The organism is Achromobacter pulmonis, assembly GCF_002885955.2.
Taxonomy (GTDB): Bacteria; Pseudomonadota; Gammaproteobacteria; order Burkholderiales; family Burkholderiaceae_B; genus Achromobacter; species Achromobacter pulmonis_A.
This window is the reverse complement of record NZ_POQS01000006.1, coordinates 218,494-268,036: the sequence shown is the minus strand read 5'-3', so window position 1 is coordinate 268,036 and position 49,543 is coordinate 218,494. Positions and strand designations below refer to the sequence as shown.

Below are 49,543 nucleotides of genomic sequence, written 5' to 3'. Positions count from 1 at the left end.
GGCTCGTCCACCGGCGGCATGCTCGCGCGCCGCGGCTTCAGCACGAAATAGCCGGAACGCGGCCGGGCCTCGATCAGGCCGTCGTCCTCCAGCTGGCGGCAGGCCTGCAGCGCGGTGGAAAGGCTGACGTGATGGGTGCGCACCAGCGTGCGCACCGAGGGCATGCGCTGCGCCGGGGCCAGTACGCCGGTCTGGATGGCGCGCCGGTAGTGGTCGGCCAGGCGTAGATAGAGCGGTTGCGGGTCCATGCGCCGATCATGCTCCCCGAGGTCGGATGGTAGGTAGGCACAGATTCGCCAAAAGTACACCATAACAGCGGCAAAATCGAGGATCTGCTTCGATACAGAAACCCGGGATGTGTGGCTGTTGCGCATAGCAGCGGGCGCGTAGCCTGTCATGGTGTCACAGGAGATGCCCATGACCCCGAATTCCGTTGCGGATATCCAGGCCAGCCGCTGGTCGCTGGCCGCCGGCGCGAGCCGCCAGGTGGTGCTGCGCGCCTGCGCCACCGTGGTTTGCGTAAGCGGCAGCGTGCGCGTGGACGAGCCGGTCACCGGCCCGCAGGCCCCGGACGGCCTGCCTCTGGCCATGTCGGCCAGGCTCCACGCCGGCGAGGGCCACGGCCTGGCCTATGGCGGCGTGGCGCGCATCACCGCCATCGATGCGGCCGAAGTGATCTGCCTGGATCGCCCCGGCCTGGCGGCCCGGCTATGGCGACTGGCGAGCGCGTTTTTGGGGTCGCGGATGGCGCAAAAGCAAAAAAATTCGCTGGGTGCGCTGCACAAGATTTCAAAATGATGTATGATTCACACATCAGACGCGGGGTGGAGCAGTCTGGCAGCTCGTCGGGCTCATAACCCGAAGGTCGTAGGTTCAAATCCTGCCCCCGCAACCAGTTTCAACAAAAAAGCCGCACTCGAAAGAGTCGCGGCTTTTTTGTTTTTGCGCCCGCTTCAGCGCCGCCCCAGCGCGCGCGAGCGCAGATTGTCCAGGAACACCGCCAGCAGCAATATCACGCCGCGCACGATGTACTGGTAGAAGGCCGGGATGTTCAGCAGGTTCATCGCGTTTTCGGCGATGCCCATGATCATCACCCCCACGATCACCCCGGTCATCGTCGCCCGGCCGCCGGCCAGCGAGACGCCGCCCAGCACGCAGGCCGAAATCACCGCCAGCTCCAGCCCCACCGCGGCGTTGGGCTGCCCCGAGGTGATGCGCGACGCCAGCAGGATGCCGGCGATGGCGCAGACCAGCCCCTGCAGCGCGAAGATGCAGATGCGGCTGCGATCGACCCTGACGCCGGCCAGCCGCGACGCTTCCGGGTTGCCGCCGATGGCGAGCACGTTCTTGCCGAACACGCTGCGATTCAGTACGAAGCCGAAGATCGCGAACAGCGCCGCCATCGCCCAGATCGGGGTCGGGATGGTCAGGAACTTGGACAGCGCGATGTTGAAGAAGGCCGGGTCGTTGATGCCCACCGCCCGGCCTTCCGAAGCGATCAGCGCCAGGCCGCGCACGATCTGCATGGTCGCCAGCGTCGTGATGAGCGCATTGATGTGGAACTTCGCGATCACCAGGCCGTTGAGCCAGCCGACAATGGCGCCGCAGGCGAGCGCGGCCGCCGCGCCCAGCAGGATGGAGCCGCTGCCGTTCGAGACCATTACCGCGACCATGCCGGTGAACGCCACGATGGAGCCCACCGACAGGTCGAAGTCCCGAGCCGCCAGGCACAGCATCATGGTGCAGGCGACGATGCCCACCGTCACCACCGATTGCAACAACCCGAGCATGTTGCGCCCGGTCAGGAAGTTCGGCACGAAAATCGCCACCAGGACGAAAGCCAATACGAAGATGACCAGCAAGCCCTGTTCGCCCAACAGCAGTTTTTTCATCGGGGGAGTTCGCCACGAGTAGGAAGCGGCGGCCCGGCCCGGTCGGGCAGGGCCGCGGCAAGAATCCGGCGCTCGAGGAAATCGCCGCGCGTCAGCTCGGCGTCGATGCGGCCTTCGCACATCACCATCAGCCGGTCGCAGATGCCCATCACCTCGGGCAGTTCCGACGAGACGACGACGATCGCCATGCCATCCTCGGCCAGTTGGTAGAGCAGTTCGTAGATTTCGGATTTGGCGCCCACGTCTATGCCGCGCGTGGGTTCGTCGATGATGAGCACGCGGATGCCCTGTTCCGACAGCCAGCGCCCCAGGATGACCTTCTGCTGGTTGCCGCCCGACAGGTTGACGATGTCCTGGTGGCGCGAAGGCGTGCGCACGCGCAGCTTGCGGATATGGGTTTCGGCGGCCGCGATCTCCCTGGCGCGGTCGAGCACGCCGAAGCGCGCGCTGTGCCGCCGCGACGAGATGTTGATGTTCTCGGCGATCGAACGGCCCTGGATGATGCCGTCATGCTTGCGGTCCTCGGTGCACAGCGCCAGGCCGGCGCGGATCATGCCGTGCGGCTTATCGGCCTCGACCGGCGTCCCGTCCAGCGCGATGCTGCCGCCGTGGCGCGCATCGGCGCCGTAGATCAGGCGCATGAGTTCGGAGCGGCCGGCGCCGATCAGGCCGAAGAAGCCGAGGATTTCGCCGGCGCGCACCTCGAAGCTGGCCGGCGCCTTGAGCCGCTCGCCCGACAGGCCCTGCACCCGCAGCCGGACGGCGCCCTGGGCGCGCGGCCGGTAGCCCCAGATGTCGCTGATCTCGCGTCCCACCATTTCGGCCACGATCCGCTCGCGCGTCAGCCCTTCCATGTCGGGATGGTGGGCGGCGAGCCGGCCGTCGCGCAGCACGGTCATGCTGCTGCACAGCCGGAAGATCTCGTCCATCCGGTGCGAGACATAGAGAATCACCTTGCCCTGCGCGCGCAGGCTCTCGATCATCGCGAACAGCACCTCGCTTTCGCGCGAGGACAGCGAGGAAGTGGGTTCGTCCAGCGCGATCACGCGGGCGTCCAGCATGACCGCCTTGGCGATCTCGACCATCTGGCGCTCGCCGATGGACAGCTGCTTGATCCGGCGGCGCGGATCGATGTCGATGCCGGCGGAGTCGAGCCGGGCCGCGACCGTGTCGATCATGCGCCGCCGCGAGATCACGCCAGCCCTTGCCGGAAACCGTCCCAGCATGAGGTTCTCGGCCACGGTCAGTTCGGGAACCAGCTGCAGTTCCTGGTGGATGACGATCACGCCGTTGTCGAAGGCGTCGCCGGTCGAGGCGTATTGCTGCGCTTTCCCGTCGATGGCGATGCCGCCCGCGTCAGCCTGCAGATCGCCCGACAGGATCTTGATGAGCGTGGACTTGCCGGCCCCGTTCTCGCCCATCAGGCCGTGCACCGCGCCTTTTTCGACGCCGAAGCTCACGTCCGACAGCGCCTTGACGCCCGGATAGCTTTTGCTGACGCCGGTGAATTCGAGATAGGCCATGGCTGCTCCCGGATGCGGGCGATGCCGGCTCACCGCCCCGGCCGGCAGGATCATTCGATCCCCAGGTTCTTGCGGACCTGCTGGTAATCGTTGCGGGCCGCCAGCGTGCCCGAGGTCAGGATCAGCGGCTCGGGGGCGGCGCCGCTGGCGATCCATTCGTACATGTTCAGCGCCGTTTCGTAGCCGTGGCGCCGCGGCGAGATGATGACCGTGCCGGCGAAGCCGGTGGGCTTGGGCTTTTTGAATTCGTTGATCGCCGATTCCGCGCCGCCGATGCCCACGGCGATGACGTTTTCCGGCGGGATGCCCACGCTTTCGGTGGCGCGCACGGCGCCCAGCGCGGCCTCGTCGTTCAGGCCGAAGGCGACCCAGCGCTTGATGCCAGGATGGGCGTTGAGCACCGTGGTGGCGGCGTTGAGCGCCGCTTCGGTGTCGGTCTTGGCCTGCGGCGCATCGAAGATGGACGCCTGGGGGAAGCCGCCGGCCTTCAGGATCGAGATGGCGCCCTCGACGCGGTCGGTGGCGGTGGGCAGCTGGTCGTAGGACACGCGGATGGCGCCGGCCTGGGCGATGTTCCAGCCGCGCCGCTTGATCTCGGCCATGATCGCGTGGCCGACCGTCTCGCCGATCCGGGTGGCCGAGATACCCATGTGCGGCACCGATGCGAGCGGCGCGCCCGCGGCGTCGACCAGTCGGTCATCGACCGTCATCATCTTCATCTCGTTGGCCCGCGCCTTGGCGACCAGGCCCGGGCCCAGCTTCACGTCCGGGGTGCAGACGATGAAGCCCTGCACGCCCTGCGCGCCGAGGTTGTCGATCGCGGCCATGAGCTTCTCGCCGTCGGCGGCGCCGATCTTGACCAGTTCGAAGCCTTTTTCGGCGGCCGCCTGGTCGGCGAATTTCCATTCGTCCTGGAACCACGGTTCCTCGGGCTGCTTGACGATGAATCCGATCTTCACATTGCCGGCCTGGGCCGCGCCGACTCCCGCCAGGGGAACGAGCGCCAGCGCGGCGACCAGCAGCGCCTGCTTCAGGAAACGCATGATTTTTCTCCTTCCGTGCTGGACTGCTCGCGGGCCGTCCTGTATGAAAACCGGGTGGATTCATCATATAAATCAAGGCAATAGACATGATGAACAGACTGCGATTCATTAGAGGCAGCAGGGCTTGCAGTGTCAAAGCAATCGGTCCGAAATAGGAGCAGGCAGGAGGCGCAATGACCGTACTGGACGACTACCGCCTGGAACTGGGCGAAGGGCCGGGCTACGACCCGGCCAGCGGGCTGGCCTGGTGGTTCGACATCGTGGGCCGCAGGCTGTATACGCGCGCTGAGGCCGGCCGGGGCTGCGGCGGCGCCACGCAGGTGGCCGGACTGCCGCTGGCGGCCAGCGCCATGGCCATCACCGAGGACGGCGCCCGCCAGCTGCTGCTGGCCGAGAACGGGCTGTACCTGCGCGATCCGGTTTCCGGCGCGCTGGACCTGCATCGGCCGCTTGAGGCCGACAACCCCGCCACCCGCTCGAACGACGCGCGCGTGCACCCCTGCGGGGCCTTCTGGATCAGCACCATGGGCTGGCAGGCGGAACCCGGCGCCGGCAGCATCTACCACTACTACCGGGGGCGGCTGCAACGGCTGCGCGACGGGGTAACGATCCCCAACGCCATCTGCTTTGCGCCGGACGGGCGCATCGCCTATTTCGCCGACACCGCGCGCGGCGTCGTCTTCCGGGTCGCGACCGATCCCGCCACCGGCCTGCCGCAGGGCGCGGCGGAACCGTTTCTGAGCGGGCTGGACGGCGGCCCAGACGGCGCCGTGACCGACGCCGCCGGCGCCATCTGGATCGCCCTGTGGGGCGCCGGCCGGGTCGCCGGCTTCGCGCCCGACGGCCGGCCGGTGGGCAGCATCGAGCTGGGCGCGGCCCAGGTCAGCTGCCCCGCCTTCATCGGCGCCGACGCGCGCAGGATGCTGGTCACCAGCGCCCGCGCCGGGCTGGACGATGCGCAGCTGCGGGCCTCGCCCGAGGCGGGCGCGACCTTCTGCGTGGACCTCGGCTTCGCCGGCAGATTCGATCCCAGGGTGGCGCTGTAGGTCCGGCCCGCGGACTTGTCCGGCGTCAAGGTTTGCGCCGGCCCGGGCTTTCCCGGATGCGCCGGGGCCGCACACCGGGGCGGCCCTGCGCTACGATGGGTCACGCGTGCTAGGTTGCCGCATTCGAGGAGGGTCCATGGGAACCGCGAAATACGATCATCCCGGCTACGTCGCCGACACCGGCGCCGAAGGCAAGTACCACGTGGGAATCTGGTGCCCCCACGGCTATCCCGCCCATATCCATATCGGCCGTCCGGCGGAAAGCGGCGATCCCCAGGCGCTGCTGCGGCTGCGCATCCCGGACGGCGTGTTCCAGTCGCTGCCGGACGATCCCGAAACCCTGTGCCGGCGTGCGCTGGGCCAGGCGCTGGACGCCGGGCTGCTGCCGTCGGTCTCGGTGGACGGCGAGTACCAGGAGCTGCGCTTCCAGCTCGACGCCGAACCCTGGCCGGGGCCGATGCTGGCGGCCGTCCGCAACTAGCTCTTGGCAGGGCAGGGCGGCGAAGTTGCCCACAATGATTGTGGACAAGCCTTGGGATAGCCCTTGTGCATGTCGGCTTTTCCCTGCCATTACAACGACTTGGCGCTTGCGCTCAATAAACGCCCTGAGGGGCGTTTATTGCGTCGGGCAGGGCTGTGCGACAATCCTGGCCCGCGGCGCGCGCCGCATTCTCTTCCGGTTTCTCTCCCATGCACCGTGCCATGCCCGTCCGTTTCGCCGGCCTGAAGGCGCTTGCGCCATGAGCGCGCCGCACACGGACGATCCGGCGGCGCCGGCCGCCCGGCGCGTCGCCGTCATCGGCGGCGGTCCGGCGGGCCTGATGGCCGCCGAACGCTTGAGCGCGCACGCGGTGCAGGTGGACGTGTTCGACGCGATGCCCTCGGTCGGGCGCAAGTTCCTGATGGCCGGGCGCGGCGGCCTGAACCTGACCCATAGCGAGGCGGCCGGCCCGTTCCTGGCCCGCTACGGCGCGCGCGCGCAACAGGTGGCGCCGTGGCTGGCGGCGCTGGACGCCGACGGCCTGCGCGACTGGGCCCTCGGGCTCGGCATCCAGACTTTCGTGGGTTCGTCGGGCCGTGTTTTTCCAGAGGAAATGAAAGCGGCGCCGCTGCTGCGGGCCTGGCTCGCGCGGCTGCGCGCCAGCGGGGTGCGGCTGCACATGCGGCACCGCTGGCTGGGCTGGCCGCCGGGCGCGTCGCCGTCGGCCGGCGCGCTGCGCTTCGATACGCCCGCCGGCGAGCAGGCCTATGCCGCCGACGCCGTAGTGCTGGCGCTGGGCGGCGGCAGCTGGGCCAGGCTGGGATCGGACGGCGCGTGGATGGCGGGGCTGCAGGCCCACGGCGTGCAGACCGCGCCGCTGCGGCCGGCCAACTGCGGCTTCGACGTGGCGTGGTCGGATCACTTCCGCGAGCGCAACGCCGGGCAGCCCGTCAAATCCGTGGCCATGGCCTGCGAGACGGCGACCGGCCGCGGCCCGTTCCGGCAGGGCGAATTCGTCATTTCCGAGACCGGCGTCGAAGGCAGCCTGGTCTACGCCTTGTCGGCGCCCCTGCGGGACCGTATCGAGGCCGGGGGCGAGGCCCGCGCCATCCTCGACCTGCTGCCCGACTGGCCGCAGGAAAAAGTGACGGCCGCGGTGACGCATCCGCGCGGCGCGCGGTCCATGTCCAGCCACCTGCAAAGCCGGCTCGGGCTCAAGGGCGTCAAGGCGGGCCTGCTGCGCGAATGCGCGGCGGCCGAGGACTTCCGCGATCCGGCCCGGCTCGCCCTGCGCATCAAGGCCTTGCCGCTGCGGCTGGCGCGCGCCCGTCCCATCGACGAGGCCATCAGCACCGCCGGCGGCGTGGCGTTCGAGGCGCTGACGCCCGCGCTGATGCTGCGGGCGGCGCCCGGGGTGTTCTGCGCGGGCGAGATGCTGGATTGGGAAGCGCCCACCGGCGGCTATCTGCTGACGGCGTGCATGGCCAGCGGCGCCGTCGCGGCGGACGGCGTCGTGGCGTATCTGGAGGAAACCCGGCCCGCGGCCGGCTGAGGATCAGGACCGGGAGGGCGAGGACGCCATGCCGGCCGGCGCGCGCGGCGCGAGGTCGCCGACCACGTGGCCCACCACGGGCGGGCCGCCCTCGGGCTGCGTGATGATGCCGATCACCCGGGTGACGGACTGGGTCTGAATGCGGCTGCCCTGGGCAGGGTCCTGCACCAGTTGCCAGATGGCGGCGTCGTCGCTCTCGGATTCGGCATCGTCGTGTTGCGGAACGCCCAGGCAGTTGCGAGCAAAACAGGACCAGTCTTCCGCGCTGCACGGCAGGCCATGCGCAGTGGCCAGGCGGGCCAGCGCCTGGGGGGCGTCGGCCTGGCTGGCGGCGTGCTGGGCGGCGGCGCCCAGCGTCACATCCAGCGACAGCAGCCGGAGAAACTCTACGACATTGTCCGTGTTCATTCTGCGTCTCCTGCCTGCTACGGCTGTTTTGATTCTGAGCCTGCCTGGACCGGCGTGCGGGCGTTCATCCCGCCTGTCCCAGCATGGATACCAATGATTGTTTCAGGCGTGCCGAAAAAATAGGTACCGTATGGGATACCCCGTTGCGGTCCACGCCTTCCTTGAGTTCGACAGTCTGTCCGAGAAAAATATCCGGCGCCGCGCCGATTTCGTTGTACCGGACCAGCAGTTCGTCCACGTCGCGCTGGGCGTCGTCCAGCGTGCCGCTGGAAGCGAGCTTGCCGGCGGCGTGAGCCTGCAGGATCCGGTGCAGATCGTCGATGAACAGCGCCAAAGCCGCCTGTCCACGGCATTCGGGCTGTTCCCAGCCCCAGCCTTGCGGGGAGGAACCGGGACGCTGCGATACATGTTTCTTGATCATTTGCGAATGCTAATCCATTGCCGGCAATTTCGCGACAGGCGCGGCGTTGCGCCCGCGCAAAGCGGCCCGTCCACAAGGTGATGCGCAAATTGGGGACTTTGCGGTATGCTGATTTCGCCTTCCAAGCCCGACAGGAGATGTTCATGAAAAACAAAGTCTTTCTCGTCATGCTGCTTTCGATCGCCGCGCTATCGGCGGGCTGCAACACGGTCGCGGGCGCTGGCAAGGACATCCAGCGCGGCGGCGAAAAGATCGAAGGCGCCGCTACCAAGTAGCGCCGCCAGCGTCAGCCGCGCTTTGGCCAGAGGCCGTGCGTGAAATGCCCAGCATTTCACGCGCGGTTTTTTTTCGCCGCCGGGCGGGCCCTGGAAGCGGGAATGGCTGGGGCATAATCTTGCAATCCGAATCTATCTCTGAGCGGGAAGTGTCATGCGCAAGTCTGTGTGGGTGGGAGTGGCGGTCGCGGCCTTGTTGGCCGGCTGCGCAAGCAGGGGGGTCTACGAGTCCGATGCCGTATTGAAGGAGACCTTCGTCGTCAATACCAACTACGAGGCGGCGTTTCGCCGCGCCGGCGAATACGTGCGCGTCTGCCACGTCCAGGTGCAGCACGCCTACAACGTCGCCTATGCCTGGCGCAGCGTGAAGGGCGAAAAGGGCGCGCCGGACGAGGTGCAGCTCTATAAGGTGACGGAGCCTGCCAAGGTGCTGGAGCTGATCACCGCCGAGACCGACACGCCTTCCACCTCCAAGGTGACCGTCACCGTGCTGGGCGAGGACCGCTGGGACCAGGCGGAGCTTGCCGCCGCCAAGGCCTCGATCCAGAGCGCGACGCCCGTCTGCCGCCAACGCTGAGCGACCATGGACGCCCGTTCCCAGCAGATCCGCGCAAGCGCCATGTCGTTCTCCCTGCTGGCGGGGGCGTTCCGCTTCCTGGGCTGGCTCAACGGCGGGGCGGCGCTGGTGGTGACGGCCTTTCTGCTGGGCATCGTGGGCGGCGAGGTCGCCGCGCCCGACCTGCAGCTGCCGCTGGAACTGCTGCTCGGCGGCCTGCTGGCCAGTTGCCTGGGCCTGTTGTTCGCCTACCTCGCGCAGGTCAGCCTGTTGCGCCAAGGCTACACCGGACATCTGACGCGGGCTCATCTGCCCGCGCAGCTTCTGGCCATGTTCTGCTACCTGCTCAGCGCGCTGGCCTTCTGCGCCGCGTGCTGGGTGGCGGCCGCGCAGGCGGTGGTGGACCCTCCGCAGATGACGGCGGCGCTGAGCCCGCGCTGAGCCGACTGCCTCGGGGTTTACCCGTGTGCGCAAAAGTGTTGGACTTGAGTTTGTGTTGAGAATAATATGCGCGTTGCGTATATAAATCCTCTGTCTCGGGGCCCGTCATGACCATTTCCCAGCAAGCCTTCCTGCGTGACGCCATGCGGCGCCTGAACCTCACGCGCGACGTTTTCGCCACCCGCATCGGCGTCAAGCGCCGCGCCCTGGATACCTGGCTGCTGCCCGAGGGCTCGCAGGAATTCCGCGCCATGCCGGAAGTGGTGCAGCGCTTCGTCACGGAAATCGTGCAGAACGGCGTTTTGCTGGAAAAATATACGCAAAGCGTACAAGAAGGGCCTCTGCGTGACCGTATCGCGGTGGAAGGCAAGCACCAGCTGCTGTCGGTGGACCAGTTCACCCGCGAATCGGTCGAGGACCTGTTCCGCGTGGCCGACATGATGCAGCCCATCGCGCGTCGCCAGAAAGTCTCGCGCGTGCTCGAGGGCGCCGTGCTGGGCAACCTGTTCTTCGAGGCCAGCACGCGCACCCGCGTCAGCTTCGGTTCGGCGTTCTGCCGCCTGGGCGGCTCGGTGTGCGACACCACCGGCTTCACCTTCTCGTCCATGGCCAAGGGCGAATCCATTTACGACACCAGCCGCGTCATGAGCGGCTACGTCGACGCGATGGTCATCCGCCATCCGGAGCAGGGCTCGGTCGCCGAGTTCGCGCGCGCCACCAATATTCCGGTGGTCAACGGCGGCGACGGCCCGGGCGAACACCCCAGCCAGGCCCTGCTCGACCTGTACACGATCCTCACCGAGTTCTCGCGCCTGGGCAAGCTGCTCGACGGCGCCCACATCGCGATGGTCGGCGACCTGAAGTACGGCCGCACCGTGCATTCGCTGATCAAGCTGATGGCGCTGTACAAGAACGTGAAGTTCTCGCTGATCTCGCCCAAGGGCCTGGAAATGCCGGCCTACATCATCGAGCAGGCCAGCCGCAACGGCAACATGATCGAGCAGAAGAGCTCGCTGGCCGAAGGCCTGGCCGGCGCCGACGTGATCTACGCGACGCGCGTGCAGAAAGAGCGCTTCGCCAACGAAGAGAACGAAGGCTACACGCCCGACTTCCAGATCAACCGCGCCATCATCGACGCCTATTGCAGCCCCGAGACCATCGTCATGCACCCGCTGCCGCGCGACAGCCGCCCGGGCGCCAACGACCTGAGCGTGGACCTCAACCACGATCCGCGCCTGGCGATCTTCCGCCAGACCGACAACGGCATTCCCATCCGCATGGCGATCTTCGCGGTGCTGCTGGGCGTGGAAGGCCTGGTGCAGCACTCGATGCGCGACGTGACGTGGCGCCATCCCTCGCATGTCGGGCCGGACGATTCGGCTTTCCACGGCCTGGATTGATCCCCGACCGGTGAAATAGTCCTGCGGCACGGTCGGGCAGTCGGCCGGGCCGCCGCGATTTGAAGCATAATCCGCGCTGGTTTTTGTCTGCCGCGTGTCGCATTCTGCTCCCGGGGCACGCCTTAGCCCTCGGGGGGATTATTCATGTCTATCAGCAGCTTCGGCATTCCGTCTTCTCCGGATCGATCCGAGGCCATGCCTGCCCAGGCCTGCTACCTCAGCGCGTCGCACGAAGCGGCCTGGGTGGCGGTCTACCAGTCGGTCGACGCCTATACCCGTGGCCAGGTCGCCGCGGTGGTGGGCGACAGCCTGCCGCAACTGGTCGATACCTTCTATTCCGTGCTGCTGGCCGACGCCGAAGCCGGCCCGCGCCTGTCCCATGACATCGTGGCCACGCGCCTGCACAGCGGCATGACGCACTGGCTCAAGGGCCTGCTGTGCGTGCGCGGGCAGGGCGACATCGGCGCCCTGATGGCCACCCAGAAGAAGGTGGGCGAGGTGCACGCCCGCGTCCACATTCCCATGCACCTGGTGATGGTGGGCGCGCGCATCCTCAAGAACGAGATCGCGCAGCGCCTGCGCGCCAGCGACCTGGACGGCCTGGCGGCCTCCGTGGCCACGCAATACGTATGCAATCTGTTCGACCTGGCGGTCGAGCAGATGAGCCGCGCGTTCATGCGCGACGTCAGCCGCGGCGCGCGCAACGACGAAGCCTACCGGCTGTTCGCGCTGGGGCAGAACATTTCCACCGAACGCGAACGCCAGCGCGCCGCGCTGCTGGAATGGAGCCAGGCCGTGCTGATCGGCCTGCACTATCGCGCGCCGGGCCAGGCGCTGCCGCGCCTGGCCGCCTCCGAATTCGGGCTGTGGCTGCAGCACAAGGGCGCGGCGATGTTCGAAAGCGCGCCGGCCCTGCAGCAGATCACCGAGGCCGTCGCGCAACTGGATCGCGACGTGCTGCCGCGGCTGATGGACGGCGCGGCCGCGTCGATGACGGACCACGTGCGTGAACTGCAGGAACTGGTGGCGCGCATCAAGCACCTGCTCAACGGCCTGTTCGACATGGTGGCCGAGATCGAGAGCGGCAGCGACCCGCTGACCAACGTGCTGAACCGGCGTTTCCTGCCTTCGGTGGTCAGCCGCGAAATCTCGATCGCGCAGCGCCAGCGCACCGAGTTCTCGGTGCTGCTTTTGGACATCGACCATTTCAAGGCCATCAACGACCAGCACGGCCACGCCGGGGGCGACCAGGTGCTGCGCCAGTTCGCCCAGGTGCTGCACCAGTCGTGCCGCTCCAGCGATTTCGTGTTCCGCTATGGCGGCGAGGAATTCCTCATCGTGCTGGTGGACGCGGGGCGCGAAGCCGCGCTGGCCACGGCGCAGAAACTGGGCGCGGAGGTCCGCCGCCAGGAATTCAGCGTGGCCGAGGCCGGCCCGCTGCGGATCACGGCCAGCATCGGCGTGGCCACGTTCGATGGCCACCCCGATTACGCGTATCTGATCGATCGCGCCGACAAGGCGCTGTACCGGGCCAAGCAGGCCGGGCGGGACCGCAGCGAGGCTGCGTAGGATGGGCGCCGGCCCGGGCCGGCGCGCGTTTCAGACCTTCTTTTCGCCGCCCAGCGCGTCGACCAGCTCGGCCATCATCTTGGCCAGTTCGCCCGTCATCAGCATCATGTCGGAATCGAACTTCTCGTCGTCGTTGGCGGCCATGCCTTCGTTGCCTTCCTTCAGCACGTCCAGCGGCGCGACGCGCTTGATGTCCAGGCCTTCGGTCAGCACGAAGGAAATGCGGTCGGCCCAGGTCATGGCCAGACGGGTGCACTGCTTGCCGGACTGGATGTGGCGGCGCACGTCGTCGGCGTCGATGGAGTGCTTGACGTAGCGGATGGCCGCGCCGCTTTCGCCCGAGGAGCGCAGTTCGGTGTCCTGGTCGATGGAGAAATTGACGGGGGCTTCGTCTTCGGCCAGCCAGCCGGTCATGGCAGAGGCGGGCGACTGGGCCACGTACAGGTTCTCCAGCGGGAACGGATCGACGGTCTTGGCGAGCAGGCCGATGACTTCGTCGGCCTTGGCCGAGGCCGCGGCGTCGATCACCAGCCAATGGTTCTGCGTGTCGATCCACACGCGGGTGTCGCGGTACACGCTGAAGGCGCGCGGCAGAAGCTCGTCGGTGACGCGCTCCTTGATTTCCTTCATCTGCTTGCGGCCCGGCTTGTAGCCTTGCTGCTCTTCGATTTCCTGGGCGCGGGCCTTGGCGACCTGGTTGACCACAGTGCCGGGCAGCAGCTTCTTTTCGGCGCGCAGGCTGAGCAGGATCTGGCCGTTGACCACGTGGGCCAGGCCGCCGTTTTCACGCGGTGGCACCCAGCCCAGGCTTTGCATTTCCAGGTTGTTGCCGCTCTGGTAGGCGTGCCGCGCCAGCGTTTCTTCAAGCGGCTCGCCGATCAGCGTCCACGGCGAGGAGAGGCGATAAATCTTGAGATTCTTGAACCACATGAGCGTCGGCCAAAAGGGGTGATTCTATACGACGCGCAGGCTTTGCCGAAGCGCTGCAATACGGAAGCGCGATGCGACACCTTCTGTCACTGACAGCCGCCGGCCTATGCGCTAATGTCCGCGGCAGCAACGTCGCACTGGAGATAACAAATGAAGATCGTTGGCGTCATTCTGATCGCTCTGGGCATCGCCGCCCTGGCTTACAAGGGCTTCAATTACAAATCCGAAGAGACCGTGCTGCAGATCGGATCGGTCAAGGCCACGGCCGAGACCGAGAAGTCGGTGCCGATTCCCGCCTGGGCCGGCATCGCCGCCATCGTGGCGGGCGTGGTGGCGCTCGGCGTGGGCATGCGCCGCTGATTCCGGCAGGCGCGGGCGGCCGGCATGCCGGCCTCGAAATGGCGGCCCCTTGCGGGCCGCCATTGTCGCTTGCGTACGCCCGGAACAAAAAAAAGCGGCCCGGCTCAATAAAGGCCGGGCCGGTACGGGAGCACACGATGCCGCGTCATAAAAGGCTCGCGGGGAACGCGGCATCGGTGTCAGAACACTGGCCCTGCAATCGCCCGACAGGGGGATCAATCGTCGGTCGATCTTGCGCAAGACCGTAATCTGAGCGCCCAGTCTAATGGCGCGGGTCTGACATGGTCCTGAATCTGCGGCCAAAAAAAAAGCTCCCTGTTAAGGAGGAGCTTCTAAAGGCCGGGCGGGCGCAGCAGTCCCGTCCGGCGGGGGATGGAAGGTTCAGGCGTTGATGTCGTTATCCTTGGTTTCGCGGATGAACAGGGTGCCGATGACCAGTGTCATGACGGCGATGATGATCGGGTACCACAGGCCGTCATAGATGTTGCCGGTCGCCGCGACCACCGCGAAGGCCACCGGGGGCAGGAAGCCGCCGAACCAGCCGTTGCCGATGTGGTAGGGCAGGCTCATCGAGGTGTAGCGGATGCGGGTCGGGAACATCTCCACCAGCATCGCGGCGATCGGGCCGTACACCATGGTCACGTAGATCACCAGGATGGTCAGCAGCACCACGACCATGACCTTGTTGGTCTGGGCGGGATCGGCCTTGGCCGGATAGCCGTGGTCGCGGATCGCGGTGGTCAGCGCCTTGTCGAGTTCGGCGACCTTGGCCTTGAATTCGGCCGGCGGCAGGGACTTGCCGTCGAACGAGGCAAACTCGTCATTGCCGATCTTGACCTTGGCGACCGAGCCGGCCGGCGCGGACTGGTTCTCGTAGTTCACGGAGTTGCGGGCCATGAACGACTTGACCACGTCGCACGAGCTGGTGAAGGACGAAGTGCCCACCGGGTTGAACTGGAACGAGCACGTGGCCGGATCGGCGATCACGGTGACCGGGGCCGAGGCCTGGGCCTTTTCCAGCGCGGGGTTGGCGAAGTGGGTCAGGCCCTGGAAGATCGGGAAGTAGGTGACGGCGGCGATCAGGCAGCCGGCCATGATGATGGGCTTGCGGCCGATCCTGTCCGACAGCGCGCCGAAGATCACGAAGAACGGCGTGGCGATCAGCAGCGCGATCGCGATCATGATGTTGGCCGTGTTGGCGTCGATCTTCAGGGTCTGCGTCAGGAAGAACAGGGCGTAGAACTGGCCGGTGTACCAGACCACGGCCTGGCCGGCGGTCAGGCCGAGCAGCGCCAGGATCACGACCTTCAGGTTCTTCCATTGGCCGAACGATTCGGCGATCGGCGCCTTGGAGCCCTTGCCTTCTTCCTTCATGCGCTTGAAGGTCGGCGATTCGTTGAGCTGCAGGCGGATCCACACCGAGATGCCCAGCAGGATCACCGAGATCAGGAACGGAATGCGCCAGCCCCAGGCCTTGAAATCGTCTTCGCCCATGAACGTGCGGATGCCCAGGATGACCAGCAGCGACAGGAACAGGCCCAGCGTCGCGGTGGTCTGGATCCACGAGGTGTAGAAACCGCGGCGGCCGTGCGGCGCGTGTTCGGCGACATAGGTCGCCGCGCCGCCGTACTCGCCGCCCAGCGCCAGGCCTTGCAGCAGGCGCAGGCCGATCAGGATGGCCGGGGCGGCGATGCCGATGCTGGCGTAGCTGGGCAACACGCCGACCAGGAAGGTCGACAGGCCCATGATCACGATGGTGACCAGAAAGGTGTATTTACGTCCGACCAGGTCGCCCAGGCGGCCGAACACCAGCGCGCCGAAAGGCCGCACGGCGAAACCCGCCGCGAAGGCCAGCAGCGCGAAGATGAAGCCCGCGGTGGGGTTCACGCCGGAGAAGAAGTGCTGCGCGATGATGGCCGCCAGCGAGCCGTACAGGTAGAAGTCGTACCACTCGAAAACCGTGCCCAGCGACGACGCAAAGATGACGCGGCGCTCATCCTTGGTCATTGGGCGCGGACCCGCGGAAGGGCCGCGGCCTGCCATGGTTGTTGTGCTCATGATGTCTCCTCGTTTTTGTTGCCGGCGGTGGTCCGCCGTGCATTGCCCTCCGCCGGCGGCACCGACATCGAGAGCTATGTGCAACATTGGGGGGCGAGGCTGACGGGGTTCTGACGGAACCCTTACTTGGATCTTAAAATTGAAACAAAATGATTCTGCCGCGGGGGGCGCTAGGGATATTCCTAGCTGTCCAGCGGCTCCGGCGAGTCGTCATAGGACGGGAAAATCACGCGCACGCGCATGCCGGGCAGGGAGGAATGCGCCGTCGGATGGTCATGGATCTCGACGCTGGCCTGGTGCTTCTGCGCGATCTCGCGCACGATGGCCAGGCCCAGGCCGCTGCCGTCGGACAGGGTGCCCAGCACGCGGTAGAAGCGGTCGAACACGCGCTCGCGTTCCTCGGGCGGGATGCCGGGGCCGGAGTCCTCCACCTCCAGCACGGCATGGCCGCGCAGCGACTGCACCCGCACCGTGATGTGGCCCCCGCGCGGCGTGTAGCGCAGCGCGTTGTCCACCAGGTTGTTGAGCAGCTCGGCCAGCAGCAGGGGATTGCCGTTGATTTCGACCGGCGCGTCGGCGCCTTCGAAACCCAGGTCGGTGCTGAGCGACAGCGCCTGCGGCACCCAGTGCATGGCCTGCTCGTAGGCGATGGCGTTGAGGTCGGTGCGCGCCATGCCGATGGCGCTGGGATTCTCGGCGCGGGCCAGCAGCAGCAACTGGTTCACCAGGCGGGTGGCGCGTTCCGAACCGGTCACCAGCTGGCGCAGGCTGGACTGCATTTCTTCCGGGCTGGCGTCGCGCAGGGCCAGTTCCGCCTGCGTGCGCAGGCCGGCCAGCGGCGTCTTCAACTGGTGCGCGGCGTCGGCGACGAAGCGGCGCTGCGCCTGCACGTTGGACGAGAGCCGGTCCAGCAGGTCGTTCATGGCCGCCACCAGGGGCGCGATCTCGGACGGCGCGGCGCGCTCGTCGATGGGGGAAAGATCGTCCGGCCGGCGCGCGCGCAGCCGCTGCTGCAGCGCGTTCAGCGGGGCCACGCCGCGCGACAGCCCGAACCACACCAGCAGCACCGCCACCGGCAGCACCACGAACTGCGGAATGATCACGCCCTTGATGATGTCGTTGGCCAGCTGGGTGCGCTTTTCGACGGTCTCGGCGGCGATCAGCAGCGCCGGCTGCGTATTCGGCAGATGCAGGTCCACCCAGGTGAACGCCAGCCGGATGCCGAAGCCGCGCAGGGTGGCGTCCTCGTACTGCACCTGGCCGGGCTGGGGCTGGCCCACGCTGGACGGCAGGGGCAGGGCGCGGTCGCCGCCCAGGTATTCGCCGCGGCTGCCCAGGGCCAGCCAGAACACGCTTTCGGTCTCGTCGGCGTGCAGCACTTCGCGCGCGGCGTCCGACATGCGCAGCACGGCGCGCCCGTCCTGCGCATGGACCTGCCGGGTCAGCACGTAGAGATTGTTGGCCAGCGCGCGGTCGTAGGGCACGTTGGCGATGTTCTGCGCCACCACGTAGGTGATCGCCACGCTCATCGGCCACAGCAGGAAGAGCGGCGCCAGCATCCAGTCCAGGATCTCGCCCAGCAGCGAGCGCTGGGGCGGCGCGAAGCTCGGGCCCTTGGACCCGGCCTGCATGACATCCAGTGCTTCCTGATTGAGCGCTTCCGGATGCGCGGGATCAGCTTGCGAGGTAGGCCGCACCCTGGTCCCGCTCAAGACAATAGCCCAGCCCGCGCACGGTCACGATCTTCACGCCGCTGGGCTCGAGCTTCTTGCGCAGGCGGTGCACATAGACCTCGATGGCGTTGGTGCTGACTTCTTCGCCCCATTCGCAGAGATGGTCGACGAGCTGGGTCTTGCTGACCATGCGGCCGCTGCGGGTCAGCAGGATTTCGAGCAGGCTGACTTCGCGCGCCGACAGGTCCAGCGTCTGGTCGTCCACCATGGCCACGCGGCCGGTCTGGTCGAACACCAGCCGGCCGTGCTTGAGCAGCGTGGCGCCGCCGCCGGCGCCGCGGCGGGTCAGCGCGCGCACGCGGGCCTCGAGCTCGGACAGCGCGAAGGGCTTGGCCATGTAGTCGTCGGCGCCCAGGTCCAGGCCCTTGACGCGCTGCTCGATGCTGTCGGCGGCGGTCAGGATGAGCACGGGCAGGGCGGAGTTGCGGGCGCGCAGCCGGCGCAGCACTTCCAGCCCGGCCAGCTGCGGCAGGCCGAGATCCAGGATGAGCAGGTCGAAAGCCTGGGCCGCCAGCGCCGAATCGGCCGCCAGCCCGTCGCGCACGGCATCCACGGCGTAGCCGTTGTGGCGCAGCGAGCGGGACAGGCCGTCGGCCAGGATGCTGTCGTCTTCGGCGATCAGGATACGCATGGGCTACAGTAGAAGAAACACGGTCCGGCGCTGCGGGGACGAAACGCCGGGCTCGCCTGGGATTCTGGCATATGGCTTGCGGCTTGCCACTCAGGGTATACGTGCAAAACAGTGGCACACTGTTTTTTTGTACAGTACAATCCGATGCCATAATCTAGCTCCGCGGCAAAACCCGCAATCCCGCCGAACCAGCATCACCCCGCTACAACATACGTTACAGACCACGTCACAGACGGGACTACAGACAGGACTTTACATGGACGACAAAACCACCAAGGCCGCCGCTTCGGAAAAGGCCAAGGCGCTTGCCGCCGCGCTTTCGCAGATCGAAAAGCAGTTCGGCAAGGGCTCGATCATGCGCTACGGCGACAACGAGGTATCGCACGACATCCAGGTGGTTTCCACGGGGTCGCTCGGGCTGGACATCGCGCTGGGCGTCGGCGGCCTGCCGCGCGGGCGCGTGGTCGAGATCTACGGTCCGGAATCCTCCGGCAAGACCACGCTGACGTTGCAGGTCGTGGCTGAAATGCAGAAGCTCGGCGGCACCTGCGCCTTCGTCGACGCCGAACACGCGCTCGACGTGCAGTACGCCGCCAAGCTGGGCGTGAACCTGTCCGACCTGCTGATCTCGCAGCCGGACACCGGCGAACAGGCGCTGGAAATCACCGACGCGCTGGTGCGCTCGGGTTCGGTCGACCTCATCGTCGTCGACTCGGTGGCGGCCCTGGTGCCCAAGGCCGAAATCGAAGGCGAAATGGGCGATTCGCTGCCCGGCCTGCAGGCGCGCCTGATGAGCCAGGCGCTGCGCAAGCTGACCGCCACCATCAAGAAGACCAACTGCATGGTCATCTTCATCAACCAGATCCGCATGAAGATCGGCGTGATGTTCGGCAACCCCGAAACCACCACCGGCGGCAACGCGCTCAAGTTCTACTCCTCGGTGCGCCTGGACATCCGCCGCATCGGCTCGATCAAGAAGGGCGACGAAGTCGTCGGCAACGAAACCCGCGTCAAGGTCGTCAAGAACAAGGTCGCGCCGCCGTTCAAGCAGGCCGAGTTCGACATCATGTACGGCGCGGGCATCTCGCGCGAGGGCGAAATCATCGACCTGGGCGTGGCCGCCAACGTGGTGGACAAGTCCGGCGCCTGGTACAGCTACAACGGCAACCGCATCGGCCAGGGCAAGGACAACGTCCGCGAATACCTGAAAGAGCACAAGGAACTGGCCATCGAGATCGAGAACCGCGTGCGCGAGAACCAGGGCATCGTGAGCCGCGCGGCCGAATTCGTGCCCACGGCCGAAGACACGGCCGAGTAAGCCGTCGGCCGGCGGGTCCTGCCCGCCGCCGATCCGGCCCACAGATTCGCGGCAGGCGCCAGCACGGGCCTGCCGTCATTCATGGCAAGCAGGAAACGCATGAGCTGGAAACCGCCGCCCGCCTTAGCCGACCGCCTACGCGCCAGGCTCGATGACGAATTCGAAACCGTCGCCAGGCCCGAGGGCCTGCGCCGGACTTCGGACGCCCGGCGGGAGCAGGCGCAGGATGCCGAAGACGACGCCAAGCCCGCCGCCCGCAAGGGGCCGTCGCTGAAGATGCGCGCCGTGGGCTATCTGTCGCGGCGCGAGCACGCGCGCGGCGAACTGGCCCGCAAGCTGGCCGCCCATGCCGAGGACCCGGCCGAGGTCGAGGCCGTGCTCGACTCCCTCGAAAAAGAAGGCTGGCTGTCCAACGAACGCTTTGCGCAGGGCCTGGTCCACCGGCGCGCGGCGCGCCAGGGCACGGCGCGCATCGTCCAGGAACTGCGCCAGCATGGGGTGGACGACAACCAGGTCGCCGAACTGCGCGACCAGCTGCGCGCCACCGAATACGAGCGCGCGCTGGAAGTCTGGAAAAAGCGTTTCCAGGCCCGGCCGCAAGACCGCGCGGCCTACGCCAAGCAGGCGCGTTTCCTGGCCAGCCGCGGCTTCGCGCACGACGTGATCCGCCGCATCCTCGGCGAAGGCGACGAGGACTGAGCCGGCCGGCTATTTCGCCGACTTGATCCCGGACAGCGTCCTGAAGCACACGTCGCGCGTGATGGTCAGGAATTCATCGATGTACGACGCGTCCGTGTCCTCGCTGCGCACCGTGGCGTAGAGCGTGCGCCATACGCCTTGCGGCCCCAGCCGGCACAGGCGCAGCCACCCCTGGTTCATGTATTCCGTCAGCGCCCAGTTGGGCAGGGCGGCCACGCCGCGGTTGCTGGCCACCAGTTGCGCGATGATGGGCGTCAGCTCCGCCTTGCGCACGGCCGCGGGTTCCACGTCGGCCGGGTCGAGAAAGGCCGTGAAGACGTCCAGGCGTTGCCGGTCCACCGGATAGGTGATGAGGGTCTGGTCGGCCAGCTGCTCGGGCAGCACGAACTTGCTGCCCGACAACGGATTGGAGTCCGAGACCGCCAGCACCAGCTCGTACTTGAACAGCGGCAGGTATTGCACGGCTTCCAGCGGCTGCGGGTCCGAGGTGATGACCAGGTCGAGGTCGCCGCGCACCAGCGCGGGCAGCGGCGCGAACGAAAACGCGGCCGACAGGTCCAGCGCCACGTCCGGCCACTGCACGCGGAACGCGTCCAGCGCCGGCATCAGCCACTGAAAGCAGGAATGGCAGTCGATGGCCAGGTGCAGCCGCCCGCTGCGGCCGGCCGCCAGCCGCTGCAGCTCGCGCTCGGTGGCGCGGATGCGGGGCAGCACCTCGTCGGCCAGCGCCAGCACCTGCAGCCCGGCCGTGGTCAGCCGGGCCGGCCGGGTGCGGCGGTTCAACAGCGGCGTGCCCAGTCGGGTTTCGAGGTCGCGCAACTGGTGCGACAGGGCCGATTGGGTCAGGTGCAGGCGTTCGGCGGCCTCTTGCAGGCTGCCGCCTTCGCGGATGGCCGTCAGCGTTTCCAGGTGGCGGATTTCGAGCATGGGAATACAGGCAAATGGAACAAGCGCGTATTCTATGAGATTTCCTCATGTTATGAATGTAGAGATTGATTTTGACTCATATTGGTTTGGCCTCAGAATAACCGTCACTTGAACAAAATTTGTTATCCGACGGTATTGCCATGACTATCATTCATAATCTGGGGTTCCCCCGCATCGGCGCCCAGCGCGAACTCAAACGCGCCGTCGAGGCCTATTGGGCGGGCAAGCAAAGCGCCGCCGAACTCGAACAGACCGGCCGCGAGCTGCGCGCCCGCCACTGGCAGCTGCAGGCCGACAGCGGCCTGGCCTTCCTGCCCGTGGGCGATTTCGCCTGGTACGACCAGATCCTGGAATGGACCGCGCTGCTGGGCGCCGTGCCCGCGCGCTTCGGCCAGAAGGACGGTGAACCGGTTTCGCTGGACACGCTGTTCCGCATGGGCCGCGGACGCGCGCCGTCGGGCAAGCCCGCCGCCGCCTGCGAAATGACCAAGTGGTTCGACACCAACTATCACTACATCGTGCCGGAACTGGTCCCCGGCCAGACCTTCCGCATCGCCCGCGAATCGCTGTTCGAGCAGATCCAGGAAGCCCAGGCGCTGGGCCATGCCGTCAAGCCGGTGATCCCGGGCCCGCTGACCTGGCTGTACCTGGGCAAGGGCGACGCCTACGCCGAAGGCGCGGCCGACGAGCGCAAGCTGCAGCTGCTGGCCGCGCTGCTGCCCGTCTACCAGGAGGTGCTGGCGCGCTTCGCCCGGCTGGGCGTGCAATGGGTGCAGATCGACGAGCCCATCCTGGCGCTGGACCTGCCGCAAGCCTGGCGCGACGCTTTCGGCGCGGCCTACGCGGCGCTGTCGGCCAGCCCGGTCAAGCTGCTCGCCGCCACCTATTTCGACGGTCTGAAAGACAATCTCGCCACCGCGCTGGGCTTGCCCGTGGCCGGCCTGCACGTGGACCTGGTGCGCGCGCCCGAACAGCTGGCGCAAGTGGCCGCCGGCCTGCGCGGCGACCAGGTGCTCTCGGCCGGCGTCATCAACGGCCGCAACATCTGGCGCACCGACCTGGACGCCGCCATCGCCGCGCTGGCGCCGGTCAGGCAGCAGCTGGGCGAACGGCTGTGGCTGGCGCCGTCGTGCTCGCTGCTGCACGTGCCGGTGGATCTGGCGCACGAAACCGACCTGGACGCCGAACTCAAGAGCTGGCTGTCCTTCGCCGCCCAGAAACTGGACGAGCTGAGCCTGCTGGGCCGTGCGCTGGACGGCGGCGAAGCCGCGGCCGTGCAGGAAGCCCTGGCCAGCCAGCGCGCCGCGCTGGCCGCGCGCCGCGCCTCGGCCCGCATCCACAACCCGGCGGTCGCCCGGCGCATGGCCGCCGCCGCCGAGGTGTCGCGCGAGCGCGCGCCGTTCGCCGGCCGCATCGCCCGCCAGCAGGAACAACTGGGCCTGCCGGCCTATCCGACCACGACCATCGGCTCGTTCCCGCAGACCGCCGAAATCCGCGCCCTGCGGCGCGACTGGAAGGCCGGCGCGCTGACCGACTCGGCCTACGAAAACGCCATCCGCAAGGAGATCGAGGAAGTCATCCGCTTCCAGGAAAAAGTGGGCCTGGACGTGCTGGTGCACGGCGAGCCCGAGCGCAACGACATGGTGGAATACTTCGGCGAACTGCTGGCCGGCTTCGCGTTCACCAGGAACGGCTGGGTCCAAAGCTACGGCTCGCGCTGCGTCAAGCCGCCTATCATCTTCGGCGACGTGGCCCGCCCGGCGCCCATGACCGTGGGCTGGTCGTCGTACGCGCAGTCGCTGACCGACAAGCCGGTCAAGGGCATGCTGACCGGCCCGGTCACCATCCTGCAATGGTCCTTCGTGCGCGACGACCAGCCGCGCGAGCAGACCTGCCGCCAGCTGGCGCTGGCGCTGCGCGACGAAGTGGTGGACCTGGAGGCCGCCGGCATCAGCGTGATCCAGATCGACGAGCCCGCCATCCGTGAAGGCCTGCCGCTGCGCCGCGCCGACTGGCAGGCCTACCTGGACTGGGCGGTGGACTGCTTCCGCCTGTCCACCGCCGGCGTGCGCGACGAAACCCAGATCCACACCCACATGTGCTATTCGGAGTTCAACGACATCATCGAATCCATCGCGGCGATGGACGCCGACGTCATCACCATCGAGACCTCGCGCTCCAACATGGAACTGCTCAAGGCCTTCGAGGACTTCCGCTATCCGAACGACATCGGCCCGGGCGTGTACGACATCCATTCGCCCAACGTGCCCGAGGTGGACTGGATGGTCGGCCTGATGGAGAAGGCCGCGGCGCGCCTGCCCAAGGAACGCCTGTGGGTCAATCCGGACTGCGGCCTGAAGACGCGCGCCTGGCCCGAAACCGAGGCCGCGCTCATCGGCATGGTGCAGGCCGCGCGCGCGCTGCGCCAGGCGGCCTGACCGCACCAGCGTCCCCTATTTTCGGGAGCGTCGGACCGCCCGGCGGGGGCAACCCTGCCGGGCGGCTGGTTTCTGGGGGAGTCCTAGCCGCCTGCGCTATACTTTCAAGGTTTTGTTGCCGCGCACCATGCGCAGGCCATTTTTGCCTCGCAGGCCCCAGCATGCCCTTGCCACCGCCGGATTACCCTCGCCAGCCCCTGCACACGCGTTCCATACGCGTGCAGTCGTACGCGCGCGACGACGGTCTGTGGGATCTGGAAGCCGAACTGATCGACGTCAAGGCGTACGATTTCCCCAAGCGCGACGGCGAGATGTTCAAGGCCGGGCAGCCCATCCACCACATGCACCTGCGCATCACCATCGACGCGAATTTCGAGATCGTGGCCGCGCAGGCCGTCTATGACGCCGCGCCTTACGGCGCGCATTGCATGGCCATCGAACCGGCTTACACTGATCTGGTCGGCATGAACCTGCTCAAGGGGTTTCGCCGGCAGGTCAAGGAGCGGTTCGGGCACGTGGAGGGCTGTACTCACATGACCGAGCTGTCGCAGGTGCTTCCCACCGCGGCGGTCCAGACCATGGCCAACCGCCGGCGGCAGGAAAACAACCCGAACCGGCGTCCATTCCAACTGGACGGCTGCCATGCGCTCAGCACCGGCGGCCCGGTCGTGGCTGAGCACTATCCCAAGTGGTACACCGGGGGTAGCGCTGAGGCATCGGCCGATTCGGCTACCGATTCACCCTCTCTTACTCATACGTCCTGACAGGTAACACATGAAAATCCACGAGTATCAAGGCAAGGAACTGCTGAAGCAATTTGGCGTCCCGGTGCCGCGCGGGATCCCCGCTCTTTCCGTCGACGAGGCCGTGGCTGCCGCTGAAAAGCTGGGTGGACCGGTGTGGGTCGTCAAGGCGCAAATTCACGCGGGCGGCCGCGGCAAGGGCGGCGGCGTGAAGCTGGCCCGCTCGATCGAGGACGTGCGCAAGCTGGCCTCCGAAATCCTGGGCATGCAGCTGGTCACGCACCAGACCGGTCCGGAAGGCCAGAAGGTCCGCCGCCTGTACATCGAAGAAGGCGCGGACATCCAGAAGGAATACTACGTGTCGCTGGTCACCGACCGCGCCACCCAGAAGGTCGCCTTCATCGCCTCCAGCGAAGGCGGCATGGACATCGAGGAAGTGGCCCACTCCACCCCCGAGAAGATCATCACCGAATACATCGATCCGCTGACCGGCCTGTCGGCCGAACAGGCCACCAAGATCGCCAACGCGATCGGCCTGCCCGCCGACTCCACCGCCCAGGCCGTGGACGTGTTCCAGAAGCTGTACCAGTGCTACATGGACACCGACGCCTCGCTGGTCGAGATCAACCCCCTGAACCGCGACAGCAAGGGCAACATCATCGCCCTGGACGCCAAGTTCAACTTCGACTCCAACGCCCTGTTCCGCCACCCGGAAATCGTCGCCTACCGCGACCTGGACGAAGAAGATCCCGCTGAAATCGAAGCCAGCAAGTTCGACCTGGCCTACATCCAGCTCGACGGCAACATCGGCTGCCTGGTCAACGGCGCCGGCCTGGCCATGGCCACCATGGACACCATCAAGCTGTTCGGCGGCGAGCCGGCCAACTTCTTGGACGTGGGCGGCGGCGCCACCGCCGAAAAGGTCACCGAAGCCTTCAAGATCATGCTCAAGAACAAGGGCGTGAAGGCCATCCTGGTCAACATCTTCGGCGGCATCATGCGCTGCGACGTCATCGCCGAAGGCGTGATCGCCGCATGTAAGGCTGTCAACCTGAACGTTCCGCTGGTCGTCCGCATGAAGGGAACCAACGAAGAACTCGGCAAGAAGATGCTGGCCGACTCCGGTCTGCCGATCATCAGCGCCGACACGATGGCTGAAGCCGCCACCCGCGTCGTAGCCGCCGTCAAGTAAATATGCCCCCACGCCGCGCCCTTCGGCTTGCTGCCCCCCAAGGGGGCGTCCTGCACCTTGGGGCGGCCCGGCGGTACAAAGAAAATCCAAGGATTCACAAATGTCGATTCTGATCAACAAGGACACCAAGGTCATCACCCAGGGCATCACGGGCAAGACGGGCCAGTTCCACACCCGCATGTGCCGTGAGTACGCCAACGGCAAAGCCGCCTTCGTGGCCGGCGTGAACCCCAAGAAGGCCGGCGAGGACTTCGAAGGCGTGCCCATCTTCGCTTCGGTCAAGGAAGCCAAGGCTGACACCGGCGCGACCGTCTCCGTCATCTACGTGCCGCTGGCTGGCGCCGCCGCGGCCATCTGGGAAGCCGTCGAAGCCGAGCTGGACCTGGTCATCTGCATCACCGAAGGCATTCCCGTCCGCGACATGCTGGACGTCAAGAACCGCATGAAGGCCAAGGGCAGCAAGACCCTGTTGCTGGGCCCGAACTGCCCCGGCCTGATCACCCCCGACGAAATCAAGATCGGCATCATGCCGGGCCACATCCACCGCAAGGGCCGCATCGGCATCGTCAGCCGCTCGGGCACCCTGACGTACGAAGCCGTGGCGCAAGTCACCGAGCTGGGCCTGGGTCAATCCAGCGCCGTCGGCATCGGCGGCGACCCGATCAACGGCCTGAAGCACGTCGACGTGCTGAAGATGTTCAATGACGATCCCGACACCGACGCCGTCATCATGATCGGCGAAATCGGCGGTCCGGACGAAGTCAACGCCGCGCAGTGGGCCAAGGACAACATGAAGAAGCCGGTGGTCGGCTTCATCGCCGGCGTCACCGCCCCTCCCGGAAAGCGCATGGGCCACGCCGGCGCGCTGATCTCCGGCGGCGCCGACACCGCCGACGCCAAGCTGGAAGTCATGGAAGCTTGCGGCATCCGCACCACGCGCAACCCCTCCGAAATGGGCAAGCTGCTCAAGTCGGTGCTGTAAGCCTTTCGGCCACGCACAAAAAAAGCGCCCCTCGGGGCGCTTTTTTTTCGTGGTCTTAGGGAAATCCCGTGTCCACGTCACGGCCGGGCAACCATACGGAAAGCTGAACGAAACTATAATGAAAGAAAATCCAGCGCGTACCAAGCAAGAATGCCGTCGAGCTCGCAACCAGGCGGTCAGTACGTTTCAACTTTAAATTCACCCATTCATTTGGTTCGTCCTAGGGGGATCACACCTAGGAAAGAGAGGCATGGAACTCAGTTCAGCGGCATTCTGGATCGCATTGCTCCAGATCATTTGGGTCAACATACTGCTATCCGGCGACAACGCCGTGGTCATTGCGCTGGCGGCGCGCTCGCTACCGCCGACCCAACAAAAGAAAGCGATCGTGATCGGCTCGGCCGCTGCGATCATCATGCGTATCGTGCTGACGCTGGTCGCGGCCAAGCTGCTGCTGCTGCCCTGGCTCAAGCTCATCGGCGCGCTGCTCCTGGTCTATATCGGCGTCACGCTGCTGCTGCCGGAAGGCGAGGAAGACGGCGCGGGCAAGAATCACGGCAATCTGCTGACCGCCATCCGCACCATCATGATCGCCGACCTGGTCATGAGCCTGGACAACGTGGTGGCCGTGGCCGCCGCCGCGATGGGCGATACGACCTTGCTGGTCGTGGGCCTGGCCATTAGTATTCCGCTGGTCATTTTCGGCAGCACGCTGCTGCTCAAGGTCATCGAGCGCTTCCCGGTTATCGTCTGGGTGGGCGCGGCGCTGTTGGGCTTCATCGCCGGCGAACTGCTGGTGGGCGACCCGGCGCTGCAGGAACCGGTGGCGCGCATCGACGCGGCGCTGGGCATGACGCAGCACAACTTCGCGCTGATGACCGGCGCGCTGGGCGCGCTGCTGGTATTGGCGATCGGCAAAGTTTTGCTGATGCGCCAGAAAGCTGACTGAAAGCTGAATTATAATAGTTTGTTGTACTGAATAACCCCGCCGCGCCTGGCGCGGCGGGCTGGCCGGCTCGGGACCGGCCATTCTTTTCATAATGCTCTCCGGGGGTTCATAGTGCTTGAGTTTTTCCAGACGCTGAGTTGGGCAGCGGTATTCCAGATCATCCTCATCGATATCCTGCTCGGCGGCGACAATGCGGTCGTGATCGCGCTTGCCTGCCGCAACCTCGCGCCCAAGCAGCGCATGCAAGGCATTCTGTGGGGCACCGCCGGCGCCATCCTGTTGCGCGTCGTGCTGATCGCCTTTGCCCTCACGCTCCTGTCGATTCCGTTCCTGAAGGTCGTCGGCGGCATCCTGCTGCTGTGGATCGGCATCAAGCTCCTGATCCCCGAAGAGGATGCGCACGGCAACGTGAAGGGCGGCACCTCCATTGCCGCCGCCATCAAGACCATCATCATCGCTGACTTCGTGATGAGCCTGGACAACGTGATCGCCATCGCCGGCGCGGCCCAGAACGCCCACGCCGACCACCAGATCGGCCTGGTCGCCTTCGGCCTGATCGTCAGCGTGCCCATCATCATCTGGGGCAGCACCCTGGTGCTCAAGCTGATCGACCGCTATCCGCTGGTCGTCACCTTCGGCGCCGCGCTGCTGGGCTGGATCGCGGGCGGCATGCTGGTCACCGACGTTGTTGTCGAGCGTCAATTCGGCGTTCAGCCGGCTGCGGTTAAAATCGGCGCAGAAATCATTGGCGCCTTGCTCGTTGTTGTCATTGGACGGTGGCTGGCAAGCCGCAAAAACGCCTCCAAGGAATCAGCACATGAGTCTGCGTAGATCCACCGATCCCCAGCAATCCGAATCGGGCCTGAGCCTGCTTCAAGGCCTGTTCGTGCTGGCCATACTCGGTGTCATTGCGACGGTCGTCGTCTCCAACTTCGTTTGATGACGCCTCGTGTCTCTACCGCAACGCCTGGTCATCGCGACCCGCGCCAGCCGGCTTGCCCTGTGGCAGGCCGAGCATGTGCGCGACCGGCTGCGCACGCTGTACCCGGCGTGCGCGGTTGAACTTCTCACCCTGACGACCCGAGGCGACCAGATCCTCGACCGCACCCTGTCCAAGGTGGGCGGCAAGGGTCTGTTCGTCAAGGAGCTCGAAAACGCGCTGCTCGACGGGCGCGCCGATCTCGCCGTCCACTCCCTGAAGGACGTGCCGGTGGATTTGCAGGCCCCGTTCGAGCTCTGCGCCGTCCTCGATCGCGCCGATCCGCGCGACGCCTTCGTCTCCAACCGCTACGCCTCGCTGGCCGACCTGCCGGCGGGCGCGGTGGTGGGCACCTCCAGCCTGCGGCGCGAATCGCAGATCCGCGCGCGCCATCCGGCGCTGACGGTCAAGCCGCTGCGCGGCAACCTCGACACGCGCCTGGGCAAGCTCGACCGCGGCGAGTACGACGCCATCGTGCTGGCCGCCGCCGGGCTGGAGCGCCTGGGCCTGGCCTCGCGCATCCGCGGCCTGCTCGAACCGGCCGACAGCCTGCCGGCGGCCGGGCAGGGCGCGCTGGGCATCGAAATCCGCGACGACCGCGACGACATGCGCGCCTGGCTGGCGCCGCTGGCCAGCGCCGACACCACCGCCTGCGTGGTGGCCGAGCGCGCCGTGTCGCGCAAGCTGGGCGGCTCCTGTCAGGTGCCGCTGGCGGCCTACGCCGAGATCGAGGCGGGCACCCTGTCGCTGCGCGCGCTGGTGGCCTCGCCCGACGGCACGCGCATGGTTCGCGCCGTGCGCAGCGGCCCGGTGGCCGATGCGCAGTCCATCGGCGAGGCGGCGGCGCAGGAATTGCTCGACGCGGGCGCGCAGGACATTCTGCGCGAACTGCTGCAAGACGACGCCCGGCCGGACTGATGGCCATGACGAGCGCCCCGCGCATCGCCGTGCTGACGCGGCCCGCGGGCCGCAACGAGACGCTCGCCGAGCGCCTGCGCGCCGCGGGCTGGACGCCCTGCATCCTGCCCGCGCTGGAAATCGAGGCGCTGCCGGCCGAGCCCGGCGCGCTGCCGCGCCCGTCGGATTACGACATGGTCGTGTTCGGCAGCGGCAACGCCGCCCGGCTGTACCTGGAGCAGTGGTTCGAAGCCGACGGCGCGTCGGCCTGGCCGGCCGGCGTGATCGCCGCCACGGTCGGTCCGGCCAGCGCCCGGGCGCTGCGCGGGTCGCCCGCTTTTGGCGCGAATACAACAGTTTTGCATCCATCCGAAAACGCGCCCAGCCATGATTCCGAGGCCCTCTGGGAGGTCCTGCAGGGGCTGCCCGCGCTGCCTCGCCGCGTGCTGCTCGTGCGTGGCACGCAGGGCAGGGACTGGCTGGCCGACAGGCTGCAGGCGCACGGCGCGGCCGTGACGCGCTTTGCGGCCTACCTGCGCCGCCCGGCCCGCTGGGACGCCGATCGGCTCTCCCAGCTGCGGCAATGGGCCGCGCAGGGCCTGCGGGCCACCTGGCTGATCACCAGCGGGGAGGGCGCCGACGCGGTGCGCGCGCGCCTGGACGAGGCCGGCCTGGCGCCCTGGTGGGCGCGTTGCGGTTTCGTGCTGACGCATCCCTCGCTGGCGCGGCGCGTGCCGCCGGCCGCGCAAGACGCCGCGGACCGGTCAATGGTAAAAATCTGCTTGCCCAACGACGAGTCGATATTCCAGGCCTTTGTTGCTGCTTGATTCGTTGCTTCGGACCGACACCGAATACAATCGCGTCATGACAGACAAGACTCCCGCTACCGATCCGGTCGTTCCGACGGCCGCCCCGGGCGCAAGCGCGCCCGCATCGGCCCCGGCCGATCCCGTCAAGGCCCGTCCGGCCAAACGCGGCAGTGGCTCCCTGGTCACTGCCCTGGTCATCGTCATCCTGCTGGCTGCCGGCCTGGGCTATGCCCTGTGGAAGCAGCGCACGCAGTTCGTCTCCGCCGGGCGCGAGGTCGCATCGCGGCTCGACACCCTGGCCGCCGACGCTGCCCAGGCCCGCAAGGACACCCGCGAGGCCCTGGCCCTGGCGCAGGCCCAGGCCGGCCGCGTGGCCGAGCTCGAAGCCACCGTGCGCGAAACGCAAAGCCAGTACAACGCGCTGCAGCTGGCCTGGCAGAACTTCAACGACAGCGCCAGCGACGAACTGCTGGCCAACGACATCGAGCGCCTGCTGACTATCGCCAACCAGCAGCTGCGCCTGGCCGGCAACGTCTCCAACGCCATCGTCGCGCTCGAGACCGCGCAGTCGCGCCTGGCGCGCGCCGACCGTCCGCGCTTCTCCACGCTGCAGCAATCCATCAACGGCGACCTGGACCGGCTGCGCGCCGTGTCCACCGTGGATATTCCCGCCCAGTCGGCCCGCATCGAGCGCCTGGTGGCGCTGATCGGCAAGGCGCCGCTGCTGGTGCCCGACGCCGCCGCCCCGGGCGTCGCGCCCGCCGGCGAGGCCCGCCCGGCCGTGGCGGCGCCCTCGGTAGACCCGCAGGCCGGCCTGCCGGCCGACGCGCCCTGGTGGCAGCGCTGGCGCGCCGAGATGGCCTCTTGGCCCGGCCGCGCCGGTTCCGCGCTGGCGCATGAACTCGGCGGCCTGATCACGATCCAGCGCGTCGACGAGCCCGCGGCCCTGCTGCTGTCGCCCGAACAGGCCGACCTCGTACGCGGCTCGCTGCGCCAGCGCCTGCTGACCGCCCAGCTCGCCATGCTGATGCGCCAGCCCTCGGTCTGGAAGAGCGAACTCGACAACGTCGGCACCACGCTGGCCAAGTACTTCGACTCCCGTTCGCCCGACACCGTCGCCGCCCAGGCGCTGGCCCGCGAACTGGCCCAGACCGACATCGCCGTGCGCCTGCCCGACGTGGCCGACAGCCAGGCCGCCGTGGCCGCGCTGCGCGCGGCCGGCTTCAAGACCGGCGAGCAGGACTGAGGCGGCCTATGCGTACCTGGTTCTGGACCCTGCTGCTGGCCGTAGTCGCCGTCGCCCTGGCGGTGGTGCTGCGCTCGCATTCCGGCAACGTGCTGTTGCTGATCTGGCCGTGGCGCATCGAGATGTCGCTGACGCTGGCCGTGCTGCTGATCGTGGCGGCCTTCATCGTGCTGTACGTGGGCCTGCGCCTGCTGGCCTGGCTGCTGGCCATCCCCGACCGCGTGCGGGCCTGGCGCGGCAAGCGCGCGCAGGCGCGCGACCACGAATTGCTGGAGCGCGGCTGGATCGGCCTGCTCGAAGGCCGCTACACCACCGCCGAAAAAGACCTCACCAAGCTGCTGGACCAGACCAAGGTCCGCACCCGCCGCGTGCTCGCCGCCCTGTCGGCCGCCCGCGCCGCGCATGGCCTGGGCGAGTTCGACCGCCGCGACCGCCTGCTGGCGACCGCGCAGGAACAGGCCGGCGCCGAGCCGGGCCTGATCGAGGCCACCGCCACGGTCTCGGCCGACATGCTGCTCGACCAGGGCCGCGCCGAGCGCGCGCTGGCCGTGCTCGAACCGCTGGCCGACGGCGGCGCGCGCCACCTGCACACGATGCGCCTGCTGCTGCGCGCCCACGCCGCGCTGCATCACGACGAAGAGGTCTTCTCGCTGGCCCGCGGCCTGGTGCGCCGCAACGCCATGGCCCGCCCCGAGGCCGACCACCTGATCGACGCCTCCGGCTCGGCGCGCCTGCGCGCCGCCGCGGGCACCGAGAGCTGGCGCGCCATCTGGAAGGACCTGAAGGCCGAAGAGCGCCTGCTGCCCGAAATCGCGCTGGCCGGCGCGGCGGGCTTCGAGGCCGCCGGCGAGGCCAACGAGGCGGCCCGCGTGCTCGAAGCCGCCATCGCCGTGAAGTTCAATCCCGCCCTGGTGGCGGCCTACGCCCGCTGCGAGGCCGAACAGGTGTCGCGCCGCCTGGCGCGCGCCGAAACCTGGCTGCAGCAGCGTCCCACCGATCCCGACCTGCTCACGGCGCTGGGCATGCTGTGCCTGAACGGCCAGCTGTGGGGCCAGGCCGAGCGCTATCTGCTGCGCGCCATCAGCCGCCGCAGCGACGCGCAGACCCACGCGCTGCTGGGCAGCCTGTACGACCGCCTCGACCGTCCCGCCGACGCCGTGCGCCACTGGCGCCTGGCGACCGCCGCCAGCATGGCGCTGCCGGTGCTGGCCTCGGACGCCGCGTTGCCGGCCGCGGACACCGGCTCGGACCCGTACCGCGTGGACGCCGAAGGCGGCTATGCGGTGGGCCTGTCCGATGCCGACGGCGACGCCGACGTCGGCGGCGACTATCCCGCGCTGCCGCCGGCGGTGGCGGCCTCCGCCTCCGACTACGTGCTGGACCCCGACGCCCGCGTCAACAAGGAACAGCGCGAGCGCGCGCTCGCGCCGGAAGATGCGCCGCTGGCAGGCGGCAACACCTCCGACATCGACGAGTACTTCGACAGCGCCCCGATCCCGGCGGCCGCTTTCGACGAGCCCGTGCCCACCTACGCGCCGGCCACGCCCGCCGCGCCCAAACCCAAGCCCGCGCCGGCCCCCGCCGGCGTGCCGGCGACCAAGCCGCCGTTCAAGGACGACGGCTCGGTTTGAATATTCCTTCAGACACACAACAAGGTTGAACCATGAGCCTCGATCGCGTCTCCCCCGGCAAGAAGCTGCCGGAAGACTTCAACGTCATCATCGAAATCCCCATGAACGCCGACCCGGTCAAGTACGAGGTCGACAAGGACTCGGGCGCGATTTTCGTTGACCGCTTCATGCTGACCGCCATGCACTACCCGTGCAACTATGGCTACATCCCGCAGACCCTGTCCGAAGACGGCGACCCCGCCGACGTGCTGGTGCTGACGCCGTTCCCGATCCAGATCGGCGCCGTCGTGCGCTGCCGCGCCATCGGCGTGCTGGAAATGGACGACGAGTCGGGCGGCGACGCCAAGCTGCTGGCCGTGCCGATCGAAAAGCTGTACCCCCCGTACCGCAACATCAAGACCTACGAAGACCTGCCGGCCGAGGACATCGCCCGCATCCAGCACTTCTTCGAGCACTACAAAGACCTGGAGAAGGGCAAGTGGGTCAAGGTCAAGGGCTGGAAGGGCCTGGACGCCGCGCACGAGGAAATCGTCCGCAGCGCCGAGCGCTACGCCAAGGGCTGACCGGTTTCCGGGCCGCCGCCGCGGCGGCCCGCGCCTGCGCCGGTTTCCGGCCACGTATTCATCATAGGTTGATTGGACATGGACTACGTATTGCCCCCCCAGCCGCCTGTCGCGGTTCCCGTTGCCGGCAGCGCCGCGTTGTTTCCGGTGCGCCGCGTCTATTGCGTCGGCCGCAACTACGCCGAACACGCCAAGGAAATGGGCTTCACCGGCCGTGAAGATCCGTTCTTCTTCTGCAAGCCCGCCGACGCGGTGCTGAGCGTGGCCGACGGCGAAACCGCCAAGATGCCGTACCCGCCCAAGACCTCCAACCTGCACTACGAGATGGAACTCGTCGTGGTGCTGGGCAAGGGCGGGCGCGACATTCCGGTCGAGCAGGCCAACGAATGCGTGTGGGGCTACGCGCTGGGCCTGGACATGACCCGCCGCGACCTGCAGGGCGAAATGAAGAAGCAGGGGCGTCCCTGGGAAGTAGGCAAGGCGTTCGACCTGTCCGCGCCGCTGGGCCCCATCCATCCGCGCAGCGTCGTGGGCACCCTGGACAAGGGCGCCATCTGGCTGGACGTCAACGGCCAGCGCAAGCAGTCCAGCGACATCTCGCAGATGCTGTGGAACATCCCTGAAAGCATCTCGTACCTGTCCGGCCTGTTCGAACTGCAGCCCGGCGACCTGATCTTCACCGGCACGCCCGAGGGCGTGGGCGCCGTGCTGCAAGGCGACGTCATCACCGGCGGCGTCGAAGGCCTGGGCGAACTGCGCGTCGAAATCGTCTAAATTACGGTCCGAAACCGTTTCACCACCATAGGAGCGCCAGCATGCGCAGCAAGATCGTGCTGACTGCCTTTGTCGTGTTCGGCTTTGTCCTCGCCGGTTGCAACACCGTCGCGGGCATGGGCAAGGACATGTCCAGGGCCGGCAACGCCATCACCAACGCCGCCGACAAGTAATCGGCGGAAGCAGGAAAAAAGCGCCTGGCTTATCGCAAGCCAGGCGCTTTCTTTTTGTCGGCGGGAGAGGGATTGCGCCGTTCTACAGCACATCCCCCGCATAATCGGCCAGGCGCGAACGCTCGCCGCGTTGCAGGGTGACGTGGCCGGAGTGGGGCCAGCCCTTGAAGCGGTCGACCACGAAGGTCAGGCCCGAGCTGCCCTCGGTCAGGTAGGGCGTGTCGATCTGGGCGATGTTGCCCAGGCAGATCACCTTGGTGCCCGGACCCGCGCGCGTGACCAGCGTCTTCATCTGCTTGGGCGTGAGGTTCTGCGCCTCGTCGATGATGAGGTACTTGTTCAGGAAGGTGCGCCCGCGCATGAAGTTCAGCGACTTGACCTTGATGCGCGAGCGGATCAGGTCCATGGTGGCCGCGCGGCCCCAGTCGCCGTTGCCTTCGCCGTCGCCCATGTTGAGCACGTCGAGGTTGTCTTCCAGCGCGCCCATCCAGGGCAGCATCTTTTCTTCCTCGGTGCCGGGCAGGAAACCGATGTCTTCACCGACCGGCACCGTGACGCGGGTCATGATGATTTCGGTGTAGCGCTTGGTCTCCAGCACCTGCGTGATGCCGGCCGCCAGCGCAAGCAGGGTCTTGCCGGTGCCCGCCTGGCCCAGCAGCGACACGAAGTCGCATTCGGGATTCATCAGCAGGTTCATGGCGAAGTTCTGTTCGCGGTTGCGCGCGGTAATGCCCCAGACGTTGTTCTTGCCGTGGGTGTAGTCGCGCAGCGTGGCCAGCACCGCCATCTTGCCGCTGACCTCGCGCACCTGCGCGTACAGCGGCATCTGGCCTTCGAAGTAGACGAACTGGTTGACCACGAACTGCGAACACAGCGGCCCGTGGATGCGGTAGAAGGTGGTGCCGCCCTGCTGCCACGATTCCACGTCCTTGCCGTGCTTGTTCCAGAAGTCCTCGGGCAGCTGCATGACGCCCGAATACATCAGGTCCGAGTCTTCCAGGACGTGGTCGTTGAAGTAGTCCTCGGCGTCCATGCCCAGCGCGCGCGCCTTCAGGCGCATGTTGATGTCCTTGGACACCAGCACGACTTCGCGCTGCGGGTACTTTTCCTGCAGCGCGCGGACCACGCCCAGGATCTGGTTGTCGGCCTTGCCCATGGGCAGGTCCGAGGGCAGGGTGCTGTGGATCGCGGTGGTCTGGAACATCAGGCGCCCGGTGGCGTCCTTGTTGCCCAGCTTGGCCAGCTCCAGGCCCTCGTCGAGCTGGGTGGCGTCCTGCACCAGCGCGTCCAGTGAACGGCTGACCTGGCGCGCGTTGCGCGCCACTTCCGACATGCCCTTCTTCTGGTGGTCCAGCTCTTCGAGCGTCATCATCGGCAGGAAGATGTCGTGCTCTTCGAAGCGGAACAGCGAGCTGGGATCGTGCAGCAGCACGTTCGTGTCCAGCACGAACAGCTTGCGCGGCTCGTTCTGGGCGCGCGGCTTGGCGCGCTTGGCGGGCGTGGCCGCGGGCTTGGTCTGGCGCTGCGCGCGCACGGCAGGCGCCGCCGGAGGAGGCGTCTGGCGAGCGGGCGCGGGAGCCTGCGCCTTGCGCGCGGGGGCAGCCATGCCTTCGAGTTGCGGTTGGACGGCCAGGGCCTCGTCGTCGGTTTCGTCGAGGGCTGGCTGGGCGTTGGACCGCGCAGCGGCGGTCTTGGTGCTGCGGGCCTGCGCCCGGGCGGGCTCGCCCGAGGGGAAGGTCAGGATGGCTGCGGGGCGGGTGGGCAACTTCGGAAGCGGCATATGTGTCACTCTCCTGTGTGGGCCGGCAATAGCGCCTGACGGATCTATCTGTGCTTGCGGCTAGCCGATGCTCTTGGCGGCCTGCAGGACTTCCTTGGCGTGGCCCGGGACCTTCACCCCGCGCCACTCCTGCACCAGCACGCCATAGGCATCGATCAAGAAGGTGCTGCGCTCGATGCCGCGCACCTGCTTGCCATACATGTTCTTCTGCTTGATGACGCCGTACAGGTTGCAGACGGTTTCGTCGGCGTCGGAGATGAGCGGGAAAGGAAGTTCGTACTTGTTCTTGAAGTTCTCGTGCGACTTCAGCGAATCGCGCGAGATGCCGATGACCACGGCGCTGGCCGACAGGAACTCGGCGTGCAGGTCGCGGAAGTCCTGGCTTTCGGTGGTGCAGCCGGGCGTATTGTCCTTGGGATAGAAATACAGGATCACGGCGCGGCCCTGGCATTGTTCGAGGCTGATGGGACCGATGGTGCTTTCAGCGGTGAACAGCGGGGCGGGCTTGCCTATGGTCGGCGTCATTACTGGGATTCTCCGTTGGGAGGGATGAGGGCCACGACGACACGCCGGCCCTCCGCCATCAGGATGTTGTAGGTGCGCGAGGCGGCGTGGGTGTCCATGGTCTCGACCCCGATGCCCATCGCCAGCAGCGGGCGCAGCACGTCGGGGCGCAGGAACTGCTGCCGGGCGCCGGTGCCCACCAGCAGCACTTCGGGCGCGTTGGCGGGGCGTCCGGGCGCGGACTGGGCTTCGGGCTCGTCCAGGAACGCCATGGGGTCGCGCACGGGCTGGGACAGGCCAGCCGCCTGGAACAAGAGGGTGGAGGTGATGTCGGCCGGGGACTCGACGGGCCATTGGGACACTTCGCCCTCGGGGCCGAACGCGACCGACGAGGAAAAACGTACCTGGTTGACCTCGATATAGCCATCACCGTAGGCGGTGACGGTGTTCAGAGCGGCCGTCGCAGGATCGGTATGCAGCTTCAATAAAAACTCCAGCTTTATGTGCCTGATAATAGCGCATGCGCATTCAACCATGTTGTAGAAAGCGCACGGCCCCCGCCGCGCTTGCGCGCCTTCCGCCGGCAAGGGTTTCGCCTCGGGCCGGCCCCGTTTTTTTCCAATTTGCCGCCTACGCTTCCTTGCGCTAGATTACAGGGTTTTGCTGCGCTGCAAATTCCATGGGCGGCGCGGCATTCTGGCCCTTTTCCCCCACGCGCGACCGCGCCCTGGTTTTTTTTGCCCTTTTTCCGCCCCTAAGGATTCCCATCATGAGGAAGTTCTCCCGCATCGAGCGTCTGCCCCCGTACGTTTTCAACATTACCGGCGAGCTCAAGATGGCGGCGCGTAGGCGCGGCGAAGACATCATCGACATGTCGATGGGCAACCCGGACGGCGCGACCCCCAAGCACATCGTCGACAAGATGGTCGAGGCCACCACGCGCCCGACCACGCACGGCTATTCGGTGTCCAAGGGCATCCCGCGCCTGCGCAAGGCCATCTGTGACTGGTACCAGCGCCGCTACGCGGTCGAATTCGATCCGGATTCCGAGGCCATCGTCACCATCGGCTCCAAGGAAGGCCTGGCCCACCTGATGCTGGCCACGCTGGACCGCGGCGACACCGTGCTGGTGCCCAATCCCAGCTACCCGATCCACATCTACGGCGCGGTCATCGCCGGCGCCAACATCCGTTCCGTGCGCATGACGCCGGGCGTGGACTTCTTCGAGGAACTGGAACGCGCCGTGCGCGAATCGATCCCGAAGCCCAAGATGATGGTGCTGGGCTTTCCCAGCAACCCGACCGCGCAATGCGTGGACCTGTCGTTCTTCGAACGCGTGGTCGCGCTGGCCAAGGAGCACGACATCCTGGTCGTGCACGACCTGGCCTACGCCGACATCACCTTCGACGGCTACGTGGCGCCGTCCATCATGCAAGTGCCCGGCGCGCGCGACGTCGCCGTCGAGTTCTTCACGATGAGCAAGAGCTACAACATGGCCGGCTGGCGCATCGGCTACATGGTCGGCAACCGCGAGCTGGTCAATGCGCTGGCGCGCATCAAGAGTTATCACGACTACGGTACGTTCACGCCGATCCAGGTGGCTTCCATCGCCGCGCTGGACGGTCCGCAGGATTGCGTGAACGAGATCGTGGCGCAGTACCAGAGCCGCCGCGACGTGCTCGCGCGCGGCCTGCATGAAGCAGGTTGGAATGTGGAGATTCCGAAGGCGTCCATGTACATCTGGGCGCAAATCCCCGAACCCTACAGGGCGATGGGCTCTTTGGAATTCGCCAAGCGCGTCCTGTCGGACGCGAAAGTGGCCGTGTCCCCCGGGATCGGCTTCGGCGAGTACGGCGACGAATACGTGCGCTTCGCCCTGATCGAAAACGAGCAGCGCACCCGCCAGGCGGTGCGCGGCATCAAGGATATGTTCCGCAAGGACGGAGGGCTGTAGGCCCACCCCCGAAGCGCCTGCGGCGCTTCCCCCTCTAGGGGGCATGCCTGCGGACCGGCGGAGCCGGATCCGCGGCATCCCGATTTCGGGGGGCACCCGTTCCGCATTATGGAGAACTGAAGATGAATTCCCCTCAACGTCCGCCTGCTGAGGGCGCGGCGATGAATCCGATGAAAGTCGGCCTGCTGGGCCTGGGCGTGGTGGGCGGCGGCACGTGGTCCGTGCTGTCGCGCAACGCTGAAGAAATCGCGCGCCGCGCGGGCCGGCGGATCGAAGTGACGCGCGCCGCCGTGCGCGACGTGGCCAAGGCGCGCACGCGCGTGGGCGACGCGCTGCTGGTCGATACCGACGTGCACGCGCTGGTGCGCGATCCGGAAATCGACATCGTGGTCGAACTCATCGGCGGCGACACGCTGGCGCGCGAGCTGGTGCTCGAAGCCATCGCCAACGGCAAGCACGTCGTGACGGCCAACAAGGCGCTGCTGGCCAAGCATGGCAACGAGATCTTCGCCGCGGCGCACGAGCGCGGCGTGATGGTGACGTTCGAAGCCGCCGTGGCCGGCGGCATTCCCATCATCAAGGCGATCCGCGAGGGCCTGACCGCCAACCGCATCCAGTGGGTGGCCGGCATCATCAACGGCACCACCAATTTCATCCTGTCGGAAATGCGCTCGCGCGGCCTGCCGTTCGCCGACGTGCTGGCCGAGGCGCAGCGCCTGGGCTACGCCGAGGCCGATCCCACTTTCGACGTGGAAGGCGTGGACGCCGCGCACAAGCTGACGCTGCTGGCCTCGCTGGCCTTCGGCGTGCCGGTGCAGTTCGACCGCGCCTACATCGAAGGCATCTCGCAGCTGGCCGCCGAGGACATCGAGCATGCCGAGCGCCTGGGCTACCGCATCAAGCTGCTGGGCGTGACCAAGCGCCGCCCCGACGGCATCGAGCTGCGCGTGCATCCGGCGCTGGTGCCGTCCGAGCGCCTGCTGGCCAACGTCGAGGGCGCCATGAACGCCGTGCTGGTCAAGGGCGACGCCGTCGGCCCCACGCTGTACTACGGCCAGGGCGCGGGCGAAGAGCCCACCGCCTCGGCGGTCGTGGCCGACCTGGTCGACGTGACCCGCCTGCACACCGCCGACCCCGGCAACCGCGTGCCGCACCTGGCGTTCCAGCCGGACGCCATGTCGGACACGCCGATCCTGCCCATCGAGCAGGTCAGCACTTCGTACTACCTGCGCCTGCGCGTGGACGACCAGCCTGGCGTGCTGGCCGACATCGCGCGCATCCTGGCCGACCGTTCCATTTCGATCGGGTCGATGATCCAGCAGCCCTCGCACATCGGCGGCGCGGATATCATTTTCCTGACGCACGAAGCGGTCGAAGGCAATGTCAACCAGGCGATCGAACGCATCGAGGCGCTGCCGTTCGTGCGCTCCAAAGTTACGCGCCTGCGCGTGGAACACCTCGTATGAAATACATCTCCACCCGCGGCGGCATGAAGCCGCTGGAATTCTCCGACATCCTGCTCGAAGGTCTGGCGCCCGACGGCGGCCTGGCGGTGCCCGAGCAGCTGCCCCAGGTTTCGGCCGAGACGCTGGAATCCTGGCGCGGCCTGTCGTACGCGGACCTGGCGTATGAAGTGCTGTCGCGCTTCGCCACCGACATTCCCGCCGACGATCTGCGCCGCCTGACCCGCGCCGCGTACACGCAGGAGATCTTCAACAGCGAAGACATCGTCCCGCTGCGCCCGCTCGACGGCGGCCTGTCGCTGCTGGGCCTGTCCGAAGGGCCGACGCTGGCCTTCAAGGACATGGCCATGCAGTTCCTGGGCCAGGTGTTCGAATACGTGCTGGACAAGCGCGGCACCACGCTGAACATCGTGGGCGCCACCTCGGGCGACACCGGCTCGGCGGCCGAGTACGCGCTGCGCGGCAAGCGCGGCGTGGCGGTGTTCATGCTGTCGCCGCACGGCCGTATGAGCGCCTTCCAGCGCGCGCAGATGTATTCGCTGCAGGACGAGAACATCCACAACATCGCGGTGCGCGGCGTGTTCGACGAGGCCCAGGACATCGTCAAGTCGCTGGCCGGCGACCTGGCGTTCAAGACCAAGTACCGCCTGGGCGCGGTCAATTCCATCAACTGGGCGCGCATCGCGGCCCAGGTGGTGTACTACTTCCACGGCTGGCTGCGCGCTTCTGATAAGCCCGGCCAGCAGGTCTCGTTCGCCGTGCCCTCGGGCAACTTCGGCAACATCCTGTCGGGCCACATCGCGCGCGGCATGGGCCTGCCGATCCGCCGCCTGGTGCTGGCCACCAACGAGAACAACGTGCTGGAGGAGTTCTTCCGCACCGGCGTGTACCGCCCGCGGCCCGCGGAACAGACCTACGCCACGTCCAGCCCCTCAATGGACATCTCGCGCGCCTCGAATTTCGAGCGCTTCGTGTTCGACCTGGTCGGCCGCGACGCCGGCCGCGTCCAGGCCTTGTGGCAGGCGCTGGCGCGCGACGGCTCGTTCGACCTCTCCGACCTGCTGCCGCAGTTCGAGTCGCGCTATGGCTTCGTGTCGGGCGCCAGCACCCACGAGGACCGGCTGGCCACGATCCGCTCGGTCTACGACGCCACCGGCGTGCTGGTCGATCCGCACACGGCCGACGGCGTCAAGGTCGCGCGCGACTTCGTCGAGCCGGGCGTGCCCATGCTCGTGCTGGAAACCGCGCTGCCGGCGAAGTTCTCGGAAACCATCGAAGCGGCGCTGGGCCGCCCGGCCACGCCGCCGGGCAATCTGGCCGACCTGGAATCGCTGCCGCAGCGCGTGGCCGTCATGGACTGCGACCCGGCCGAGGTGCGCCGCTATATCGAGGCCCACGCCAAGGTGTAAAGGCCGCTTGCCGCTTGTGTGAGTGTGCAACCCCTCGCTGGCCCGGCCGGCGAGGGGTTTTTCGTTTGCGCGGCGGCGATCGCCCAGGGCGCAGCGGGAAATGAAATCGGGGCCGGGTGGATTACTTTCTCATGCATTTGGACCACAACCCGTCACGTATGCGGCCGGGGCGTCAGATACAGTAAATCCACATTCATACTCGGAGAACACGCCCATGAATCTGAAGACCATGACGCTGGCCCTGGCTGTGAGCGGATTTGGAGTATTGGCCGGATGCTCGTCTCCCTCGGTCATTCAGCAGCGGGACGGCAGCTCGACCGTGACCCCCGACGAGCCCAGCTACGACAAAGATACCGGCATGTACGAATACGACAAGGACGGCAAGAAGGTCCAGATCAACAAGGATGACGTGAAGTCGATCGAACAGGTGAAGTGATCTTCCGCCGTCCGCGGTAAAGACAAAGCCCCGGCCTGATGACAGGCCGGGGCTTTGTCATGGGGGGGCAGGAATCAGCCCGCCGCGTCCTCGGCGTGGTAGCGGCCCACGCGCTCGACTTCGTTCTTCGAACCCAGGATCACGCTGACGCGCTGGTGCAGCTTTTCGGGCTGGATGTCCATGATGCGCTGCACGCCGTTGATCGCCGCGCCGCCGGCCTGTTCGACCAGGAAGCTCATCGGATTGGCTTCGTACATCAGGCGCAGCTTGCCGGCCTTGCCGGGCTCGCGCGCGTCCCAGGGGTACATGAAAATGCCGCCGCGGGTCAGGATGCGATGCACGTCGGCCACCATCGAGGCGATCCAGCGCATGTTGTAGTCCTTGCCCAGCGGGCCGGTGGAACCGGCCAGACAGTCGTCGATGTAGCGCTTGACCGGGGGAGCCCAGTGGCGCATGTTGGACATGTTGATGGCGAATTCCTTGGTGTCCTCGGGCACGCGGATGTCCTCGTGGGTCAGCACCCACGAGCCCATTTCGCGGTCCAGCGTAAAGCCCACCACGCCGTTGCCGATGGTCAGCACCAGCATGGTCTGGGGACCGTACACCGCGTAGCCCGCCACGACCTGCTTGTTGCCGGGCTGCAGGAAATCCTGCTCGCACACCGGCGCGCCGGAGACGTTGTGGGGCGCGTGCAGCACCGAGAAGATGGTGCCGATGGAAACGTTGACGTCGATGTTCGACGAGCCGTCCAGCGGATCGAACAGCAACAGGTATTCGCCCTTGGGATAGCGGTTCGGGATCAGATGGATGGTTTCCATTTCCTCCGAGGCCATGGCCGCGAGGTGGCCGCCCCATTCATTGGCTTCGAGCAGGATTTCGTTGGACAGCACGTCCAGCTTCTTCTGCACTTCGCCCTGGACGTTCTCGCTTTCCAGGCTGCCGAGCACGCCGCCGAGCGCGCCCTTGCTGACGGCATGGCTGATGGCCTTGCAGGCGCGCGCCACGACTTCGATGAGCAGCCGCACTTCCGGCGCCAGGGCTTGGGCGGAGCGTTGCTGCTCCACCAGGTATTGGGTCAGTGTTTTACGTTTCAAAAGAATCTCCCTATGCGGCGAATTCTAACGCCTTCGATACGATTTCCTGCACGTTGCGCGACAGGCCCTCATGCGCCCGCACGCGCTGCAGCGCGGCCTGCATGGGCGCGCGCAGGGCGGGCACGAAGCGCGACCAGTTGTCCAGCGCGCGGGCCAGCCGGGCGGCGATCTCCGGGTTGAGCGCGTCCAGCGCCAGCACCTGCTCGGCCCAGAACGCGTAGCCCGAACCGTCCGGATGGTGCATGCCGCGGGCGTTGTTCAGGCAGAACTGGAAAATCAGCGCGCGGGCGCGGTTCGGGTTGCGCAGCGTGAACGCGGGATGCTGCATCAGCTCGCGCGCCGTCTGCACGGTAGTCGAACGCGCGCTGGCCTGCAGCGCGAACCATTTGTCCACCACCAGCGGGTTGTCGCGCCATTTGTCGTAGAAGGCGGCCAGCGCCTGCTGCGGAAACTCGCCCTGGCCGAAATTGATCAGGGCCGACAGCGCGGCCATGCTGTCGGTCATGTTGCCGGCCTGGCCATAGAGCTGTTCGGCCAGGCGCTGGGCGTCGGTCTCGCCGGCGGCCATGAGGTGGCTGAGCGCCAGATTCTTCAGCGCGCGCCGCCCGGCCGGAACCGGGGCCGGGCTGTACTCGCCCGGCGTCTGGTTGGCCTCGAAGGCCTGCCGGAATTCGGCGGCCAGCTGGCGGCCCAGTTCGGCGCGCAGGAAGTCGCGGGCCACGGCCAGAGCCGGCGGGTCCACCTGGCGCATGCGTTCGGCCAGCGTCTTTTCGGAGGGCAGGGCCAGGGCGCGGGCGCGGTAGGCGGCGTCGAGCGCCGGATCGGTCAGCAGCGCGCGCCAGGTGTCGATGAAGGCCGGGTCGGCCTGCAGCGTGCGGCCGGCCTGGCGGGCCTCGGCCAGGGCCAGGATCTGGCGCGTGGCGAACTCCTGGCCCGCTTCCCAGCGCGCGAACGGATTGCCGTCATGCGCCGACAGCAGGGCCAGCTCTTCGTTGGTCCAGCCGTATTCCACGATCACCGGGGCCGAGAAGTCGCGCAGCAGCGACGGCACCGGACGTTCGGCGATGTCTTCGAAGACCCATTGCTGGCTTTGCTCGGTCAGTTCCAGCAGGGCGGTTTCGGTGGTGTTGCCTTCGTGGCGCAGCGGCAGGGCGCGGCCCTGACGGTCCAGCAGGCCGATGGCGAACGGAATGTGGAAGGGCGCCTTGACGTAGTCGGCGCCGGCTTTCTTCTCGACGCCCACCGGCGGGCACGCCTGGGTCAGCGTCACGGTGCAGCGGCGCGCGGCGGCGTCGTGGTCGAGCTTGACCGTCACGCGCGGCGTGCCGGCCTGGCGATACCAGCGGCGGAATACGGACAGGTCGCGCCCCGGGTGCTGGCGCACGTACACGGACTCCATCGCGGCGACGAAGTCGTCGCAGGTCACGGCCTGGCCGTCGTGGCGGCGGAAGTATTCGTCCATGCCGGCGCGAAAGCCCGCCTCGCCCAGCAGCGTGTGCTGCATGCGGATGACCTCGGCGCCTTTCTCGTACACGGTGGCGGTGTAGAAATTGCCGATCTCCTGGTAGCTTTCCGGGCGGATCGGGTGGGCCATGGGCCCGGCGTCTTCCGGGAACTGCGCGGCGCGCAGCGCCACCACGTCGTCGATGCGCTTGACGGCGCGGGCGCTGGCGGCGGCCGCGGCCTCCATGCCGTCGGCCATCATGTCGGCGCTGAATTCCTGGTCGCGGAGGACGGTCAGGCCTTCTTTCAGGCTCAGCTGGAACCAGTCGCGGCAGGTCACGCGGTTGCCGGTCCAGTTGTGGAAGTATTCATGGCCGATGACGGATTCGATGCCTTCGTAATTGGCGTCGGTGGCGGTGTCGGCGTCGGCCAGCACGTAGGCGGCGTTGAAAATGTTCAAGCCCTTGTTTTCCATCGCGCCCATATTGAAATCATGGACGGCCACGACCATGAAGCGGTCCAGGTCCAGCTCCAGGCCGAAACGGTTTTCGTCCCAGCGCAGCGCGCGCACCAGCGAGTCCAGCGCCCATTCGGTCTTGGTCTCGGAGCCGGGATCGCTGTAGACCTGCAGCAGCACGTCGCGGCCGCTGGCGGTCTTGACCGTGGTTTCGCGATGCGTGAGCTTGCCTGCCACCAGGGCGAACAGATAGCAGGGCTTGGGGAACGGGTCTTCCCATTCGACTTCGTTGCGCCCGTCGGGCAGCTGGCGCGAGGCGACCAGGTTGCCGTTGGACAGCAGCACCGGATAGTCGGGCAGGGCGCGCAGGGTGACGCGGTAGCGCGACATCACGTCGGGCCGGTCGGCGAACCAGGTGATGCGGCGGAATCCCTCGGCCTCGCACTGCGTGAAGAAATTGCCGCCGGACACGTACAGGCCCATCAGCGTGGAATTGGCCGAAGGCTTGCAGCGGCTGACGATTTCCACCGTGGCGCTGGCAGGCAGCCCCAGCAGTTCGAGGCGGCGCTCGGAAAGGCGGTAGCGTTCGGCCGGCAACGCCGCGCCATCCACCGCTACCGAGACGAGTTCCAGCTCTTCGCCGTCGAGGACCAGCGCCGCGTCGGCGCCGGCGTCGGGCTTGCGGCGCACCTGCATGGCGCAGCGCACTTCGGTCGCGTCGGGCGCGAGGTCGAAGGCGAGCGCGACTTCGGGAATATCGTAGGGGTAGGGCTGGTAATCCTTGCGATAAACGGTTACGGGCGTGTCGGTGCGCATGGGATTTCAGTCCTGTTATGAACGAGGGCCCTATTGTAGTGGCTGGACCCGCCGGGCCGCCTGAACCTTATGGATTACCGTAAACTTTTCAGGTGCGGACCGGTCAAACCGCAGTAAATGGCGCCGCCGTGCGGAAGGAGTAGCAGAATGTCCAAGTCATCCATGTTCAATGCGGGCCGCTGGGCCGGCGTGCTCGCCGTGGCGGGGGCGCTTGCGTTGACGGGCTGCGCCGCTCCCACGGTATCGGCGCGGGTGACGTCATTTCAACAATGGCCCGCGGGCGTGGAAGGGCAGACCTACCGCTTCGTGCCGGCCGATGCCTCGCAAAACAATAATCTCGAATATCAGTCGTACCAGGACATGGTGCGCGCCGGCATCGGCGCAACCGGCCTGGTCGAGGCGCAGCACGGCGCCAAGAGCCGTTTCGATGTCTCGTTCCGTTACGGAACCACGCAGACCCAGGTAATGGTGCGGCGTGCGTATGACCCGTATTTCTACGGCGGCTACGGCTATGGCGGCTACGGCGGTTTCTACGGCCCCGGCCCCTGGGGCCCGGGCTTCTGGGGCCCCGACTGGGTGGACGTGCCGATGGTGGTCCAGCGCAATTCGCTCACGCTGCAGATCTACGATACCCAGCGCGGTGGCGCCGAGGTATACCGTTCGACCGCATACATATTGAGCGAGCGCGAGGATTTCACGCGCACCATGCCGTATCTGGTGCGTGCAATATTTGATAATTTCCCTGGAAATAATGGCGCCGAGCGCGAGATCAAATTTCCCGCGCAATGAGTCGCGCTCCGAGCATAAATAAAATCGGCGCACCATAATGGTGCGCCGATTTTATTTCTTACTGCCGGATAGGTTTTATTCTTTGATAAGAAAACTATCGCGGGTGGCGCCGGCGGCTTCTTCGGCGGCCAGCCAGCGCGGCGCCTTGCCGCGGCCGCTCCAGGTTTCGCCGGTTTGCGGATGGCGGTACTTGGGCGCGACGGCGCGCTTGGCGGCGGTGGCGGGGCGCGCAGCGGCGCCAGCCTTGCGGCGGCCGCCGGCGGCGCGGCCGGGCTTGGCGGCGCCATAGGCTGCAATGATCTCCTCGGGCGTGATGTCGTACTCGCGCATCGAGGTGATGATCGAGTTGATCACGGGCTTGCGACGTTTGGTTTGGAGGATTTCAGCCTTCTTCTGGAGCTTGTTGATCTCTTTTTCGATCTTTGCTTGCAGTGCTGCGTAGGTTTCTCGGGCCATGGTTTATTCCTGATTATGGAACTGCTTTTAATCGCCGGCGAAGTTATGTGTAATTGTTGTGCCTCGCATAATACATAAATTACGTCCTGATTTCCTTGTTTTAGGACTAATTACTTTGTATCAAAAGGGTCGGGCGATCTTTAAACTTATCCATATCGCCGCGGCGGACGCCGGCGGGAATGAATATTCGCAGATATGGGACAACTTGAAACATATGGAGTTCCACTACGTGGACACTGAATGACGCCACATATTTGCACAAGTAGTCAGATGACTTGTCATGATAGTTACCGTTTAATCGCCGGCGAGGGTGAATCCGCTGGGGCGCGCGCCGGGCATAATGGCGTCGCGCACGGCGATTTCATTTTCATGTCAAGTTGTACGATGAGCTGGCGTAATCCATCCAAAGCCACAAATTTGCTTAACTTGATAGTTAATGTCCCGCCCCCATATGGGATGGGCGGATAATCCTTGCGGCGGCCGCGACGCCGGGGCCGAGTCGGCGGTACGATACGGTCTTGAGCGCCATTGCAGGCGCGCGTCTCCACGCCGCCGTCCCTGAACAGAGTCCCATGAAAATCATCGATCCCGCCATTGCTTCCCTCGCCACCGCCAAATCGCTGCTGCTCGACCCCTGGGGGCTGACCGAGGCCGATATGGCGCGCGCGCTGGGTGAAATCTTCACCCACAAGGTCGACTACGCCGACCTGTATTTCCAATACACGCGCAGCGAGGGCTGGAGCCTGGAAGAGGGCATCGTCAAGACCGGCAGTTTCTCGATCAGCCAGGGCGTCGGCGTGCGCGCCGTGAGCGGCGAGAAAACCGCTTTCGCCTATTCCGATTCGCTCTCGCCCGAAGCGCTGCTGTCGTCGGCGCAGGCCGTGCGCGGCATCGCGCGGCGCGGCGCGGGCAAGGTGAAAGTGGCGGCCCAGGTCGAAGCCGAAACCGGCCGCAGCCTGTATTCCGACATCGACCCCGTCGCCTCGCTCAGCGCGCCCGAGAAAGTCGCCCTGCTCGAACGCGTCGAGCGCATGGCGCGTGCGCGCGACCCGCACGTGATCCAGGTCATGGCCGGCCTGGGCGCCGAATACGACGTGGTGCTGGTGGCCGGCAGCGACGGCCGCCTGGCCGCCGACGTGCGCCCGCTGGTGCGCCTGTCCCTGACCGTGATCGCCGAGCGCAACGGCCGCCGCGAAATGGGCCATGCCGGCGGCGGCGGGCGCCTGGGCCTGGCTTATTTCACCGACGACATGCTGCAGGGCTACGTCGAGCGCGCCGTGCACGAAGCCCTGGTCAACCTCGAGGCGCGACCGGCGCCGGCCGGCGAAATGACCGTGGTGCTGGGTTCGGGCTGGCCCGGCATCCTGCTGCACGAGGCGGTCGGCCACGGCCTGGAAGGCGACTTCAACCGCAAGGGCTCCAGCGTGTTCTCGGGCCGCATCGGCGAGCGCGTGGCTTCCAAGGGCGTGACGGTGGTCGACGACGGCACGATCCCGGACCGCCGTGGCTCGCTCAACATCGACGACGAGGGCAACGCCACCCAGCGCAACGTGCTGATCGAAGACGGCATCCTGCGCGGCTACATGCAGGACACGCTCAACGCGCGCCTCATGAAAACCGCCGCCACCGGCAACGGCCGCCGCGAATCCTTCGCCCACCTGCCGATGCCGCGCATGACCAACACCTACATGCTGGCCGGCGACAAGCCGGCCGAGGAAATCATCTCCTCGGTCAAGCGCGGCCTGTACGCGGTCAATTTCGGCGGCGGCCAGGTCGACATCACCAACGGCAAGTTCGTGTTCTCGGCCTCCGAGGCCTACATGATCGAAAACGGCAAGGTGACCTACCCGGTCAAGGGCGCCACCCTCATCGGCAACGGCCCGGACGCCATGAACCGCGTCACCATGATCGGCAACGACCTGCAGCTGGATTCCGGCGTGGGCACCTGCGGCAAGGACGGCCAGAGCGTGCCGGTCGGCGTCGGCATGCCGACGGTGCGCATGGAGGGCCTCACCGTAGGCGGCACCGCTTAGTGTTGCCCCCACGCCGCGCACGCTACGCGTGCTTGCTGCCCCCCGAGGGGGCTGTCCCGCCTTGGGGCGGCCCGGCGGCGGGACGGCTATTCTTGCAAAGGTCTGTGTCGTAGGCCAGATGGAAGCGGCGAAAAAATCTGACGGCCACAGAAATCTGTGCTAGAGTCATTCCCCATGAAATTCGCGTCCCCCGCTTTTTACTTTTACTTTTATGGTTTTCTGAAGCCGCTGGCGGAGGAAGGGACGCGCTCAATCTGAAGTTTGGAAAGA

Annotated in this window: 49 protein-coding genes and 1 tRNA gene; 33 read left to right on the top strand and 17 right to left on the bottom strand. The window is 66.8% G+C overall.

What is annotated here, in order from left to right; translation table 11 throughout:
• A partial coding sequence (locus C1I89_RS22950) for a GntR family transcriptional regulator (protein ID WP_146196941.1) occupies positions 1-248 on the bottom strand: 248 nt, incomplete at its 3' end.
• Between the two features lie 169 nt (positions 249-417).
• Between C1I89_RS22950 and C1I89_RS22945 the strand changes: the two genes are divergently transcribed.
• Both C1I89_RS22945 and C1I89_RS22940 read left to right on the top strand, forming a co-directional pair.
• Positions 418-798: a hypothetical protein gene (locus C1I89_RS22945; RefSeq protein ID WP_102774772.1), complete on the top strand. Its 381-nt coding sequence runs from the start codon at positions 418-420 to the stop codon at positions 796-798.
• 20 nt (positions 799-818) lie between these two features.
• Positions 819-895 (top strand) — tRNA-Met (locus C1I89_RS22940).
• A 58-nt stretch (positions 896-953) separates the two neighbouring features.
• On the opposite strand, the gene araH is transcribed toward C1I89_RS22940, so the two are convergent.
• The 3 genes from araH to C1I89_RS22925 are packed head-to-tail and all read right to left on the bottom strand — an operon-like array spanning position 954 to position 4,458.
• Positions 954-1,892, bottom strand: coding sequence for an L-arabinose ABC transporter permease AraH (gene araH / locus C1I89_RS22935; RefSeq protein WP_102774771.1), 939 nt, complete (start codon positions 1,890-1,892; stop codon positions 954-956).
• The gene (gene araG / locus C1I89_RS22930) at positions 1,889-3,415 is read right to left on the bottom strand and encodes an L-arabinose ABC transporter ATP-binding protein AraG (protein WP_102774770.1); all 1,527 of its coding nucleotides are present in this window, start codon (positions 3,413-3,415) and stop codon (positions 1,889-1,891) included. The genes araH and araG overlap by 4 nt, the downstream gene beginning before the upstream one ends.
• A 50-nt stretch (positions 3,416-3,465) precedes the next feature.
• Positions 3,466-4,458 (bottom strand): arabinose ABC transporter substrate-binding protein, encoded by a 993-nt coding sequence (locus C1I89_RS22925; protein ID WP_102774769.1) that lies wholly within the window; start codon positions 4,456-4,458, stop codon positions 3,466-3,468.
• A gap of 173 nt (positions 4,459-4,631) precedes the next feature.
• Here C1I89_RS22925 and C1I89_RS22920 point away from each other — a divergent pair, with 173 nt between their 5' ends.
• The 3 genes from C1I89_RS22920 (at position 4,632) to C1I89_RS22910 (ending at position 7,537) form a co-directional block, all read left to right on the top strand.
• A complete protein-coding gene (locus tag C1I89_RS22920) occupies positions 4,632-5,504 on the top strand; it encodes an SMP-30/gluconolactonase/LRE family protein (RefSeq protein WP_102774768.1) in 873 nt (290 codons plus the stop codon).
• A gap of 136 nt (positions 5,505-5,640) precedes the next feature.
• Positions 5,641-5,985, top strand: a complete 345-nt coding sequence (locus C1I89_RS22915; RefSeq protein WP_102774767.1) for a hypothetical protein — start codon at positions 5,641-5,643, stop codon at positions 5,983-5,985.
• Positions 5,986-6,244: 259 nt separating this feature from the next.
• The gene (locus tag C1I89_RS22910; RefSeq protein WP_102774766.1) at positions 6,245-7,537 is read left to right on the top strand and encodes a TIGR03862 family flavoprotein; all 1,293 of its coding nucleotides are present in this window, start codon (positions 6,245-6,247) and stop codon (positions 7,535-7,537) included.
• Between the two features lie 3 nt (positions 7,538-7,540).
• Here the strand turns inward: C1I89_RS22910 and C1I89_RS22905 are convergent, their stop codons facing one another.
• Positions 7,541-7,945 carry a hypothetical protein gene (locus tag C1I89_RS22905; RefSeq protein WP_102774765.1) on the bottom strand — a complete coding sequence of 135 codons (405 nt, stop codon included), beginning with the start codon at positions 7,943-7,945 and terminating at the stop codon, positions 7,541-7,543.
• Between the two features lie 64 nt (positions 7,946-8,009).
• The gene (locus tag C1I89_RS22900; RefSeq protein ID WP_102774764.1) at positions 8,010-8,366 is read right to left on the bottom strand and encodes a hypothetical protein; all 357 of its coding nucleotides are present in this window, start codon (positions 8,364-8,366) and stop codon (positions 8,010-8,012) included.
• Between the two features lie 143 nt (positions 8,367-8,509).
• Between C1I89_RS22900 and C1I89_RS22895 the strand changes: the two genes are divergently transcribed.
• The 5 genes from C1I89_RS22895 (at position 8,510) to C1I89_RS22875 (ending at position 12,607) form a co-directional block, all read left to right on the top strand.
• Entirely contained in the window at positions 8,510-8,641 is a 132-nt protein-coding gene (locus tag C1I89_RS22895) for an entericidin A/B family lipoprotein (protein ID WP_042792633.1), read from the top strand.
• Positions 8,642-8,795: 154 nt separating this feature from the next.
• Positions 8,796-9,218: a BPTD_2524 family lipoprotein gene (locus tag C1I89_RS22890; protein WP_102774763.1), complete on the top strand. Its 423-nt coding sequence runs from the start codon at positions 8,796-8,798 to the stop codon at positions 9,216-9,218.
• Positions 9,219-9,224: 6 nt separating this feature from the next.
• Positions 9,225-9,638, top strand: coding sequence for a hypothetical protein (locus C1I89_RS22885; protein WP_102774762.1), 414 nt, complete (start codon positions 9,225-9,227; stop codon positions 9,636-9,638).
• Positions 9,639-9,745: 107 nt separating this feature from the next.
• Complete coding sequence (locus tag C1I89_RS22880; protein ID WP_102774761.1) at positions 9,746-11,038, top strand: aspartate carbamoyltransferase; 1,293 nt, start codon at positions 9,746-9,748, stop codon at positions 11,036-11,038.
• Positions 11,039-11,182: 144 nt separating this feature from the next.
• Entirely contained in the window at positions 11,183-12,607 is a 1,425-nt protein-coding gene (locus C1I89_RS22875) for a diguanylate cyclase (protein ID WP_102774760.1), read from the top strand.
• 30 nt (positions 12,608-12,637) lie between these two features.
• Here the strand turns inward: C1I89_RS22875 and C1I89_RS22870 are convergent, their stop codons facing one another.
• Positions 12,638-13,537 (bottom strand): recombination-associated protein RdgC, encoded by a 900-nt coding sequence (locus C1I89_RS22870; protein WP_102774759.1) that lies wholly within the window; start codon positions 13,535-13,537, stop codon positions 12,638-12,640.
• Between the two features lie 150 nt (positions 13,538-13,687).
• Here C1I89_RS22870 and C1I89_RS22865 point away from each other — a divergent pair, with 150 nt between their 5' ends.
• Positions 13,688-13,897 (top strand): hypothetical protein, encoded by a 210-nt coding sequence (locus C1I89_RS22865; RefSeq protein WP_102774758.1) that lies wholly within the window; start codon positions 13,688-13,690, stop codon positions 13,895-13,897.
• Positions 13,898-14,278: 381 nt separating this feature from the next.
• Here the strand turns inward: C1I89_RS22865 and C1I89_RS22860 are convergent, their stop codons facing one another.
• The 3 genes from C1I89_RS22860 to C1I89_RS22850 all read right to left on the bottom strand — a co-directional run bounded on the left by C1I89_RS22860 (position 14,279) and on the right by C1I89_RS22850 (position 18,319).
• Entirely contained in the window at positions 14,279-15,940 is a 1,662-nt protein-coding gene (locus C1I89_RS22860; protein ID WP_168202309.1) for an MFS transporter, read from the bottom strand.
• A gap of 197 nt (positions 15,941-16,137) precedes the next feature.
• Positions 16,138-17,514, bottom strand: coding sequence for a sensor histidine kinase (locus tag C1I89_RS22855; protein WP_102774949.1), 1,377 nt, complete (start codon positions 17,512-17,514; stop codon positions 16,138-16,140).
• A gap of 115 nt (positions 17,515-17,629) precedes the next feature.
• On the bottom strand, positions 17,630-18,319 hold the full coding sequence (locus C1I89_RS22850; protein WP_006393745.1) for a response regulator transcription factor: 690 nt from the start codon (positions 18,317-18,319) through the stop codon (positions 17,630-17,632).
• 256 nt (positions 18,320-18,575) lie between these two features.
• Here C1I89_RS22850 and recA point away from each other — a divergent pair, with 256 nt between their 5' ends.
• A complete protein-coding gene (gene recA / locus C1I89_RS22845; RefSeq protein ID WP_102774756.1) occupies positions 18,576-19,637 on the top strand; it encodes a recombinase RecA in 1,062 nt (353 codons plus the stop codon).
• Between the two features lie 99 nt (positions 19,638-19,736).
• Complete coding sequence (gene recX, locus C1I89_RS22840) at positions 19,737-20,336, top strand: recombination regulator RecX (RefSeq protein ID WP_102774755.1); 600 nt, start codon at positions 19,737-19,739, stop codon at positions 20,334-20,336.
• 9 nt (positions 20,337-20,345) lie between these two features.
• On the opposite strand, the gene C1I89_RS22835 is transcribed toward recX, so the two are convergent.
• Complete coding sequence (locus C1I89_RS22835) at positions 20,346-21,263, bottom strand: LysR family transcriptional regulator (RefSeq protein ID WP_102774754.1); 918 nt, start codon at positions 21,261-21,263, stop codon at positions 20,346-20,348.
• A gap of 140 nt (positions 21,264-21,403) precedes the next feature.
• Here C1I89_RS22835 and metE point away from each other — a divergent pair, with 140 nt between their 5' ends.
• From metE to C1I89_RS22770, 14 genes are all read left to right on the top strand, one after another.
• Positions 21,404-23,701, top strand: a complete 2,298-nt coding sequence (metE, locus tag C1I89_RS22830) for a 5-methyltetrahydropteroyltriglutamate--homocysteine S-methyltransferase (protein ID WP_102774753.1) — start codon at positions 21,404-21,406, stop codon at positions 23,699-23,701.
• A gap of 161 nt (positions 23,702-23,862) precedes the next feature.
• Positions 23,863-24,465, top strand: a complete 603-nt coding sequence (locus C1I89_RS22825) for a DUF2889 domain-containing protein (RefSeq protein WP_102774752.1) — start codon at positions 23,863-23,865, stop codon at positions 24,463-24,465.
• A 10-nt stretch (positions 24,466-24,475) separates the two neighbouring features.
• The gene (sucC, locus tag C1I89_RS22820) at positions 24,476-25,636 is read left to right on the top strand and encodes an ADP-forming succinate--CoA ligase subunit beta (protein ID WP_102774751.1); all 1,161 of its coding nucleotides are present in this window, start codon (positions 24,476-24,478) and stop codon (positions 25,634-25,636) included.
• Between the two features lie 100 nt (positions 25,637-25,736).
• Positions 25,737-26,618 carry a succinate--CoA ligase subunit alpha gene (gene sucD / locus C1I89_RS22815; protein ID WP_102774750.1) on the top strand — a complete coding sequence of 294 codons (882 nt, stop codon included), beginning with the start codon at positions 25,737-25,739 and terminating at the stop codon, positions 26,616-26,618.
• Positions 26,619-26,868: 250 nt separating this feature from the next.
• Positions 26,869-27,567 (top strand): TerC family protein, encoded by a 699-nt coding sequence (locus C1I89_RS22810; protein ID WP_102774749.1) that lies wholly within the window; start codon positions 26,869-26,871, stop codon positions 27,565-27,567.
• A 111-nt stretch (positions 27,568-27,678) separates the two neighbouring features.
• Entirely contained in the window at positions 27,679-28,398 is a 720-nt protein-coding gene (locus C1I89_RS22805; RefSeq protein ID WP_102774748.1) for a TerC family protein, read from the top strand.
• On the top strand, positions 28,385-28,507 hold the full coding sequence (locus tag C1I89_RS35400; RefSeq protein WP_258231509.1) for a hypothetical protein: 123 nt from the start codon (positions 28,385-28,387) through the stop codon (positions 28,505-28,507). The genes C1I89_RS22805 and C1I89_RS35400 overlap by 14 nt, the downstream gene beginning before the upstream one ends.
• A 9-nt stretch (positions 28,508-28,516) precedes the next feature.
• The gene (hemC, locus tag C1I89_RS22800; RefSeq protein ID WP_102774747.1) at positions 28,517-29,464 is read left to right on the top strand and encodes a hydroxymethylbilane synthase; all 948 of its coding nucleotides are present in this window, start codon (positions 28,517-28,519) and stop codon (positions 29,462-29,464) included.
• Positions 29,465-29,469: 5 nt separating this feature from the next.
• A complete protein-coding gene (locus C1I89_RS22795; RefSeq protein ID WP_102774948.1) occupies positions 29,470-30,270 on the top strand; it encodes a uroporphyrinogen-III synthase in 801 nt (266 codons plus the stop codon).
• 37 nt (positions 30,271-30,307) lie between these two features.
• Positions 30,308-31,498, top strand: a complete 1,191-nt coding sequence (locus C1I89_RS22790) for a uroporphyrinogen-III C-methyltransferase (RefSeq protein WP_102774947.1) — start codon at positions 30,308-30,310, stop codon at positions 31,496-31,498.
• 8 nt (positions 31,499-31,506) lie between these two features.
• Positions 31,507-33,129, top strand: coding sequence for a heme biosynthesis HemY N-terminal domain-containing protein (locus tag C1I89_RS22785; RefSeq protein ID WP_102774746.1), 1,623 nt, complete (start codon positions 31,507-31,509; stop codon positions 33,127-33,129).
• Between the two features lie 32 nt (positions 33,130-33,161).
• A complete protein-coding gene (ppa, locus tag C1I89_RS22780; RefSeq protein ID WP_102774745.1) occupies positions 33,162-33,692 on the top strand; it encodes an inorganic diphosphatase in 531 nt (176 codons plus the stop codon).
• Positions 33,693-33,770: 78 nt separating this feature from the next.
• Positions 33,771-34,466, top strand: a complete 696-nt coding sequence (locus C1I89_RS22775) for a fumarylacetoacetate hydrolase family protein (protein WP_102774744.1) — start codon at positions 33,771-33,773, stop codon at positions 34,464-34,466.
• 41 nt (positions 34,467-34,507) lie between these two features.
• Positions 34,508-34,639: an entericidin A/B family lipoprotein gene (locus C1I89_RS22770; protein ID WP_006388428.1), complete on the top strand. Its 132-nt coding sequence runs from the start codon at positions 34,508-34,510 to the stop codon at positions 34,637-34,639.
• A gap of 82 nt (positions 34,640-34,721) precedes the next feature.
• On the opposite strand, the gene C1I89_RS22765 is transcribed toward C1I89_RS22770, so the two are convergent.
• The 3 genes from C1I89_RS22765 to C1I89_RS22755 are packed head-to-tail and all read right to left on the bottom strand — an operon-like array spanning position 34,722 to position 37,408.
• Entirely contained in the window at positions 34,722-36,419 is a 1,698-nt protein-coding gene (locus tag C1I89_RS22765; RefSeq protein WP_102774743.1) for a PhoH family protein, read from the bottom strand.
• A gap of 60 nt (positions 36,420-36,479) precedes the next feature.
• Positions 36,480-36,944 carry a peroxiredoxin gene (locus tag C1I89_RS22760; protein WP_102774742.1) on the bottom strand — a complete coding sequence of 155 codons (465 nt, stop codon included), beginning with the start codon at positions 36,942-36,944 and terminating at the stop codon, positions 36,480-36,482.
• The gene (locus C1I89_RS22755; protein ID WP_102774741.1) at positions 36,944-37,408 is read right to left on the bottom strand and encodes an Mth938-like domain-containing protein; all 465 of its coding nucleotides are present in this window, start codon (positions 37,406-37,408) and stop codon (positions 36,944-36,946) included. Before C1I89_RS22755 ends, C1I89_RS22760 begins: the two co-directional genes overlap by 1 nt.
• 284 nt (positions 37,409-37,692) lie before the next feature.
• Here C1I89_RS22755 and alaC point away from each other — a divergent pair, with 284 nt between their 5' ends.
• The 4 genes from alaC to C1I89_RS22735 all read left to right on the top strand — a co-directional run bounded on the left by alaC (position 37,693) and on the right by C1I89_RS22735 (position 42,185).
• Positions 37,693-38,877, top strand: a complete 1,185-nt coding sequence (gene alaC, locus C1I89_RS22750; protein ID WP_102774946.1) for an alanine transaminase — start codon at positions 37,693-37,695, stop codon at positions 38,875-38,877.
• 161 nt (positions 38,878-39,038) lie between these two features.
• A complete protein-coding gene (locus C1I89_RS22745) occupies positions 39,039-40,343 on the top strand; it encodes a homoserine dehydrogenase (RefSeq protein WP_102774740.1) in 1,305 nt (434 codons plus the stop codon).
• The gene (gene thrC / locus C1I89_RS22740) at positions 40,340-41,749 is read left to right on the top strand and encodes a threonine synthase (protein ID WP_102774739.1); all 1,410 of its coding nucleotides are present in this window, start codon (positions 40,340-40,342) and stop codon (positions 41,747-41,749) included. The genes C1I89_RS22745 and thrC overlap by 4 nt, the downstream gene beginning before the upstream one ends.
• Before the next feature lie 214 nt (positions 41,750-41,963).
• Positions 41,964-42,185, top strand: a complete 222-nt coding sequence (locus C1I89_RS22735; protein WP_102774738.1) for a YgdI/YgdR family lipoprotein — start codon at positions 41,964-41,966, stop codon at positions 42,183-42,185.
• 74 nt (positions 42,186-42,259) lie between these two features.
• Here the strand turns inward: C1I89_RS22735 and C1I89_RS22730 are convergent, their stop codons facing one another.
• Together C1I89_RS22730 and pepN are read right to left on the bottom strand one after the other, a co-directional pair.
• Positions 42,260-43,279 carry a class 1 fructose-bisphosphatase gene (locus C1I89_RS22730; RefSeq protein ID WP_102774737.1) on the bottom strand — a complete coding sequence of 340 codons (1,020 nt, stop codon included), beginning with the start codon at positions 43,277-43,279 and terminating at the stop codon, positions 42,260-42,262.
• Positions 43,280-43,289: 10 nt separating this feature from the next.
• A complete protein-coding gene (pepN, locus tag C1I89_RS22725; RefSeq protein WP_102774736.1) occupies positions 43,290-45,995 on the bottom strand; it encodes an aminopeptidase N in 2,706 nt (901 codons plus the stop codon).
• A 147-nt stretch (positions 45,996-46,142) separates the two neighbouring features.
• On the opposite strand from pepN, the gene C1I89_RS22720 reads away from it, so the two are divergent.
• Complete coding sequence (locus C1I89_RS22720; protein WP_102774735.1) at positions 46,143-46,784, top strand: DUF4136 domain-containing protein; 642 nt, start codon at positions 46,143-46,145, stop codon at positions 46,782-46,784.
• Between the two features lie 75 nt (positions 46,785-46,859).
• On the opposite strand, the gene C1I89_RS22715 is transcribed toward C1I89_RS22720, so the two are convergent.
• On the bottom strand, positions 46,860-47,240 hold the full coding sequence (locus tag C1I89_RS22715; RefSeq protein WP_102774734.1) for an H-NS histone family protein: 381 nt from the start codon (positions 47,238-47,240) through the stop codon (positions 46,860-46,862).
• A 572-nt stretch (positions 47,241-47,812) separates the two neighbouring features.
• Between C1I89_RS22715 and tldD the strand changes: the two genes are divergently transcribed.
• A complete protein-coding gene (gene tldD / locus C1I89_RS22710) occupies positions 47,813-49,273 on the top strand; it encodes a metalloprotease TldD (RefSeq protein ID WP_102774733.1) in 1,461 nt (486 codons plus the stop codon).
• Positions 49,274-49,543 lie beyond the last annotated feature (270 nt).

What these genes read in the sequence shown, in the direction of transcription:
- C1I89_RS22945 (WP_102774772.1), top strand. Translation starts at nt 418, where the DNA reads ATGACCCCGAATTCCGTTGCGGATATCCAGGCCAGCCGCTGGTCGCTG.
- araH (WP_102774771.1), bottom strand. Translation starts at nt 1,892, where the DNA reads ATGAAAAAACTGCTGTTGGGCGAACAGGGCTTGCTGGTCATCTTCGTA.
- araG (WP_102774770.1), bottom strand. Translation starts at nt 3,415, where the DNA reads ATGGCCTATCTCGAATTCACCGGCGTCAGCAAAAGCTATCCGGGCGTC.
- C1I89_RS22925 (WP_102774769.1), bottom strand. Translation starts at nt 4,458, where the DNA reads ATGCGTTTCCTGAAGCAGGCGCTGCTGGTCGCCGCGCTGGCGCTCGTT.
- C1I89_RS22920 (WP_102774768.1), top strand. Translation starts at nt 4,632, where the DNA reads ATGACCGTACTGGACGACTACCGCCTGGAACTGGGCGAAGGGCCGGGC.
- C1I89_RS22915 (WP_102774767.1), top strand. Translation starts at nt 5,641, where the DNA reads ATGGGAACCGCGAAATACGATCATCCCGGCTACGTCGCCGACACCGGC.
- C1I89_RS22910 (WP_102774766.1), top strand. Translation starts at nt 6,245, where the DNA reads ATGAGCGCGCCGCACACGGACGATCCGGCGGCGCCGGCCGCCCGGCGC.
- C1I89_RS22905 (WP_102774765.1), bottom strand. Translation starts at nt 7,945, where the DNA reads ATGAACACGGACAATGTCGTAGAGTTTCTCCGGCTGCTGTCGCTGGAT.
- C1I89_RS22900 (WP_102774764.1), bottom strand. Translation starts at nt 8,366, where the DNA reads ATGATCAAGAAACATGTATCGCAGCGTCCCGGTTCCTCCCCGCAAGGC.
- C1I89_RS22895 (WP_042792633.1), top strand. Translation starts at nt 8,510, where the DNA reads ATGAAAAACAAAGTCTTTCTCGTCATGCTGCTTTCGATCGCCGCGCTA.
- C1I89_RS22890 (WP_102774763.1), top strand. Translation starts at nt 8,796, where the DNA reads ATGCGCAAGTCTGTGTGGGTGGGAGTGGCGGTCGCGGCCTTGTTGGCC.
- C1I89_RS22885 (WP_102774762.1), top strand. Translation starts at nt 9,225, where the DNA reads ATGGACGCCCGTTCCCAGCAGATCCGCGCAAGCGCCATGTCGTTCTCC.
- C1I89_RS22880 (WP_102774761.1), top strand. Translation starts at nt 9,746, where the DNA reads ATGACCATTTCCCAGCAAGCCTTCCTGCGTGACGCCATGCGGCGCCTG.
- C1I89_RS22875 (WP_102774760.1), top strand. Translation starts at nt 11,183, where the DNA reads ATGTCTATCAGCAGCTTCGGCATTCCGTCTTCTCCGGATCGATCCGAG.
- C1I89_RS22870 (WP_102774759.1), bottom strand. Translation starts at nt 13,537, where the DNA reads ATGTGGTTCAAGAATCTCAAGATTTATCGCCTCTCCTCGCCGTGGACG.
- C1I89_RS22865 (WP_102774758.1), top strand. Translation starts at nt 13,688, where the DNA reads ATGAAGATCGTTGGCGTCATTCTGATCGCTCTGGGCATCGCCGCCCTG.
- C1I89_RS22860 (WP_168202309.1), bottom strand. Translation starts at nt 15,940, where the DNA reads ATGGCAGGCCGCGGCCCTTCCGCGGGTCCGCGCCCAATGACCAAGGAT.
- C1I89_RS22855 (WP_102774949.1), bottom strand. Translation starts at nt 17,514, where the DNA reads ATGCTGGCGCCGCTCTTCCTGCTGTGGCCGATGAGCGTGGCGATCACC.
- C1I89_RS22850 (WP_006393745.1), bottom strand. Translation starts at nt 18,319, where the DNA reads ATGCGTATCCTGATCGCCGAAGACGACAGCATCCTGGCCGACGGCCTG.
- recA (WP_102774756.1), top strand. Translation starts at nt 18,576, where the DNA reads ATGGACGACAAAACCACCAAGGCCGCCGCTTCGGAAAAGGCCAAGGCG.
- recX (WP_102774755.1), top strand. Translation starts at nt 19,737, where the DNA reads ATGAGCTGGAAACCGCCGCCCGCCTTAGCCGACCGCCTACGCGCCAGG.
- C1I89_RS22835 (WP_102774754.1), bottom strand. Translation starts at nt 21,263, where the DNA reads ATGCTCGAAATCCGCCACCTGGAAACGCTGACGGCCATCCGCGAAGGC.
- metE (WP_102774753.1), top strand. Translation starts at nt 21,404, where the DNA reads ATGACTATCATTCATAATCTGGGGTTCCCCCGCATCGGCGCCCAGCGC.
- C1I89_RS22825 (WP_102774752.1), top strand. Translation starts at nt 23,863, where the DNA reads ATGCCCTTGCCACCGCCGGATTACCCTCGCCAGCCCCTGCACACGCGT.
- sucC (WP_102774751.1), top strand. Translation starts at nt 24,476, where the DNA reads ATGAAAATCCACGAGTATCAAGGCAAGGAACTGCTGAAGCAATTTGGC.
- sucD (WP_102774750.1), top strand. Translation starts at nt 25,737, where the DNA reads ATGTCGATTCTGATCAACAAGGACACCAAGGTCATCACCCAGGGCATC.
- C1I89_RS22810 (WP_102774749.1), top strand. Translation starts at nt 26,869, where the DNA reads ATGGAACTCAGTTCAGCGGCATTCTGGATCGCATTGCTCCAGATCATT.
- C1I89_RS35400 (WP_258231509.1), top strand. Translation starts at nt 28,385, where the DNA reads ATGAGTCTGCGTAGATCCACCGATCCCCAGCAATCCGAATCGGGCCTG.
- C1I89_RS22795 (WP_102774948.1), top strand. Translation starts at nt 29,470, where the DNA reads ATGACGAGCGCCCCGCGCATCGCCGTGCTGACGCGGCCCGCGGGCCGC.
- C1I89_RS22790 (WP_102774947.1), top strand. Translation starts at nt 30,308, where the DNA reads ATGACAGACAAGACTCCCGCTACCGATCCGGTCGTTCCGACGGCCGCC.
- C1I89_RS22785 (WP_102774746.1), top strand. Translation starts at nt 31,507, where the DNA reads ATGCGTACCTGGTTCTGGACCCTGCTGCTGGCCGTAGTCGCCGTCGCC.
- ppa (WP_102774745.1), top strand. Translation starts at nt 33,162, where the DNA reads ATGAGCCTCGATCGCGTCTCCCCCGGCAAGAAGCTGCCGGAAGACTTC.
- C1I89_RS22775 (WP_102774744.1), top strand. Translation starts at nt 33,771, where the DNA reads ATGGACTACGTATTGCCCCCCCAGCCGCCTGTCGCGGTTCCCGTTGCC.
- C1I89_RS22770 (WP_006388428.1), top strand. Translation starts at nt 34,508, where the DNA reads ATGCGCAGCAAGATCGTGCTGACTGCCTTTGTCGTGTTCGGCTTTGTC.
- C1I89_RS22765 (WP_102774743.1), bottom strand. Translation starts at nt 36,419, where the DNA reads ATGCCGCTTCCGAAGTTGCCCACCCGCCCCGCAGCCATCCTGACCTTC.
- C1I89_RS22760 (WP_102774742.1), bottom strand. Translation starts at nt 36,944, where the DNA reads ATGACGCCGACCATAGGCAAGCCCGCCCCGCTGTTCACCGCTGAAAGC.
- alaC (WP_102774946.1), top strand. Translation starts at nt 37,693, where the DNA reads ATGAGGAAGTTCTCCCGCATCGAGCGTCTGCCCCCGTACGTTTTCAAC.
- C1I89_RS22745 (WP_102774740.1), top strand. Translation starts at nt 39,039, where the DNA reads ATGAATCCGATGAAAGTCGGCCTGCTGGGCCTGGGCGTGGTGGGCGGC.
- thrC (WP_102774739.1), top strand. Translation starts at nt 40,340, where the DNA reads ATGAAATACATCTCCACCCGCGGCGGCATGAAGCCGCTGGAATTCTCC.
- C1I89_RS22735 (WP_102774738.1), top strand. Translation starts at nt 41,964, where the DNA reads ATGAATCTGAAGACCATGACGCTGGCCCTGGCTGTGAGCGGATTTGGA.
- pepN (WP_102774736.1), bottom strand. Translation starts at nt 45,995, where the DNA reads ATGCGCACCGACACGCCCGTAACCGTTTATCGCAAGGATTACCAGCCC.
- C1I89_RS22720 (WP_102774735.1), top strand. Translation starts at nt 46,143, where the DNA reads ATGTCCAAGTCATCCATGTTCAATGCGGGCCGCTGGGCCGGCGTGCTC.
- C1I89_RS22715 (WP_102774734.1), bottom strand. Translation starts at nt 47,240, where the DNA reads ATGGCCCGAGAAACCTACGCAGCACTGCAAGCAAAGATCGAAAAAGAG.
- tldD (WP_102774733.1), top strand. Translation starts at nt 47,813, where the DNA reads ATGAAAATCATCGATCCCGCCATTGCTTCCCTCGCCACCGCCAAATCG.